Origin of the sequence: Leptolyngbya sp. FACHB-541 (assembly GCF_014695875.1) — a bacterium.
Classification (GTDB): Bacteria; Cyanobacteriota; Cyanobacteriia; order Elainellales; family Elainellaceae; genus JAAUTN01.
The window spans coordinates 57,672-107,501 of the sequence record NZ_JACJPC010000128.1; the positions used below are offsets into that span (position 1 = coordinate 57,672).

Sequence of the window (49,830 nt, forward strand, 5' to 3'; positions counted from 1 at the left end):
ATGATTTGGTACGGGCGATAGAGCGCATCGGACTTCGTTATCGCGGAGGTGACTGGCGCGGAAGGGTCAAAAAAGTAGTGCGAAGGTACTTTGGTGGCGTTAGTAGCTCTGAGCGGCTGTCTGCTTCCCGGAACTAGCGGGTAGATTAGTAGCTGGCTGAATGGTGCCCACCCACCGATTTGCGATCGGCATTCGCCACCCCGTTCCAAAAGCGCGATCGGTAATTTTTAACCCTGGAGGAGCTTGCTTGCGCTTGAATTCGGCGCGAGTTACCAGTCTGCTCACTTTCTCAACTAGGGCTGGGTCATGTCCTGCTGCGGCAATTTCATTTGGCGATTGGTGCTGGTGGATTAGGCGATCGAGGATGTCATCCAGAATTTCGTATGACGGAAGGGAATCTTGATCGACCTGTCCGGGTTTAAGTTCGGCACTGGGGGGTTTAACGAGGACATTAGGCGGAATTGGGGTTTGGGGGTTAGGGATTGGGAATTGGGAACTTTGACTACTCCTTCCGTTTTCATCCTTCATTCTTTCATTGAGCCATTGGCAGATAGAGTAGACGCGGGTTTTGGGGACATCGGCGATCGCGGCTAACCCACCGTTCATATCTCCATACAGCGTGCAGTAGCCAACAGCCATCTCAGATTTGTTGCCTGTAGAAAGCAGCAGATGCCCAAATTTGTTAGAAACCGCCATTAGCAGGTTGCCGCGAATGCGAGACTGAATGTTTTCCTCGGCAATGCCAAATTTGGTGCCTGCAAACAGGTCGGCAAAAGTCTCATCATAGGTGTGCATCAGTTTATCGATGGGCAGCGTGTGCGTCTGGATGCCTAAGTTTCGGGCTAGTTCCAGTGCATCGGTGACGGAGTGGTCAGAACTGTAAGGGGAGGGCATGAGAATCCCCAGGACGTTCGCGGAACCTAATGCAGCAGTGGCGATCGCTGCCACCAGCGAAGAATCAATCCCACCGCTCAAACCGATTACGACTTTAGAAAAACCGCATTTCCGCACATAGTCCCGCACGCCCAGCACCAGTGCTGACCAGATTTCGGCATCGTCATTTTCAGGTTGGGGAGCAATTGCACCAACCTGAAAATCGGACTGAGCTGAATCAAATTCTAGAACAACCAAATCTTCCGCAAACGCTTTTGCCCGACCCACCATTTCACCCTGGCGGTTAAAGGCAACGCTGCTGCCGTCAAAAATCAGGTCGTCATTGCCGCCGACCTGATTAGCGTAGATGAGCGGCTGCTGATAGCGTTTGGAACCGTGCTGCAACATCAATTCTCGCAAGCGCTGTTTACCTGCGCTGTAGGGTGAGGCAGACAGATTCACAATGAAGTCAACCCCTTGATTAGCCAGATCAGCAACCGGATTTGCCGTATAGTTGCGCTTGCCCCAAAACTCCTCGTCGTTCCACAAATCCTCGCAGATCGTCACGCCGATGCGAAGTCCATCCAGAGTAAAGGAATTGCTCTGTAACCCCGGCTCAAAGTAGCGATCTTCGTCAAATACGTCGTAGGTGGGCAGCAGTCGCTTATGAAAGATTTGCTGCACCTTGCCCCTCTCTAGCAGTGCGGTGCTGTTAAACAGCGCTTTGCCACCATCTTGGGGCGATCGCCCATTCGACTCCACCATCCCAACTAACACGGCTAACTGTGGCGGCAAACTTCGCGCAAGTTGTTGCAGGGTGATAGCGATCGCATCCACAAAGCTGGGCTGCATCAGCAAATCTCGTGGCGGGTAGCCACACAGCGATAGCTCTGTTGTCAGCAACAGCCGAACTCCCTGAGCCGCTGCCTCCTGTGCAGCGTTGAGAATTTGCTGAGCATTGCCAGCCAAGTCACCAATAGTCGGATTCAGTTGGGCGATCGCAATTTTCATGAAAATTTGGGGTTGCAGTTACAGAACAAAGTTTAGTTTCTAGTCTTTAATTCTTTAATCGAATCTGAATTGCTCTAGAGATTGTTCTAATCTCAAATAAATCAATAGCTTGAACCAGGCTACTGAGTTTTTTATAGCTATAGTTTCGAGGGTCAAAAGAAGGCGATAGTTTTGTTAATTGAGTGCCAAATGGACCTAAATGAATCCATTCATCTTCGTCGGCGATCGCCTCATAGGCATCCTTGAGCAGCTTAATTAATTTTTTATTCGTCTTTAACTTCTGATCCTCTGTACTTACAGGAACGTGATCTGAAATTTTCTTGAAAGCAACAGATTTATCTTCTTCGCTTAACTTACTTTCTATTGAGTGATATTCGACAGAACTCTCTGTTTGCTTGAGAATTTCTGTATAGACGAAGCGATCGCAAGCACTCACAAACGCTTCTGGGGTTTTCTTCTCACCAAACCCATAAACGACCAGCCCCGCTTCTCGAATGCGGCTAGCTAATCGGGTGAAATCGCTATCACTAGAAACAATACAAAATCCGTCAAAATTGCCGGTATAAAGTAAATCCATTGCATCAATAATCAAAGCGCTATCGGTCGAGTTTTTGCCTTGCGTGTAGGTGAATTGCTGAATCGGCTGAATTGCAAATTTGTTGAGTTTATCCTTCCATTGAGTCAGATGAGGACGAGTCCAGTCGCCATAAATTCGCTTGACATGAACCGTCCCATACTTTGCCATTTCTTTTAACAAAGGCTCAATCAAGTCAGCGCTGGCGTTATCTGCGTCGATTAACACCGCAAGTCTGTTTCCCCTAACTTGAACCTCGTCTCTCATGGGTCGTCGCCTAATTCTTGCAAAATAGCCGTAACCATCACCTTGAGTTCTGGTAAATTCTGTTCAATAATTCCCTAAAGTCTAATTAAACTTGTCTTTAAATAGTTATGAATTAAGATATCTCGCAAGCCTGCAATTTGTCTCCATTCAACAGTCGGATAAGATTGCTTAAGTTCTTGAGATATTTGCTTTGTTGCTTCCCCAATAATTAAAAAATTGCTAATGACAGCATCTTGAATGATTTGAGACTGCATAAAAGTCTCTTGTCCATCTTGAACGTAATTTTGAATTCGTTCAATCCGTTCTACAATACTACTCAAATGAATCCGATCGTCTTTCATAAAAGGATTGCCTCTTTCAAGACCCTATCCTTAATCAACTTATGTAGATTCTCTGGCTCAGCCACATCTACTTTTCGCCCTAATAAATCCTCAAGACTTTGGATGAGAGAAATTTGATCGAGCAAAGTACGGCCCTGCTCGATTTCTACTAAAAAATCTACGTCGCTTTTGTCATTTGCCTCTCCACGGGCAACTGAGCCAAAAACTCGAACGTTGTAGGCTCCATGTTTGGCAGCGATCGCCAATATTTCCTCTCGCTTTTCTTTCAATAGCTCATCAATTCCCATAGCCCATTTCCTAACTCAAAACTCATCACTAAATAAACACTAATGGTTTGTCTTTTAGCGGAGCAAAAGCTTCAGCATCAAAGCGATATAAGCTAGCTGGTCGTCCGGCTCCTCTGGATACCTTGACTCCGGTATCGCAGAGAAACCCCAGTTTTAGCAAGCGAGAACGAAAATTAGAATAGTCAGCAAAGTTTTCGCCTAAGACCGTGGTGTAAAGCTGGTACAAATCGCCCAATGTAAACACTTCTGGCAACACATCGAAGGCAACCGGACTATATTCCAACTTGTTACGCAGACGACGATAGCCATATTCCAACACCTGATTGTGGTCAAAGGCAAGTTCTGGAACTTGCTCCATTGGATACCAGGCGATGCCACTCACACCATCCGCGATTAACTCAGCTTCAACAAACCGCACTAGAGCAAAATAGCTAACCGAGAGATAACGTTCTCCATAGCTGCTTTCTGCCTCACGGGGATCGCGATCAGGACCACCAAAGGTATAAAGCTGCTCTAGATAAAGGTTTTTGACACGAATCTTTTCAGACAGTACGCGATAAGCAGCATCTTCCAGAGATTCGCCCCATCGCACCAACGTTCCTGGAAGACTCCAACGTCCTAAAAACGGCTCTTCGTGACGCATCACTAGCAACACCAACAGACGATTCTGAGCGGTATCGACCGAAAAGATCACGTTATCGACTCCTACTTTGAAGTCGGCTAGGGTCTGCTGTGGGGACGAGTCAGCAGTCTTTTTCTGGGTGCGTCCTGCCATTCGTATAGCTGCTCTCGATAAATGTAATCCTCGATTGGCGGGGTGAGGATATGGGAGTCTCCCTCTTCACGATACGCTGTTGAGGAAACCGCTGGGCCCGTCATGTCAGCGATCGCCACCCTTGCACCCAGATCCCTTAACCCCTCCAAATTAGCCTCTTCCAGTGAATAACCCGGTCGCGGTACCACCAACAAGTTGACCTGACGAAATAACTCGTCTGACCGATACCAGCGGGGCAACTGCCCAACTAGGTCAGAGCCAACCACCAGGGTGAATTCTGCATTTGCCCCTTGCTGACGAGCCTGTTCGACTGTCACTAAAGCTCTGGGACTGCTCAACTCCTGCCGCAAATGAATGTTGTGGCGTGGTGGATCGATATCTTCAATCAACAATCGAAGCATCGCTGCTCGGTGTGCCAGCAAGGTTTGGTGTGACTTAAACGGATTGTCAGAGGCCCAAACCCACACCTCGTCAAAATGGTGAGACAGCCAGTTGAGAATTTGCTGATGTCCTGCGGTCGGCGGATCAGCGCTAGTTCCGAAAAGTGCGATTGCAGCCATGATGGGTATTGGGCCTACGAATTTTGCTCAGTATAAGACTTACGAATTCTCTGTTGTGTCCGTTGGGTCATTTCTTGCAGAGCAGGTGAGATTTCGGGAGTGACAGAGAGAGGGTGTTCAACTTGGCGGATGGGAGCGGGAAGGCTATTGACAGAGTTAAGAGTGCGTTGAGCAATGCGAAGCAGTTCCCCTTGGGGGGCGATCGCCTCCAATTCTTCAACGGGCTGCACTCTTTGACCTTGTTTCATCACCAGTTGCATCAGCGGTTGTTCGCCATCGGCAGCGGATTCGGTGGCTAGAGCGAGGCGATCGCCCTCAAATTCTTGTTCTGCTCCTGACTTGAAGCGACGGAAAATTTGCTTGCGTCCAGGATAGGTGAATTTGCCGCTTGATGCTTTCATTACGGGGATTCCGTCGATCTCGACCAGTTTGTAAACACCATTGGCAGGCGAGCCTGTGACTAATTTGGTGCCCAAGCCGTAACCGTCGATGTTGGCTCCTGCTTTTTTCAAACGCAAAATTTCGTATTCGTCCAGGTCGCCACTGGCGAAGATGGGAACGTTGGGGAGGAGCGATCGCACCCGTTGCGACAATTCCACCAGATCGCCAGAATCTAGCCGCACACCGCTTAGCTCGATTTCTCCCGCCTTGACCCGTTCCGCTAATCGGCTTGCAGCAGCAACAGAGTCATAGGTATCAATCAACAACGGCGCACCTGGGAAGTAGCGGTGAAACGCAGTAAAAGCTTCATCCTCACTACCTTGAATTGCCGTTAGCGCCATGACTAACGAGTGTGCCATTGTGCCGCTGGGTTGACGACCGAGTTTTAGGGCAGCCAACACATTAGAGGTTGAATTCAAACCTGCTGCTAAAGCTGCTCGTGCTGTCCAAAGGGAAGCCTGGGGGCCAAAGGCGCGGCGCGTGCCAAACTCCAGCAGTGTTGCTTCCGGGCCGGCCACATCTCGCAGTCGAGCCGCCCGCGTTGCAACCAAGCTCTGGTAGTTCAACACATTGAGCACGTAAGTCTCGACAATCTGCGCTTGCCAAAGTGGAGCCTCAACCCGCAGCAGTGGCTCATTGGCAAACACAGCCGTTCCTTCAGGTACAGCCCATACATCTCCAGTAAATCGGGCTGTTGCTAGCAGGGACCAAAACTCGGCAGGCGCATTGTCAAAAATTCCGGTGGCTTGCAGTGCGGTGATCTGGTCAGGAGTAAAGCGTAATTGCTCTAGATATTCCAATACCTGAGCTAACCCCATCGCAATTAGATAGCCAAAATTTTGAGGCAAATGCCGCACAAACATCTCAAAGCTTGCCTGTCGTTGGTCTAAGCCTTCACCAACATAGCAAGCTGCCATCGTCAACTGGTAAAGGTCGGTCAAGAGGCTATAGTCCTCCTGATTCAGGTTAAGGGTTTCGTCTTGCATAGGGTTTTGGACTAAACCAGTTTGTGTGCGTGGATGAACCTTAGCCGTAAATTGGTGGCGATCGCCATCAGCAGGTTCCCTCAATTATAGTTATTCTTACCAAAAATGCATCTGAAAGATTTGATAAAGCCGCTTTACATTACTTTATCAAATTCAACGAGAATACGTAAAAGCTAGAAATTTCAGAGGCTTTAACTGTGAAGCGTTCCTTGCAATGATTCCATTTGTATTAAATACAACTAAAATGCAACTAATTTTAGTTGAGCAAGTAGAAGTAGGGGTAGGGTGTGAACCTTAAAAGAGAGGGTTGAAGCACAAGGCATTCGCATCTCTGTCATGGACAACGAAACTGAGGTCGGACGAGCATACATCTACTGGATGTACAACGATTTGCACAACCAGCCGTTTGCTCTGATGGAAGATGTATATGAGGATGAATCTTACCGATGTAAAGGAGTCGGTCCAAACCTGGTTAAGCAAGTGATTGGGCTAGCCAAGGAAGCAAACTGCTATAAGCTCATCGCAACAAGTCGCACCTCTAGACCACAAACTCACGAATTGTATAAGCACTAGGGTTTACTCAGCATGGAGTTGAGTTTCGTATGAGGTTCTGACGTACTGCTACAGGACAGGCGATCGCCAAAATTTCCTTCATAATTAGTTGCCGATCGCAACCTCAATTTCTCACAAACTTGCAGGTTGGCTGAAGTGAATTTCCAACAACACATTAAAGCTGCGTAGACTTGTAGCGTTGCGCCTACTGACCACCGGATTGCTTCCAATGCTTCATTTCTTCGTCAATGAAATGATTTACTAAATCCTGGTACATTTTTTCGATCGCATCAGCATTTAATCCTTCTTCCTCTGCCCAAACCCGACGTTGCTGTAACATAGCTTGCAAGCGTTTGGGTGCTCTGACGGCAGTTTCACTTGCCTTGAAGCGGGAAGCAGCTTTGACGTAAGCAAAACGCTGACCCAGCAGCCCAACAACTTGACGGTCTAACCGATCGATTTCGGCTCGAATGTCCGCCATATTTTTACATTCTTCAGGAGTCATATTGAAAAACTACTAATGAAGTACGGTCCAACACAATTTCCTCTTAATTCTGGGCTGCAATGGATTTTCAGCGGTTATATCAACAGTTACTTCAACTCGACCAGCGAAGCTACAAGGCATATAAGCAGATTGCCGGAGTCTATCAGTTTGCTGGCTTTCAGTTAAGTATTGATTATGTACAGGGCGATCCGTTTGCGTCACCGAGTCGGCTACGAGTGCAGATTCCGCAAACGGGTTCTCAGGAAACTGATTCAGGGATTCAATCTTCTCCAGAAGAACTCTACCGTTCCCATAGCCGTGAAGTTGCACTGCGAGATTATCTGACGCGCCAGTTTGCTCAGGTTGCAGCGGAGGTGAGAGGACGACGGGGTAGCGGCAATAGTGGTTTGATTGCGATCGCCCCCACCAGCCAACAAATTCTAGAACGCACTTCAGTATTGATTACGTCCAAACAACTTGAAGCCCGTTTCGTCGTTGGGCTTCCAGCACGGGGCAGAACGATTTTAGGTAAACAGGCAGCAGAGCTATTGTGTGAAGATCTGCCGCTGATTGTCGATCGCGCTCTAAATTACGCTCAGCTCAACTCCACTGCACTTCGCCATCATGTTGAAACGGTAGAAGATGCAGACTGGCTCAGGCAACAGCTTGCAGAGCGAGGACTGGTAGCGTTTGTGGCGAATGGAGCGATCTTGCCGCGCCAAAGTGGAGTGGACGATCGCCCCCTTACCCAAAATGCGCTGCCCTTTCAATCACCTGCGTCGCTGCAAGTTAGCTTTCAGCGTCCCAACCAGGGTGAAATTAGTGGTATGGGAATTCCATCTGGGATCACGCTGATTGTGGGAGGTGGCTATCACGGTAAATCGACACTGTTGAAGGCGATCGCCCTCGGCATTTACAATCACATTCCCGGTGACGGACGGGAGTTTGTAGTAACCGATCCAGCCGCAGTCAAAATCCGGGCAGAGGACGGTCGCAGCATTGCTGGGGTGAACATTTCACCATTCATCAATCACTTACCTCAAGGGCGTTCTACAGAACAGTTTTCAACTGAGAATGCCAGTGGCAGCACTTCTCAAGCCGCCAACATCATGGAAGCGCTGGAAGCTGGAGCAACCGTGCTGCTGGTGGATGAAGATACCTCCGCGACGAATTTTATGATTCGCGATCGCCGAATGCAGGCACTCATTGCCAAATCAAAAGAACCAATTACGCCATTTGTCGATAAAATTCGGCAGCTTTATCAGGATTACAGCGTCTCTACGATTTTGGTGATGGGAGGCAGTGGTGACTATTTTGACGTAGCCAACACGGTGGTTGCAATGACAGATTTTCAGCCGCAGGAAGTGACGGCAAAGGCGAAAGCGATCGCCCAACAATACGCTACCGATCGCACCCCAGAAGGCGGCAGTCAATTTGGCGCGATCGCTCAACGCATTCCTCACTTTAGCCTCCCGCAGGAGAGAGGCGATCGCCCTCGCACCAAAGTTCGAGATGTAGATGAACTCGTGTTTGGCGCAGAAGCAATTGATCTGACTGCGGTTGAGCAAATTGTAGAGGTGAATCAGCTCCGAGCAATCGGGGCAGCTCTCACCTACATTCAACAGCACTATTTAGATGGTCGATATTCGCTCAAAACCATTCTGGAATACGTGATGGCTGACTTGCAGTCGGGTAGCCCAGATATTCTTACGGCTTTTCCCCAAGGAGATCTAGCAATGTTTCGCCCTGATGAACTGGCTGCAGTGCTAAATCGAATGCGATCGCCTTGAAGGGCGAACTGCTTTGCATCGCTCAATACTACATCACAACCGAAAGCTCATCCACTAGCTTAAATCGCCCGCGACAAACTGCCCGCAGCAGACGATCGATCGCAAATCGCTCTTCCTCGCTAATAGACTCATCAAAAATAGCTGCCATTAACCCATAGCGATCCGCCAGCGTAATATTGCCAGACTCAGCGACGTGAGCGGTGAGATCTGATAGAGCAGTTGGCAGCAGAGAAGGAGCAACAGGCATGAATGCGGCGAGATAACTCTGTATCTATAAGAATGCCTGATTAGGTACAAATCCTCAGTGACTTTTCTGCAAAAAAAATGTGATCGCGATCACATTTTGCGGGAGACAAACGCCAGGTACCAAAATTCGCACTTTTCAAACCTCTTCCAAATGCTCAAAACTAGTCCTGATAAAGTTGAGGTGCAGCAAGTTTTCAGCAGTAGGATTGCGCTATGCCAACAATGCCGACAATTTTAGCGCTCGATTTTGACGGGGTCGTTTGTGACGGGTTGATTGAGTACTTTCAAACGGCATGGCGAGCCTACGGCCGAATTTGGTCGCCTGCTGACACCATGCCGCCTCCGGGTTTAGCTGAACAGTTTTATCGCCTGCGCCCAGTGATTGAAACGGGCTGGGAAATGCCAGTGCTGTTGCGATCGCTCCTCCTCAACACGCCAGAAGACGAGATCCTAGAGAATTGGCAGGCGATCGCCCAACGGCAAATCACCGAAGACAATCTCAACCCAAGTGAGATTGCGGACAGCGTCGATCAGGTTCGAGATGAATGGATTGCAGTTGACCTGGAAGGCTGGCTGGCGCAACATCGCTTCTACCCGGGCATTACCTCGCTGCTCCAGCGCGTTCTAAAAAGTTCCATTCACCTCGCGATTATCACGACGAAAGAAGGCAGATTTGTGCGTCAGCTTCTACAGCAACAGGGAATTGATCTGCCGACCGCTCAAATTTATGGCAAAGAGGTGAAACGACCAAAGGCTCAGACCTTGCGTACTCTACATCAGCAATTCAGCAGCAACACGGATCAACCCATTTCTATCTGGTTTGTAGAAGATCGGCTGAAAACGCTACAAACTATCCAAAATCAGCCAGCTCTGAGCCACGTCAAGCTTTATTTGGCAGATTGGGGTTACAACACCGAAGCCGAACGGGCGATCGCCCATAAAGACACGCAAATCTCAGTTTTGTCCTTAAAAACGCTAGAAGAGGAATTTTTGGTCACTATGTAAGCAACTTTCGCGACTTACACATGCAGACGCTTTGCAGAGCTTTGCTTCTTGAGCTAGATTATCCCTCAAGCGAAGCAAGCCTCTCAACTCAGAATTTGATCAGAGTCTATGCATTTCTTGTTTTCCATCAAAAATCTTAAATTAGTATTAAAATGCTTCACATAGTGTTGTGTTTCTAGTGGTGAATTGATTTACAGTCTCAATCCATCTTCACAAACACACGAGCCATGTCTTCATGAAGGTGCCAGATAGCCGCCTACGTGAGTGCCTCGTCAGATCCTCTCTAGAGCATTCCCTGATCAGTCACTTTTCTGCTGAAGAGTATGGACTTAGAATTACCTTTTGCCTCCGGACCTAACTGTGTGGCTAACCGGCCGCTAATCTTGGCTGTTGATGACAATGAAGACAACTTGCTGATGCTGCTTCATGCTCTCGATCTGTTTGGGTTCTCTAGCATTAGTACGTTAAAGGGGCAAGCCGCTTTGCCGCTGGCTCAGGCTTATCAGCCAGACTTGATCCTGATGGATATTGTCTTGCCAGACCTCAGTGGGCTAGAGATTATTCACCGCCTCAAACAGACCGTTGAGACAGCTCACATTCCGATAATTGCAGTTACGGCTCTCGCGAGAGCAGAGGATCGCGAGAGCATTCTACAAACAGGCTGTGAAGACTATATCTACAAGCCTTACAACCTTGACGAACTGGAGGTTATGCTTCAGCAACATCTAAGTCGTATGCGGTCTGTTTCTTAAGCTTCGTCTTAGCAGAAGGCTCTCGAACTTGAGGCTCTGCTTCTAGGATTGCGATCATCCCCGTTCGCCCGGTTTCCAACTTGGCATCACTTAGCAAATCAGCCACACTAACCCCTAGCACCTCTTCAATCAGCTCGGTTAGCTGTGGCTGAAGCGCCTTATCCAGATCAAAGTGAACCTGCTCGGCTAAAGCTTCTCGACCTGTACTAGACAAAAGTTGCTCAGCCTGAGTAATTGCCTCTTCCAGTACAATCATCAGCTTTTCACCCAAAATGTTGCAGGTGACTTTGTTGGGACGGTGCCCAAGTTGAGTTCGATACAGCGCTTGAATTCGCTGAGAAAGGGTTCTCTCAAGCTGACCACGAGTCGGATCAGGACTTTGCGAAGACTGCATAGACTAAAAATTTTAAGGAGGTGAAAGGATATGAGGGGGTGAAAATTATCTACCTGTAAGTTTAAGAATCTTCAACGTAGCTAATTTTTATTAATATACTGCAAAAGGTCATGACCTCAAACATAGACCTCTTAAAGTCACTTTTGAGAGAAGTTTTGAGCGATTCACTGCTTCAGACAATGCTTTCGCAAACTCATGCTATTCACGAAGTCCTATTCACGAATTAGATCAGACTGTTATAGTAAGGCTGCTACCCTGAAATAGATTTCTAGCCGTTATCCTGATTCTTGACTCCTCTGGGTGTATTAGTAGTTGACTTCATAAAGAATTGATTTCCGGAATGAATTGATTTCTGGAGTGAATTGACTTCTGAAAGTTTAGACCGACAACAGTTTGTGATGTTTGCTCCATGCTGAATGTCTCTCTAGCATAAGAACGCCGCCTTTTATCTGTTGAATTCAGACTATGCGTGTTTCAACAACTGCGTTTTATACCCTGGCTGCCCTGATCGCTGGAGATTTGACTCAGCAAGCGATCGCTAAGCCCGTTTCTACTGCGACTCCAGAGCGTCCTGAGGCGAGCGACATTGAAAGTGCCGCAGAGCTGTCGTTGCCAAGCTCAATTAATGCAGTCACTCCACCCGAGCAGCTGCAAGCGATCGCCTTCGCCGAAGCTGTCCTCACCCAATATTCAGAGGAATACACCCGCGAACTAACGGGAGTCAGCATAGAAGATGCGGCTGTAGCAGTTTCAGCAGACAGTAGCCCTACAGAAGCTGAGTTTGCTGCAATTGAAGTGCTTGCAACAATGCCAGCTCCAGAAATTATGGGGGTTGAGCATAGTGCACATTACAGTGCATATTACCTGGACAACTCAGCAGAAAGTTTTGAGGTAGACCCACAAGCCGATTCTCTAGCAGATTTGCTGGTAGAAGATAAAGCATCTTCTACAGAAGAGTTAGCGTTTGATCTGGCTAGCTTCAGCACCTATCAAGAGGCAGCCGTTGCGCCACCTGAAGCAATCACCACGCCAGAGCGAATGGCAGAGTTCGTCCCGAAAGCGATCGAAGCGATCGCCACTCCGGAATTCTTCATGCCAGAACGCTCTGAACAGCTATTCAACGATATCGAGGCTCCGGTCAACGTCCTGCTTCCCACTACACTCTCCTCTGAAAGTACTCAAACCTACGCTCTCAACGACTTAGAGGAAGATGAAGACCTCTGGATTCAAGCAATGATTGAGGCTGAGTTCGCTGAGCAAGCACCCTCTGTAGACTGGGTTGCGGTAGATCCAGCGTTCGAGGTCATGCAAGCATAGCGATCGCGGACACTCCTACAGCCATTTACCCAGGGTTGGGCTAGTTCTTCAACCCCTTTGCTCCTTTCTAACCTTCGTTAAAAAGATGGCAGCCCAGCCATCTAGTTCCCCTTTTTTAAGAGGGGATTTTTTATATCTACAAAAAATAAATGCATCAAAGAGTAAAATTAATTTCTAGTAGAAGCAAATTCGTATAGTCCACTTAAGTTGCGATTCTATATAGAACGACTTACATAAAGCTCAAAAAAGTCAGGGAATCGCGAAATTCTGCAAATAAGCCAGCTATTTTGCGATCTTAAGGATAAGCTTGTAAAAACATTCAGCTGATATTTCTCAAATAGCACAGCAGTTAGGGTTTCTTTAAGTAGTTTTCCAAAACCACATAATCCAATTCCGTAACAATACGGTTGAGCCAAATCCTCAAGCGCTGATAGAAATACGTAATATGCCGTTGCGCGGTTTCCTGCCACAGGCGCTAACATCATATGTTTCGCTGTGTCGAGGTTGCTCCGCGTGACTAGGAGTGCATCGCAGGACAATCCCATTACCCAGTTTATTCAAGCTAGCTTTTAATAAAACAGCTTTGCAGAATAGGGCAAATCTTTGGGTACGAGCATCAGCATTTTCACGAGTCGTTGAGTAATCCTCGATACATTATATGGCTAGTAAAACGATCACCTTTCGGTTGCCAGCAGAAGTAATCGAGGTTATCGAAAGTCAAGCTAGGGCAACCGGCAGAAACCGCACTGCCATTGTGATTGAAGCTCTAGCTCAAACTTACGGACTTCAACCTCCTTCCCCAGCACCCGTCACCACTGAGATTCTTCAGCAGCAATTAGATGACTTGCAAGAGCAGGTAACAACTCTGTCACATCAGCTGGCAGAAGCAAACCAAAAATCTCTTACAAATAGCAATACTGCTGACCTGGTACAAGTGCTTGAGCAGGCAATTCGCTCTTTCCAAACCTTTAGCATTCAACCTTCTGAGGAGTTAGCAACTGGAAGCTGGTCGTCTCAAACTGCAGTTGAAACGTTACCCGATGACCCAAGTTGGCAAAAGCAAATTGTTGATGAGCAGTTGCAGCTTATCGCTCAACTTAAGCAACAGGCAAAAGCGCTTGACCAAATTCTTGCCGCTTCTCCCGGTTTAACCTGCGTCCAAGACCGGATGGGGCGCTGCACCTATATCAATCCGGCGGGAGCCAGGATGCTTGGGTATGAGCAGAGCTATTTTCTGGGCAAAACGTTTCACGATCTAGGTTTGTCTGCTGAGATGATGGAGCTGCTGGTCAAGAAAGCCGAAGCAATCTTTACCGGGGGTCGTCCCTTAAGTGGTGAGTTTGCAACAGTTGTCCCATCGGGTTCTAAAAACTATGAATACGCACTAAACCCAATTCATGGAGTAAACGGCACCATTGATGCGGTGATTTGTACCGCTTGGGAAATTACCGAGCGGAAGAAAGCCGAAATTGCCTTGCGGGAGTCCGAAGAGAAGTATCGCAACTTGTTTGAGTTGGCGAATGATTCTATCTTCATCATTGACGTGTCTACGGGTAGCATTCTCAATGCAAATCGCAATGCGGCTCGTCGGTTGGGCTACACTCGGCGGGAACTGTTGCAACTCACTCTGACAGAGATTGAAACACCAGAGGCGACTACGAGCCGGGAAGCTAAGATTGTGCCTGAGCTTCAGCGGACAGGCAATGTTATTTTTGAGCACATCCTGCGGCACAAGAACGGTTCGGAACTTCCGGTTGAGATTAGCTGCCGATTAATTGAGTATGGCGATCGCCTCGTTTTCCAGAGTTTTGCGAGAGACATTACCGAGCGCAAACAGCTAGAGACAGCCCTGGAAGAGCGCGTCAAGCAGCGCACTGCGGAGTTGTCTCAGGTTAACGAGCTATTACAGCAGGAAATTGAAGAACATAAACAAACTGCTGCCGCCCGCGACGAGGGTGAGCAGCAGTTTAGCAATCTGGTCGAAACCATGAGCGATGGGTTTCTGATTGCTGACCATCACAACATCTATACCTACGCCAACGATCGCATCTGCCAAATGTTGGGCTATGAGCGAGACGAGATTGTAGGTCACGAGAGCTTTAGCCTGATTTGCGAGGCAGACCATGAGATGTTGCGCGAGCAAATTGCTAGACGAATAAACGGCGAACGCAGCACGTATGAAATTGCTTTTCGCCATAAAGCAGGGCATTCCGTTCACACGATTTTTTCGGCAACACCGATGCTCAGTGCTCAGGGGCAACACCAGGGCAGTTTTGGCGTTGTCACGGATATTACAGAGCGAAAACAGGCAGAAGAGCAACTGCGAATCAGCGAAGAAGGGCTGCGAATGCTGATTCAAAATTTGCAGATTGGTGTGCTGATCCTCGGCAGCCAAACCGAAATCTTGTTCTGCAATCCGGCAGCCCTGCGACTTCTAGGACTCACCCAAGAGCAGCTTTTAGGTAAAACCTTTTTAGATCCTGATTGGCAAATTGTCTCAGAAGATGGTTCACCTTTGCCGAAGGAGGCTTTGCCTGTACCGCAGGCGATCGCCACTCGCCAACCGGTCCATGATGTGATTGTTGGTGTCTACCGCCCTACCCACGATGACTGGATACAGCTCCTGGTAAATGCCGATCCACAGTTTGAAATAGACGGTTCGATCAGACAAGTCTTTTGCACCATTAGTGACGTTAATGATCGGGAGGAGGCTTAGAGATTGAAGGGCACAGCCTGCTGACTTCGATTTCCCCCATTACAGGGGCAACGTAATTTCCTCATCGACATCTTCTTTAGAGCTAACCTTGAACGTTTCTACAGAAATCTGCAACTCTTTGGCTATGCTTACAGTTCGTTGCAGTGCCTCGGAGACCTGACGGGAGCGATCGGAAGTTTGTTTTGACTCTTGCGCGACTTCCCGGATCAGTCCTGTGATTAGCAAAGAGGTTTGAGTTTGGGATACGGTTGCCTCTGAAATGGTTTTCACTAGCTGATTAATTTGATGAGAGACTTCCACGATCTCACTCAGGCTCACCCTGGCATCTTCGACTAAGCGAGTTCCTTCAACGACTTGTGAAGTGCTTTGTTCCATTGCTTCAACCACCTGATTAGTCTCTGCCTGGATTGCAGCGACGATTTCTTCAATGTCTCCGGTAGCCTTTGCCGATTGGGTCGCGAGTTCCCCCACCTCCTCTGCGACGATCGCAAATCCGCTTCCGTCTTCCCCGGCTCGTGCAGCCTCAATTCCGGCGTTGATCGCAAGCAAGTTAGTTTGCAAAGCGATTTTCTCAATCAAGGACACTACTTTAGAGATTTGTTGCGAAGCTTCACCCAGGCGCTTAATTTTTTTGGCTGTTGAGCCGATTGTGTCTCTTAAGCTGAGAATGTTTTGCACTGTCAAATCCATTGCAGTTCCCCCTGCCTCAGCAGTTGCAGAAGCTTTGTCAGACACCTCAGCAGCCTGACGGGCGCTCTCAGCCACCGCTCGAATGGAGTGGGTCATTTGCTCAACTGAGTTTAAGGTATAGGACATTTCTTCAGCCTGCTGAAGCGCTGAGTCTGCAAGCTGGCGAATCGATCCTTCGCTTTCGGCGATCGCCTCACTCACCTGAACGGCAGACTGTTTTACCTGCGTCACGATTTGGCGCAAACTTTCCACAACTGAGTTAAAAAAGTCGGCGACAGTGCCAATTTCACCCGTAGTTACCTCTGCCCGAATCGTCAAATCACCCCTTGCTGCTGCCTCCACCTGATCGAGGAGGTGAAGCAAGTTATCCTGAAGTTCTTCTCGCTGCTGACGCTGTTCTCTGGCCAGGTTCTCTGCCTGCTGACGTGCCAGATCCAATTCTTCTAAAAAATTGACGCGATCGAGCGCAAGTCCTACCTGAGTAGCGACCTGCTTAAAAAAGACAATGTCTGACTCTTGCCAAATGCGGGGAGCAGAACATTGATGCGTCACCAGCAAACCGTGCAGCCGATTGTACGCCAGGATCGGCGCGACCAAATTAGCCTTGACTTCAAAAGGTTCTAACTGTCCCAAATAACAGTCGCTCAAGCCTGCTTCATAAATGTTGTTAGTAGCTTTGACACGACCCGCAAGATATTTGCCAATGTATTTGTCGGCAAAGCAAGGATCAGCGATGTTCGCGCCCAGTGCTTGGGGAAAGCCTCTGTTGACGGATTCTGCAACGACGTGTCCTTGCCAATCCTTGTCAAAGAGATAAACGATTGCCCGCTCAGTTTTCAGGCTCTCTCGCACCCCTGCAATAGCAGTGTTGTAAATCTCCTCAACATCAGCAGCCATGCCGATTGCAGAGGCAATTTCGCTGAGCTTTTGAGCGCGGTAGAGCGCCATATCTTTTTGAGCTAAATAGTTCATCCGATCGAGAGCAATCCCGACCTGACTTGCAATCTGCTTGAAGAAGGTAATTTCTGGCTCTTGCCACGCTCGCGCCGTAGAACATTGATGAGTGACGAGTAACCCGTGCAGCTTGTCATAGGCCAAGATGGGAGCAACCAGATTTGCTTTGACGGCAAAAGGCTCTAACTGTCCTAAATAGCAGTCACTCAACCCGGCTTCGTAAATATTGTTGGTTGCCTGGACCTGCCCTGCCAGGTACTTATCAAGGTATTTCTCAGCAAAGCAAGGGTCGGCAATGTTAACACCCAAGGCTTTAGGAAAACCTGCCCCGACGACTTCAGCAACGATGGTTCCTTGCCAATTTTCATCAAACAAGTAGACGACAGCCCGATCGGTTTTTAGGGCTTCCCGTATGCCAGCGATCGCACATTGATAAACTTCCCCAATGCTCACTGCATTGGCGATCGCGCCTGTAATTTCGCTAAGCTGCTGGTTTCGCAAGATAGCGCCATCTTTTTGAATGAGCAGAACAACTCGATCAATCGCCAGCCCAAGTTGGAGAGCTAGCTGTTGTAAAAAGTCAATTTCTGGCTGCTGCCAAATGTGAGGAGCGGCGCAGTGATGGGCGACCAGCAACCCGTAAAGTTCGCCGTCGCGAAGGATAGGCGTAACCAGGTTGGCTTTGACCTTAAGTTGCTCCATCAGCCTGAGATGATCGGGGTGAAAGCCTGCTTCATAAACATTGTTAGTCGCGACAACCCGTCCTTTTCGGTAAGCCTCGATTAGCTCCTGTCCAATGCAAGCATCTTCAATTTTGCCTCCCATAACGCGAGGATAATTTGCATCGACCGCCTCGGCTGAAATGTAGCCGCTCCAGTTGGGTAAAAAACGATAGATGACCACCCGATCCGCTTTTAGGATCTGTTGCGCCCCCTGTACGGCTGTCTTAAACAACGTCTCCAAGTCTTGCAGCGTGCGCGTTTCAGAGGCAGCAACAGTGCTAAAAAATTGGGCTTGTTGAATAAAAAACTGGGCTTGTTCAATTTCGCTAGCCTGACGACGAATTTGCTCCGTCATGGCAATTTCTGAAGTCGTTATCTGCTCTGCCAGTCGGTTGAAGGTGTGGGCAAGCTGTCCTACTTCGTCTTCTCCAGAAGCATCTGCCCGAATGGTGCGATCGCCCTCCAAAAATTGATGGGTGGATTGCTGTAGCTGCTTCAGGGATACCGCAGTCGTTTTTCTCCGCACAACTACTAGCCCCAACCCAACCCCCAAGGCAGCAGTGGCGATCGCCAATAGCCCCAACCCCCACAACATCGTGGTATTGGAGGAGGTGCCCGGCGTTTCCCGAACAACTACAGCAGATGCTTCCGCTTCAGATCCCGGCAAAGCCTGAACGGCGATCGCCTGCAAATCTTGTCCAATTAGCGTAGAAAACTCTACCCCAAAATTTGAAACCTGCTCTTGTGAAGCTTGATCAACCTGTTGCTGCATTTCAGGGTGAGACAATTGCCCCGTTTGTCGAGCTCTAGCCGCTGTGACTACACTCGTGTCTTCAGCCTGGTCCTGGACATAAGCTTTTAACAAATTTGTTTGGACGCTGTATTCAGTCTCCGTCACAACTAGTTCGGCCCTAGCCTGACCCGCCCCTGCCGAAACCAGCAAAGCTGTTCCTACCCCTGCCAAACCAACTGTGGAAATTTCAGCCATCAGCATTCCAATTAACTGTTTATGGCTAACCGAAAGATCCTGAAATTTCTTAGGCAAAGCTTCAGGTTTACGTTGCTCTGATGCTAAGTCAAACTGAACTATAGACTCCGAAGGCTTTAGTTGAGGTTGTGACTGACGTTGCGTTTGTGAATTAGCGGCTGGATCAGAGTGAGATTGAGTGGCCATAGCTCGGTTCCCGGAGGGTAGTAAATGAGTGTGAAAAGCCCGTGCAAAATAAAATCGCAACGTGAAAAGAGCGCAAAAGCTTGCGTAGGGAGAAATGAAAACGTTTAAGGAATTGCAAGACGAGTTAACGGCGTAAATCTACGCAAACTCTTATGACATAGACTCTTTTGAGTCCTCCAACGCTGATACTGAGTCTTCTGAACTCGATAACACACAACTGCAAGCAAATCTTGCTGCCTCCGAACCCGCTCCACTTAAGACAGCTACGCTAGCAACTCCTCCTACCGCTTTGGCAGCTTTAGCCATTTCTACTGTCACCTGGAGGACACAGGCATCAACATCTTTTTCAAACTCCGGGTTGGGTTCAGGATGGTCAGACTTCCAACTTTCTGCCAGGAAAAGAGCCATCTTTCTCAACGCCCGTCTGAGATTAGGGCTTGTTAAGCAGGTAGATTGACTGCTGGAATTAAGCAGTTTCAGTCCCATAGGGGCTTCTCCAAAATTGCGAAATGAACTCATAGGGTTGAGATCCAACAACTTCGTATTTGAAATAGCGCACAGAAATAGCTCCTAAAACCGCACTGCTCTCTAGCCACATCAAGCAATGCTTTAGCTATCTGTATTAGTAAGCCGTATTAACAAGTACCAAGAGAAGAAGATTTCTTTTGCCTATCAGAAATCAGTCCCTACTTAGGAGACAAATCAATCTGTCCAGGCTCAATGCCCATACACACGACTTAGATGAAGAGTCTGGCGGTGTACCCTGTCTACTTAGACACTGGTACAAAGATGCAGCCTACGGTTTGCCTCAAGCAACCGCTATATTTCTGTTGGTAATGCACCTAATTTTTGAAGCGCAATTCAAGCAGTTTGAGTTTTCATTAAAGATCAACAAAACCCCCACTCTATCTTTACAAAGCGGCTAATTAAGCATGTTAAATCAAGCCAAACTTGATTAAATAAACCCTATTTCCAGGTGGATGACCGTTAGCAAGATAAAGGGCAGGAACTTAAGCGATACGAAACGCACAACCAACTGCAATACGGGCTGTTAAAGTAATTGCAACCGCTTAATTAGCTGCTCTATAACTTTGCAATACGTGTGTTGCACTCTATTAATAATCTTTTACCTGTAAGGTTTTTGCAATAGCATTAGACAAGCTTTATAAACCTTTCATGAACTGCTCCATTTTACTTAAAATAAAAATTATTCTAGATTCTCCGAAAGGATTGCTCAACTTGGGTTGGAAGTGAGATAATTGTGTTGAGGAAAGGTGTATCAGTGTGTGGCGACACAAGCATAGCAACATAACGACCCATCAAGTGTCTGGCAATACAAAGTTCAGCCAGATAGCGCAGTGTTACCATGACCTACACCTCAATTACAATTCAACTTCCAGAAGCACTGAGTCAAGCGATCGCCGCCCGTGCAAACGCCGATCAAATCGGTGAAAATTCGTTAATTCTAAATGTTCTCGCTGATGCTTTTGGGATTTCTCCCTCAATTTCTCCTGCTATTTCTGAGGCTATCCAGCCACAACGGACTCAGCTAGAGGAGCAAATTGCAGAGCTGATCGGTCAATTGACTGAGATGCAGACGAGCGATCGCTTGAGTCTAACAAACCTACGCCAAATTGCGGATCTTAAGCAGGTCGTTGATTCACTGCTAGAAACAGAGCGTTCAGTTCTTGCACCCTCCCCAGAGTCTCCTGAAGACAGCTCACCTAGCCAACGATTACAGCAACAATCCGCTGACCTGGCAACACTCATCACAGAACACAACAGTCAGCAAGCGATCGTCTTAAACCAAATTCTCTCGGGAATACCCGACCTGATCTTTGTGCAAGATCGACTAGGTCGCTACACCTACGTTAACCCCGCTGGGGCACGCGCCTTTGAGTGCGAGCGCAACTACTTAATTGGTAAAACCTGCGAAGATTTGCATCTTTCGGCTGACCTTACCACTCTCCTCAACAACCAGCATCGTCAAGTTTTCATCAGCGGTCAGCCGCTCAGCGGCGAAATCACAATTCCGACAACCACTGCATCTCGGGACTACGAATACATATTCAATCCAATTCGGGGGATGCAAGGCGACATCAGCACAGCCGTTTTTGTAGCCAGAGACATCACCGAGCGTAAACAGACAGAAATTGCACTGCGAGAATCAGAAGAAAAATACCGCAACTTATTCGAATCTGCCACTGACTCAATTTTTATCGTTGACGCTGTAACCCATGAACTTCTAGAGGTAAACTGGGTCGCGTCGATTCTGCTAGGTTATACCCGGCGAGAGCTATTTTCGATTCCCTTCAGTGAAATTAGCTTGCCCCTAGATGCTGCGCGTCGGGCATCTCTCCTGCGAGACCTGGAAAATTTTGGCAGCATCGTATTTGAGCATGTCTACCGCTGTAAAGACGGCAGGGAAATTCCTGTTGAAGTTAGCAGCCGCGTGATTGAGTACGAAAACCGGCTCGCCATTCTGAATTTCGTTCGCGATATTACTGCCCGTAAACGAGCTGAAACCTACCTGCGTGAGAGTGAAGAAAAACTGCGAATTGCTCTCGAGGCAGCCCAACTAGGAATCTGGGATACCGAATTGACCACCGGTCGCATCACCTGGTCGCCCAACCTGGAAACAATGTTTGGTTTTGTGCCTGGAGAGTTTGATGGCAGCTATGAAACTTTCTTGAGTCACCTACATCCTAACGATCGAGACTATGTTCAACAGGCAGTCAGCACTGCAATCAAGCGCCAGGAAGATTATGACATCGAGTTTCGAGTCGTCTGGTCTAATGGCACTGTCCGCTGGATTGCTAGTAAAGGAAAAGCTTTTTATAACGAAGCAGGCAAACCCATTCGGATGGCTGGCATCAACCTCGACATTACCAATCGCAAGAGGGCAGAGGAGTTAATTCACAAGTCCCATCAAGAATTTGCTCAACAGTCAACCGAGCTAGACAGGATCGATCGCGAGATCCTCAATTCTAGTCAAGCCTTATCGGACGAACCAGATGAAAACTCTCCATTGTCATCCCTGAAAGCGATCTGGAAATCAGTCGAGATTCAGCGACGGCGTTATCGCGATCTTTTTAATGCTGTATTCGACATTTACCTGGTGGTTAACTCATCTGGAGTCATTCAGGAAGCAAGTCAAGCAGCTACTGTTTTATTTGCCAGTAAATTAGATGGGTTAGTGGGCACAGCTTGTTATCGATTAGTTTTCGAGCAAGATCGCCCAGCGCTAAAAGCCCAGTTTGACGAGCTTAGACAGGTGAAGCAACCTGGAGTTTTGGAGTTAAAGTTCCAACCCCTAAAAGGCAACTCTTTCTCAGCTCGGATTACTATCTCAGCCGCTTATAGCAGTACAGAAGAGGTCATCAGCTTTTGCCTGCTAATTCAAGGGGCATCGATTCGGGAATTGAACGGCACGGAAAACGCGTCTATCAATTAAACCTTTTATACATTCCGGTTTCAGTAAATAATGGTGCCTTCGTAGTTAAAGCCTTCTGGCAGCGTCGCAAACTCTAGTTGAGCATTGGTCAGGTCAGCACCCTCTAAGTTGGCGTTAGACAAGTCGGCATAGCGCAAATCAGACCCACTCAAGTTGGTACCTGATAGATCAGCATCCCGCAATACCGCTCCGTATAGGCTGGCTTCACTTAAATCGGATTGGCTAATCTGAGTGGCGCTGAGGTCAGCATCTCGCAGCTCTGCCCCATGAAGATTTACGCCGTTCAGGTTTGCTCTAGACATGCTGACGTGCATCATCTGAGCTTCAGTTAAATTGGCTCCACTTAGGTCTGCTCCCTGGAGGTCAGCACCATCTAGAGTGGCTCGTTCGAGGTTAGCCTGGTTTAGCAGAGTACCGGTCAGAATCGCGTTGGTTAGTTTGGTTTGGCTCAGGTTTGCATTAGAAAGGTCTGCTTCAGTTAAATTTACGCGGCTTAGATCATTACCACTCAGGTTGGCTCCGCTCAAATTACAGCGAATGCAGTCGCCTGTTTGCAGCGTTTTTTCTACCTCGCTTGATCGAGGTTCTGAGGTGGGGGGAGAACTCACAGCTGAAGTTTCAACCCCTACAGGCTGACTAGTGTCAGGTGGGGCAGTAAGAATTCTGGCAAACCGGATAGTGACGGGAGAAACTGCTGCCAACAGGGCTACACAGCCTAAAACGAGCTTGACGTTCATAGTCTTGCAGAGGTTGAAAGAAAAACACGCTCACAGGCAGTATTCTCCTCATTTCTACCGAGTCCGGACTCACCCCTTAAAGCTTGCGTAAATGAGAGTTACACCAATTCCAAAAATTAGGGCTACAGATGGAAGGGCACCCCACTCTGCGGAATGCCCTTCCATCTGTAGCCTCTTTTAAGAGAAACGTTATTAGAAAGAATTACAGGGACGAAATGCATCTCGTCCCTGTAAGAGAATTTAATGTTACCTGACAGACTAACTTAATAGTCTGCTTCTTCTTCGTACTCTACGACTTTCCGCTTTTCAGGAATATTAATTTGCGGTGGACGGTAGGGTTTGGGATTTTCATCGTCTGCCCACGCATCTTCTAGAACTTCGTCGTATTGCTGCTCTAGACGCTTAGGTTCGCGGTAGGTGGGCTGCTCGATGTAAACTGCCTCGGTGTACTCTTCTTCTGTCTGTCCGCCCCAGTTATCCTCTTCTACATCGTCGTCGTAGTAAGCAGGTTCAGGTTGACGCTGACGCAGCGGTTCACGCAATTGACGGGCAGCGGGCTGGGCTTCGCTCCAGTTGTCATCGTCCCAGGTTTCACGGGCGATTGGGGCTTCTAGCCGGACTGAAGGGGCAGCAGAGGTACGCGCTCCTGTTCCTAGCTGGTTGGAGGCGGAGGTTGGCATGACGTAGTAGTCTTCATCCTCGTCTCGATCCCAGGGCGGTTTGCCAATACCCAGACGCTCTAGGACACCCACCGTGAGCTGGTTCATTTTTTCTTCAGCACCCTCAAACACGATGAGGCGATCGGGACCAGTACTGACGACCTCGTCAATCGACAGCTCGTAGGTGCTGATCACCTGATCGGGAATCATGGGAAGACCGATAGACGCAATGATCAGAGAGACAACTCTGCCGTCATAGGTGTTGAACTTAAAACCTCGAACTTTGCCTAGAAGCTCGCCCGTTTCAGTGATAACTTCGCTGTTAATTAGAGCACTGTAGGCTTCTGCGTTGAATGCATCTTCTAGAACCGTTTCATCATCAACCAGAATGACATCGCCAATTTGACGAATGCTGTCAAGGAGCATCATTTGCTGCGTACTGGACAACACCCCAGACAGCATACTTTCTCTTAAGCCGAGGGCGACGACCTCTCGGCGATCGATATCCACCCAAAGCTGACTGATTACCCCCAAGCGCTTACCCGTGCTGCGGGTAATGACTTGAGTGCCTAAAAGGTCGGAACGTTGACAGAGTTGTTCAGATGTCATTTTCGAGTCCTGATCTCGAATCTTGCTGAGATATCAACAATAGTACAGGTACAGATGAAATATCCGTATGGGTGAAATCCGTATTAGTGAAATCAAACGGGCGCACCTTGCAGGTTTATCCCTAGAACCTGAGTATAAGCTCCTCTTGCCTGAGTTACGCCAATTGTACGCTCGGCGGACTCGATCATAGGGCGACGGAGACTCACTACAATAAACTGCGCTTGCTGTGCCTGATGCTTAATCATTCTAGCTAATCGCTCCACATTTGCCCCATCCAAAAACATATCTACCTCGTCAAAGGCGTAGAAAGGGGAGGGGCGATAGCGCTGGAGGGCAAAGATGAAACTGAGAGCAGTGAGCGATTTTTCACCCCCGGACATGGAAGCTAAACGACGAACTGGCTTACCTTTAGGGTGGGCAACCAGGTTCAACCCACTGGCAAATGGGTCTTGAGGATCGTCAAGTTGAAGGTAGCCGTCGCCGTCAGAAAGTTCGGCAAAAATTGCCTGAAAGTTTTGGTTAACTGCATCAAAGGCTTCTTTGAAAGCGCGTTGGCGCAGCGTAGTGAAGTTTTCGATTCGCAGGAGTAATTCGGTTCTTTCTTCTTCTAAGGTGGACAATTTTTGGCTGAGTTCGTCGAGACGGGCTTGGGTGCGCTCGTGTTCTTCGAGGGCCAGCATGTTGACGGGTTCCATTGCCTGGAGGCGTTTTTGCAGCGATCGCAACCCCTGCTGCAATTCTTCCAAGCCCAACTCTTCGGGCACTTCTGGTAGGGGATCGGGCAATTCTGCCTGCTGTGTTTCTAGCTGACCCTGGAGCGTGACCAATTCCTCGCGTCGGGCTTGCTGGGTTTCCTGGAGCTTTCGCAGTTCCCATTCTCGCTGCTGCTGAAGGGTTTGGCGATCGCGCAGTTGACGTTCGACGCGATCGCGCTCTTGCTTTTCGGCAGAAAGAGTTTGCTCTAGGGCAGCTAGAGCAGCTTGGGTTTGGGCGATTTGCTCCGTCAGGGCAGACGATTGGGTGCTAAGGGCAGACTGCTGGTTAAGTTGGGTCGTTTGCTGAGTGCGATATTCCTGCACCCGCTGCTGGTATTGGCTAATTTTTTCTTGGAGGCGCTGACTCTGGGTTTCCAAATCCTGCAAGCGCTGTTCTGCTGTTCTCAGAGCAAGCTGTTGCTCGTTTAGGTGAGTTTCTTGGGTACGGATGGTGGTTTGAATTTGCTGCCATTCGCTGTGAGTTTGAGATTGCTCCAGGTCAGATAGCACCTGACGCTGCTGCTCCAGGGCTGCTTCCTGGACGGGTAGGTCTTGCTCTAGCGTTTGCAGGCGAGTTTGAGCGGTGGCAAGCTCCTGCGTGTTTTGGGAAAGCTGGGTACGAATCTGGGCTTCCTGGGCGACCAGGCTATTGATTTGCGTCCGAAGCTGCTCGGACTGAAGCTGGAGTTCTCGCTGCTGCTGACGACCGTCTGTAAGTGCCTGCGATCGCTCTTTCACTGTGGTCACTGCTTGGGCGATCGCGTTCTGACAGCGCTTAAGAATTTGCTCGATCACCTGAAGTCGTTCGCGCAGGGCGATCGCCTCTGCGGATTCGCCGGACTGCACGGTGCCAAAACGGAGAGAACCTTGACGGGTCGAGACACTGCCACCCGTCATTGCGCCACTAGTTTCCAGCAGTTCTCCTTCCAGGGTGACGATGCGATATTGCCCTAGATGTCGCCGTGCCTGACTCATGGAGGAAAACACAACCGTATTGCCAAACACATAGGCGAAAATGTCTCGATAGCGATTGTCGCAGTCGATTAGGTTGGCAGCGTAGTCGATGAAGCCCTCTGGGCGATTCCAGGTAGGGATTGCAGAATTTTGTGAGCCGCGAATCTTATTGAGCGGCAGAAAGGTTGCCCGTCCACCTCGCCGTTGCTTTAACAGTTGAATTCCGGCGGCGGCTACGCCGTCATCTTCAACCACCAGACAGCCTAATCGCCCACCTGCCGCAATTTCTAGCGCAAGCTGGTACTGGGGATCGACCCGTCCTAACTGAGCAACCAGACCACAGACACCGGGCAATCCCGCTTGCATCAGAATCTGGGTGGCATTGGTGCCTTGTGCCTCTTGAAGTGCTTGGGTTTGCGCTTCTAACTTGTCAAGCTGCCGCTGCTTGTCGCGCTGCTCTTGCATCAGGCGGCTCTGGGTGTCCTGCTGGGTTTGTAATTCCTCTTCAGCAGCAGTCATCAGCCGTTGCAGGGTTTCCAGGTGAATTTTGGCCAAATTTTGGGATTCTTTTGCCTGGGCGTACTGCTCTTGCTTTGTGGCAATTTCCTGAGCGATCGCCTCCAACCCCTCGGTCTGTTCTTGAATTTTTTGGCGAAGCTGCGTTACCCGTTCTTGCAGCATTGCTTGTTCAGTGCGCTGCGGCTCAATAGTTTTGAGCAGCGTGTCGATCTGGTGGCGCAGGGTGGTTTGCTCTTGCACCCAGGCTTCAGAGGCAGTAGCGATCGCACTAGCAGCTTCACGGCTCTTATCTAATGCCTGTTGTGCTTGATCCCGCCCCTGGATTAGAGCAGCGATCGATCGCGTCTCCACCTCATGCTTTTCATGAGAAAGCTTGTTCAGGGTTTGGACATGTTCCTGAATTTCTCGCTGGGTTCGAGCCAAATTTGCCGACAGGTCACGGCTGGCATTGACCAATTCCTGCTCCTGACGCTGAAGCTGGCGCAGTTCCGCCTCACGGCTTGCCTGAGTGGACTGGAGCACAAGCTGTTCATCTTCGCCGAGTGCTTTAACACGAGCGTTGAGGGAGTCTAATTCTGCGGTGGATTGCTGAATTTCAGTTGCCAGGGTTGCAAGCTGGGTAGTCAGGTCGCTGGAAGTGCGATCGCCTGCCTCAATTTGTCCGGTTAACTGCTGCACCTGCCGCTGCTGACCTCGCCATGCCAGCACCGCTTCCCACTGGGTTTTGGTTTGGAGTTCGGCTTTGAGTCGCTGATATTTTTCGGCTTTGATCCGGTCTTGGGAGAGGCGATCGCGCTGGGCAATCAGTTCTTTCTCGACAATCCGAAACTTTTCCTCACGCTCCTTGACAGCATTTAGCTTTTCCTTTGCCTGACCGATCTTGCGATCAAACGATGCTACACCTGCCAGTTCGTCGATGATCTCCCGCCGTTCACGCGGATTCATCGAAATAATACTGGTTACGTCTCCCTGAAGCACGACGTTATAGCCTTCCGGGTAGATATGGAATTTGTGAAGCTGCTCGTGCAGTTCTGTCAGGGTACAGGGTTGACTGTTGATGAAATAGTTAGACGTATAAGTTCCCTGCTGCGTTACTCGCAGTTTTCGCGTCACGTTCCATTCGCTAAACAACGCCGAACCGGAAACAAACTGCAAGGGTTCTGCGCCGTCCGAATGCCCATTTGAGGTACCGTTGCCGTTTGCTCCGTTTCCATTCCCGATCGCATCTGCACCATCAGCGTCATTCACCGAACCGTTTTTGCGGGCTGAACCATTTTTGGCAGTACTATTCTTGCCGTTGGAGGTGTTCGTGCCATTGACTTGAGCGACTAGCCCCTGGAGATCCTCTTCGTCTAGACCTTCCAGATCTTCTGGCTCAATTGCGAAAGTCACCGTGACGCTGGCTTCTACCGTTGCCCGTCCACGGCTGACCTGATTTTGGTTGACGAGATCGGGCAATCGCTCTGCCCGCATTCCTTTTGAACTGGATAGCCCCAGGCAAAACAGCAGCGCATCTAGAATGTTGGACTTGCCCGACCCATTGGGACCCGAAATCACAGTAAACCCCGGCAGCAAAGGAACCTGCGTCGTGCCGCCAAAGGACTTGAAGTGGGAAAGTTCGACGCGCTTAATAAACACTCGCAGGCAGGGTTAGGAAGTTAAGTACAAATATACTTATCAATTTGAATTATGACCAGCATTCCCAATAGGAAAACACTATAGCAGCCCAAAATGCTTTACGAGTTTGAAGAATAGCGCACATCTTCTGTAGTGGCGTAGCATTCAGGCAAAAATTCTCAATTTAATTTGAGGTTTATCTGCCGAATGCTACACCGCTAAACACGTTTGGGCAACAGATTAAACTTTTCAAATATCATGCGACTTATTGACCTAAATTAGTGAATTCAAAGGTCGAAATGATTTCTTGAAATGCCTGTTCGTATCCTTCGCCGCCCTCAGCATAAGAGATAACGACAATATCTTCACCATTAGGGCTAGAGAATACGATATTTTTGCTGCGATACAGCCCGTCGGAGTCAAAGGCGATCGCCTCCTGCCCTGCTACCGTCACTGTACTGGATTCCCCAATCATCACGAACCGATTGTGACCCTCTGCCCAAGCTTGCAGTGATTGTTCAGGGTTGTTGTACACCGTAATGCTGACGTTGGGAGGATATTCTGTGCCGCCCTCATAGGCTCCTGCTTGAACGTCTGCATAGTCTGCATCTGACCAAATCTCTACCTGCCCACGAAAGTCATATTCCCCTTCAATCTCAGCGCTCTCCAAGGAATTATCTACTGTGAAACCATCAGGGACATTGAAGCTAAAGCCAAGGCGATCGCTTTCATAAACGGTGAAATTGTTGGATTCAGTTTCCGTAGGTGACTCGTTGGATTGGGCGATCGCATCTGCTGGAGTCAGATTGTTTGCAGCTTCAACAGTGGATGAAGGGGGAGCCTGACAGGCGATCGCGACCACAGCCATTAAACATGTCAGGGTACGCGTCAAACCAATCCTCATTCCCCGATTGGCTGAATCACCTTGAACTACTGCCTGCTGTTCATCTAATCCCACACTCATCTCGGACTCCTCGTAACCTTGCTCTCGACTATCGCTTTAAGTAGATTCCGAAGCGATCGCAATATTTCCGCAAACTTTCCCCTCCCTCATCCGCTCACTGATACTCCTACAGATCTTCAAGATCTTCCCTTAACTCCCGTAGGCGATCGCCAAGACGCTCCGCCCGCTTCTTACAAGCAATTATGTCTTCCCACTTAGTGCGGCAAATCTAAAGCGTTGGGTGGAGCAGAGCGGAACCTAACACCTTAAGCTTGTTGTAACACTACATCTAATCCAACTGAGTCAAAGCAAAAGGTACGAGCCATTTTACATAGGAGAGCAGTTGTGGAGAGCATCGCTTTTGTAGGTATTGTAGGCATCGCTATTCTGATAGTTTTGTTTACTTTAGTAGTCTTGATTTGGTTTGGACACCAGTTTGGTTATAAAGTTCTTGATCTATTTAGCCGAGTAAAGAATGAGCGTGGAATTCTCGCAGAGAAGGAATATGTACCTTCTCGTACAAAGATTGTTAACAAAAGGGTTGTTCGTAATCACGAGGGCTTCAATTCAACTATTTACGATATTCCAGATGAAATTCAACTGCCTGAAAAGTGCATTCTGCACATCAAGTTAAATGAAGAAGTTATCGTTGCTCCAGTCAGCAAGAAGCTATATCGCACTCTAGAGCAGGGCGATAGTGTTACTGTCTGGTACTCACAGGGGCGATTTTCTAAAAAGATTTATTTTAAGAAAGTAAGGCGTTTGTAGGAAGTGGAGATCGGATGAGTTAATTGTGTTGAATAGAGGAGAAGTATTGCGATCGCTCACTTCTTCGGACTTCACAATTGTTTTGCAATTAATTTATCTAGGGGAGTAAAATGAAATTGAATATGCGGTTCCAACAGCGAAGATAGGAAGAAATGCGTGGCTTACTTGATTGACATTTGATACTTTTAGAAATTGTAAGTTTAAGCTTATACTTCTACTAATTAAAATTTGACACAGTGAGATTGCCAAATCGTGAACGTGCAGTCATTGAGCCAGAAAAATTGACTGGATATTTGCTAAATACTAACCATTGGCGGGGTGGTGACAAGGCGATATAGACTTTGAACTGTAACGGATGTAGTGCTTTTGCAGGATATCCCTGAAGAAAATTTGCGAGCAGGTGATATTGGCGTAGTTGTTGACCGCCATAATATTGAAGGGATTGAACCAGGTTATAGCCTTGAGTTCTTTGACATGCTAGGCGAAACTATAGCAGTTGTGACTTTAGCAGGAAGTTTGCTTCGCGTTCCGACTCATGCAGATCGACCGACTGTGCGTTCTGAAGCAATATCGGCATAGCTAATGGTAACGGTGAAAGAGCGATCGCCCCATGCCCAAGTAACCTCATCCCTTGCTGCTAAATCGCTGACGTAGGATGAATTCGGCGATCGCCAAATCCGCTGGGGTTGTAATTTTCAGATTGGTTTCTTCGCCTTCTACAATTTGAACAGACAAACCAAAATGTTCAAACAGGGCTGCATCGTCCGTTACCTCTATGCTCTGTCGTTGCCCTTCAGCGTGACAGTGGAGCAATTGTTCAACGGTGAAGCCTTGAGGCGTTTGGGCTGCCCAGAGTTTGCTGCGGTCTAGGGTGCCAGCGATCGCTTTGGTTTCATCGACAACCTTGATGGTGTCTTTCACGGGCACTGCCGCAACCAGTCCTGGATAGGTCAACACGGCTTCAGAGCAGCGATCTAGCAGTTCGGGAGTTGCTAGACAGCGTGCCCCATCATGAATCAGCACATGTTCTGCAACCGCAGGTAGTGCCCGTAAACCGCGATAAACGGACTCTTGTCGAGTTGCTCCGCCTTGAATAAAGCGGACTGACTTCGTCAAAGCTAAATCTGTCACAATTTCTTTGAAGTCCTGCCAGTCCTGGGGCTGTCCAACAATGCCGATCCAATGGATGCTGGGTGCGGCTTTGGCTGCCAGGAGCGTCCAGGCAAGCAGAGGTTTATCCAGGAGTGGCATGAGCAATTTGTTGCGGTTGCTCCCCATCCGCCGACCGACTCCTGCTGCTGGAATTAATAGATACACGATGTCCCTCTATCTAAATCACGAGACTAACTTTCTCACAGTGTGTTCTAATTAGGCATTTCACCGAGTCTATGTTCCCTTAAAATAGGGGTGCGAATATGCGTAACAAAATATTATGCGAATAGTGGCTCTTGTCCCTGGTGGGATTGGTGATCAAATTCTGTTCTTTCCAACTCTGGATGACCTGAAGCGAACCTATCCTGATGCTCAAATCGATGTGGTCGTAGAACCAAGGGCAAAAAGTGCCTACCGGGTGTGCAAGTCGGCGGATGAAATCATCCTATTCGACTTCAAAGACCGCAACAGTCCGGCGGATTGGGCAAACTTGCTGGGCGTAATTCGCGATCGCTACTACGACATTGCGCTCTCCTTGGGGCAGCGATGGGGCGTCGGTTTCCTCCTTTGGTTGACTGGCACCGCTATGCGAGTTGGCTACAAAGGCAATGCAGGGGGGCAGATTTTTCTCACAAACACGGTTCCCCTCAAGTCTGAGCAGTACGCTGCTCACATGTATCATGACCTGCTGCAAGGTCTGGGAATTAATACTCCTTGCCCTGAGTTGTCGATTAGCATTCCCAAGCGGGATCTAGGGTGGGCTGAAGCCGAGCAAAAGCGATTGGGAATTCCGGGTAGCGGCTACGTGCTGATTCATGGCGGTTCTAGTGAACTGGCACAGGCTAAAGGCATTGACAAAATTTATCCGGTCGAGAAATGGAAGCAAATTGTTCAGGATTTTCAGCAGCGACAGCCTGACCTACCGCTTGTAGTAGTGCAGGGACCAGAAGATCAGGAATTTGTTGCAGCATTAACCAAAGCCTGCCCCAATCTAAAAGTCACCACACCTGGAGATGTGGGCAAACTCGCTGCCATCATCGCTGGAGCGAACCTGCTGCTGTGTACAGACAGTGCCCCTATGCACCTGGCAGTGGCACTAAAGGTCTACACTTTGGCGCTCTTTGGACCGACTGATCCTGCTAAGCTGTTGCCTGCAAGCGACAAGTTCGTGGGAATCAAGTCTCCAACGGGAAACATTGCTGATATTGACCCTCAAACTGTGCTGAAACAGGTTTGGGGAGGGTAGCCGCTAATTAGGGAAAGGGGTATGGGTAGAACTGCCGTATTTCTCGACCGCGATGGGGTGCTGAATCTGGAGGCAGGCTATATTCGTTGCGTTGAGGATCTGCACCTAGTTCCTGGAGCGGCGGCGGCAGTGCGGCTGCTCAATGACCGAGGACTATTTTGCTGTCTGGTATCCAATCAGTCTGGCCCAGCACGGGGCTATTATCCTGATAGTCACGTCCAGGCATTGCACCAGCGGCTTTGCAATTTACTGAGAGCTGAAGCAGACGCAAAGCTGAACGCGCTTTACTATTGCCCCTACCTTAGCCCACCGGAAGGCGGAATCAATCCTGAATTTGCCCGCTGGTCAACCTGGCGCAAACCCAACACCGGTATGTTAGTTGCTGCCGCTTGGGAGCACGACCTAGATCTGAGTACCAGCTTTATGGTGGGGGACAAGGCAACTGATATAGATTTGGCGCACAATGCAGGCTGTACTGGAATCTTGGTCCAAACAGGGTATGGCGATCGCGTCCTCAACAACACCTACCAACACGCCACCAAACCCGACTACATCGCCCAAGACCTCCTCGCCGCCGTTACCTGGATTCTACAGCCCTCTTCTAACCCTCAGCCCCCAAGTCCCTAGTCCTTCAGAATCGGATTAAATCAAAAAGATCATCCTCCAACTCATACCCCAACATCTTGATCATGAACTTGATCTTGGTGCGGCTGTTGATTCCTTGCTCTTGCATCCAGTGGGTCAACACAAAAATTTTGTGCATGACAAAAATTTCTAGCGCTTCCGGGTTGTACTGAATTCCTTCTGTGGGGCTGAATTGATGTGGCACCAGCATTGCAGCATAAAGCGCTAATTCTTTCTCCCAATTCAACAAGAATGGTAGCCAGGGATATTGAGCATCTAGCCGCACAAACCAAAGGCGAATCTCCGGAATTTCAGAAAGCTCTCTTGGATCAGTTGGGTCACGGGGATAATCAATTTCAAACTGAAGCTGTTGTTCGTGGTTGGCGATCGCTCCTTCCTCTTGCCATGCCTGAATTACCATCTGAGCAGGCGACAGGTCAAGGCTGTGAATATGGTCAGAATTAAGATGAAGTGTAGTCGTCATGGCGTAGTTCAACAGAGGACATCCTCTGGATACTTTACCTAGAAAAGATTACAGTCGCTCAATTCCTTGACTTCCAATTCCTTGACTTTAGTAGGCATTTATAGCTTATCTAAGTTAAAGTGGTAGTGAGTTTGATTTGAGCTCTAATACATTTTTAGGATTTCTAGTCTTGCTTTAGGGCGATTTGCTTATTCTGCTTGAACTTTTTATTAGTAAACGAACAATAACCTTTGGTGCGTCTAGCTAAATAGAGGCTAAAGTTTCATTCTCACTTGAGATCAGGTGAAGTGGGAACTAATAAACTGGGTGACTAACCTGTTGGATGAGGTTGATGGTACGTGATATGCAAAATGAAGTCGCTACAAGAAAACCCATTAAATCTCTAGAAGATGCGATTGACCGCTGTCAGGCATTAGGAATGCGTCTGAGCAAACAACGTCGCTTTATTTTAGAGTTACTTTGGCAGGCAAAGGAACACCTGTCAGCCCGCGAAATTTACGATCGCCTCAATCAGCAGGGTAAAGCGATCGGTCATACGTCTGTTTATCAAAACCTGGAAGCTTTGTCTGGGCAAAATATTATCGAGTGTATTGAGCGATCGGACGGACGGCTTTATGGCAATGTGAGCGATCCCCACAGCCACATCAACTGCCTCGATACCAATCAAATCATGGACGTTCATGTCCAGCTTCCCGAGGATTTGCTGCGCCAAATTGAGCAGGAAACGGGAGTCCGGATCACCGATTACTGCATTAACTTCTATGGCTACAAAGCGCCTGAAACCGTTTCAGAACCTAGTGTGGTTGGTTAAAGTTCTAAATTTTCTAGTTCCAAATGCTTGAAGGGGGAGTGTAGTCGTTGTCTCACTCCCCCTTCAAGTTTTTTAAATACCTCTGCCCCGTTCATTTGCCAAACCCCGTCTGAATTTGAATTGTATTTGAATTCAATTGAAATACAAAAGCGATTCGTTTCTGGTACGATATGCGAGACTTCCACTTGCTCCAGTGAGTGAAGTGCGATCGCCCATTCCCTTGAGACGATGCAGGTATCTCGGTTCAACTCTTACTCACAGCAGCCTCAAACCGTTGCTATTGTTGCCGCGAGACTCGGTGGCGCTCTGGTAGCAATTCTTTAGGGGGGTGATGGGTTTCGATAAATTGCTTCAGGTGTGGCTGGTCTGGCTCAAGACCAAGCTGTTCTGCTTGCTCGGTCAAATCTTCTGGCGATAGGTTTTCCTGAGTGGCTTTGGCAATTAGGGCGATCGCCCCTGCCCTTGCTCCCGCCCCACAGTGAATCAAAACGGGCTTTGGCAAACCTTCCAGTGCCTCTAACGCTTCTGAAACCTGACCGTTGCTGAGATTGGAATTGCTCAATGGAACGTTGCTGTACGCCAACCCTGCTGCCTCAGCCTGCTGCTGCTCGTCGCTCAAAACGCCTGCCTCATCAGGCGATCGCAAATTTAACACTGATTTGAACCCTTCTGCTGCTGCCTGCTGAAGCTGTTCAGGAGTCACCTGCCCCGCAATGCTCAACTCGTCACTTACTCGCTTTGGTTCGCCCATTGTTCCTCTACCGCTCTCTCAAAAAGTTTCCTGGTGCCATTCCCAACTCAAATCGAGAAATCAGTCAACGGATTGTGCAAACTCCTGCCAATCTACAAATCCCGGTAGGCTGTGTTGGATTCAGCAGAGGAGAATCACAATCCGTTCACTGAGAAGAGTTAGGAGCTGCACGGGCAAGGTATGAACCTGTACCTTTAATCAAAAATTTACGATATACCGACGTATTTACCGTAGATTATTTGATTGATTAGAAGCTTCCCACAGGACTGCTCAAAAAGCAAGATCGGTCATGAAAATTTTGGTCTACTTCAAGTCGTAGGCTGGAACGCTTGCTGAGAAAAGAATACGGAAGAAGCTTGCTTTCTCAAGTTAACTGTGCAATATTCCTCCTTAATCTGATTAAATACAGTAATGCGATCGACTTACCGTATTTTGCATGAGGATGAATGGTCTTCCAGCCAGTCGCTTTAGGGCGATCGCACTTGTAGAAAGAGGGTTATGAGCAATTCAGGAATTTCGGTTTTCACAGGACTAAGGCACATTTTTCGGCAAGTTTGGCGGCACCGAATGGTGTCACTGCTGTTTGTGCTGGGGCTGGGTTTGAGCCTGGTGGTTGCGTCCTGTAGCCCAGCGACCGTTGCTGGTGACTCAGCAGCTCCTCCGTCTGCACCTGCCGAGAGCCGAGTGGTGAGAATTGGGCACCAAAAGTTTGACCCCTTCACGCTGGTCAAAGCCAGGGGTGGATTAGAGAAACGCTTGCAGGAATTGAACGCGTCCGTTGAATGGACGGAGTTTCAGGCTGGGCCGCCGATGCTAGAAGCGCTCAACGTCGGCAGCATTGATGTGGCTCGGACGGGTGATGCGCCGCCCGTATTTGCTCAAGCGGCAGATGCGCCTCTGGTTTACGTGGGCGGCAGTACCCCCAAAGATCGTAGTTCTGCCCTGTTAGTGCCTGCGGATTCGCCGGTGCAGTCTGTCGAAGATTTGCGCGGCAAGAGGATTGCCTACACCCGAGGTTCGAGCGCAAACTATCTGCTGGCAGTCATTTTGGAAGAGAACGGGCTGCCATGGAGCGATGTGGAGGCGATCAACCTGGCTCCGGCAGATGCGCGGGCTGCTTTTGAGCAGAAGAGCATTGACGGCTGGGTGATTTGGGACCCTTTCTATGCAGCAGCCCAAGAGCAGGTTGACGCACGGGTGATTCGGGATAGTGAAGGGTTGGCGGCAAATCGAGATTTTTACTTAGCTACGAATTCTTTTGCGGCTGAGAATGCTGATGTAATTGAGGCGATCACCGCTGAAACCCAGTCTGTAGCGGAGTGGGCAGAGGCAAACCCCGATGAAGTGGTCGGCATCTTGTCCCCCATTCTGGGCATCGAAGCGCCCATTCTGGATGTGGTCAACGCCAGACGCAACTACAGCTTTGAGCCAATTAACGACGACATGGTCGCAGAACAACAGAAAATTGCCGACACCTTTTTTGAACTGGGGCTGATTCCCAAGCAGGTCAAGGTGCAGGACGTGATTTGGCAGAAACCTCCTGCTTGAATTGTTGCGCGGCTCAGGCACGCAACAATTCAAGCTCCTAAACAGCGCAAGGGATAAAGCACGAGGAATAAGGAAATGACAGGGTTAGGGCGTTCGATGGGTGGATTTCGTTGGATTGAGTCGGTTTTGAGTTTTTGGGGAAGGCGATCGCAGCGCCTTTTCTCCATCTTGTTTGCTTTGGGATTAGGACTGAGCCTGAGTTTGGCAGCTTGCAGCCCTAGCGAAGCTCCTAGCGGGTCAGCTAGTTCTGGTACATCCCCAGCAACTCAAACCATCAATATTGGCTACCAGAAATTTGGCACACTCAACATTCTCAAAGCCAGAGGTGGGTTAGAAGAACGGCTGCAACCGCTTGGCTTTGCGGTGCAGTGGACTGAGTTTCCGGCAGGGCCACAGCTTTTGGAGGCGCTGAATGTCGGCAGCATTGTATTTGGTCACACTGGGGAAGCTCCACCGATTTTTGCTCAGGCTGCGGGTGCGCCCCTAGTCTACATTAGCAATGAACCTGCTAGCCCCGCTAGTGAAGCGATTTTGATTCCAAAGGACTCCCAGATTCAGTCGGTGGCTGATCTGCGCGGTAAGCGGGTGGTGTTGAATAAGGGATCTAACGTTCACTATCTGCTGGTCAAGGCGATCGAGGATGCAGGCTTGCAGTTGAGCGACATTGAGGTTGTGTTTTTACCGCCTGCTGATGCCAGAGCGGCATTCGAGCAGGGCAGCGTGGATGCCTGGGTAATTTGGGACCCTTTCTTTGCAGCCGCTGAAGATGCGATCGGAGCAAAGGTGCTGCGAGATGGCGAAGGGTTAGTTGCCAATCGAGAGTTTTACCTGGGATCGCGTGACTTTGCTTCCCAAAATCCAGAGGTGGTCGAGGCGTTGTTGACTGAGATTCAAGCAGTCGATCAGTGGTCAGTTGAAAATCCAACCGAATTGGCAGAACTGCTTTCGCCTGAATTGGGCATTGAAGTGCCAACGCTTGAAAAAGTGGTGCAGCGGCGCAAATACGGTGCAGAACCTATCACGGACGAGGTGATCGCAGACCAGCAGGAAATTGCCGACACCTTCCACGAACTGGGCTTGATCCCCGAAAAGATCAACGTTCAAGACGCGAAGTTATAGAAGGAGCATGGACGCAATGGATGTACTTTGGTTTATTCCCACTCATGGTGAAGGGCGCTATTTGGGCACCTCAGTCGGCGGTAGAGCGATCACGCCGGAATACTTGCAGCAACTTGCCGGGGCGATCGATCAATTAGGGTTTGTTGGGGCGCTATTGCCAACAGGTCGTTCCTGTGAGGATGCCTGGATTACGGCGGCATCGCTAATTCCGGTGACAAAGCGGATGAAGTTCTTAGTGGCGATTCGTCCTGGACTTTCTTCTCCTGGAATGGCGGCGCGAATGGCGGCAACGTTTGACCGGATGTCAGGCGGGCGGCTAATGGTGAATGTGGTGACGGGCGGCGACCCGGTAGAGTTGGCGGGGGATGGACTGCACCTGAGCCATAGCGATCGCTATCAGCTAACCGACGAATTTCTCTCCGTCTGGCGCGAGGTCATGGGCGGTGAAGCAGTGGACTTCAAAGGACAGTACCTCGATATTAAAGGCGGCAAGCTGATGTTTCCGCCGGTGCAGTCTCCTTATCCGCCGCTCTACTTTGGCGGATCATCGCCTGCGGCAAAGCAAGTCGCGGCTAAGCACGTCGATTTGTATCTAACCTGGGGTGAACCTCCGGCTCAAGTGGCAGAAAAAATTGCCGAAGTCCGACAGCTTGCCGCAGAGCAAGGTAGAACGATTCGGTTTGGCATTCGCCTGCATGTGATTGTGCGCGAAACCACCTCCGAAGCCTGGGACGCTGCGAATGATTTGATCAAGCATTTGGATGACAGCACGATCGCCGCTGCTCAAGCTGCGTTAGATCGGTCCGACTCAGAAGGACAGCGGCGCATGATGCAGCTTCATAACGGTAGCCGTGATGCGCTGGAGATTAGTCCCAACCTTTGGGCCGGAGTTGGTCTGGTGCGCGGTGGAGCCGGAACTGCACTGGTAGGCGATGCCGACACGGTTGCAGCCCGGATGCAGGAATATACCGACCTGGGCATCGACACGTTTATCTTCTCTGGTTATCCTCATTTGGAAGAAGCTTACCGGGTCGCAGAACTGCTGTTCCCGAAATTGCCGATCGCCCAAACACCACCGTCGCTCGCTCCCAGCCGCTATCTCAGCCCGATCGGGGAAATCATGGCAAACGACCGACTTCCTACTGCCGCCAGTTAGTTAACGCACTTCGTTGGAGTATTACAGATGTCTGTTTTAGCGATCGCCGGAAGCCCTTCTCACCCCTCTCGCACCTATTCCGTGCTGGAGTACGCCAAGCAACACTTGGAAGCAGAAAGGGTATCCACCACTTTATTTTCGGTGCGGGATTTACCCGCCGAAGCGCTGCTGTTTGCCCAGTTTGACAACCCTGCTGTGAAGGAGGCGATCGCCCTGGTTGAGCAAGCTAGCGCCATCATTATTTCCACTCCCGTTTATAAAGCTGCATACACGGGCGTTTTAAAAGCATTCCTGGATCTGCTGCCGCAAAATGCACTGGTGGGTAAGCCGATTTTGCCGATCGCCACAGGTGGCACGATCGCCCATTTACTGTCGATTGACTACGCCCTTAAACCCGTCCTCTCTACCCTGGGGGCACGACACATTTTTGCGGGCGTTTACATCGTCGATAGCCAAATCCAGCGACTGCCCGACGGTGGATTTCAGTTTGCTGAAGAGGTTGAACAGCGACTCCAGATTTCTCTGAATGAACTGATTGCAAGCTTGCAACCCACTCAAGCGCTCGTAAGCAGCGCCAGCTAATTCAGGGAAATCTGGTTTTCTTATAAATCCGTAGGTTGGGTGGAGCAGAGCGAAACCCAACGCAATCTCCGCTCCTGTTGGGTTCCGCTTTGCTTCACCCAACCTACCAAGATAAGAAGGCGAGTTAGATATGCAGTTAACACATCAAAAATCATGGTCATCCTGGACACGGTGGCTGTCCTGGGAACAGATTGCTCCCTGGCTGGTGCCCTTCGGACTGATCGTAGTCTGGCAAATTTTGGCACAAGCAGGCATAATTACCACCCGCATTCTGCCTGCCCCCACTCAGATCGTAGAAGCGGCCATTCGCCTGCTGCAAAGCGGTGAACTCGTTCGCAATGTGGGTATTAGCCTGTGGCGAGCCATGATCGGCTTCATCATCGGTGGCGGAATTGGCTTGGCCTTAGGCGTGCTGAATGGTATCAATGTCACCGCTGAACGGTTGCTCGATAGCTCGCTTCAGATGATCCGCAACATTCCCCACCTGGCGATGATTCCGCTGGTGATTCTGTGGTTTGGCATTGGCGATCAGGCGCGAATTTTTTTGGTTGTCTTGGGTGTGTTCTTCCCGATTTATATCAACACTTTCCACGGCATTCGCTCCATCGACCCCAACCTGATTGAAATGGGGAGAGTTTATGGACTGAGCCGCCGCAAACTGTTTTGGCAAATCATTCTGCCCGGAGCTTTGCCCAACGTACTGGTCGGATTGCGCTATGCACTGGGTCTGATGTGGCTAACGCTGATCGTGGCAGAAACGATCGCCGCTAATTCTGGCATCGGCTACATGGCAATGAACGCGAGAGAGTTCATGCAAACCGATGTCGTGGTGCTGAGCATTTTACTGTATGCACTGTTGGGCAAATTGGCAGACGTTGCCGTACGGATTTTGGAGCGCTGGTGGCTGCCCTGGCACCCCAGTCAGCACGGATAAACCAATCAAAAAAGCTATTAAATCAGAGGAATTTATGAGCAGGAAGACAACTACAGTGGCTCATGCCGCTGGCACTCAATTAAGCATTCGGAATCTGAGCAAGTCTTTTGGCACGGCTCAGGTGTTGCGCGATATTGACCTGGAAGTTGCGCCAGGGGAATTTGTGGCAATTGTTGGGCGGAGTGGCTGCGGCAAAAGCACTTTGTTGAGGCTGCTGGCAGGACTGGAAACGCCAACCCAGGGAGAAGTTCTGCTGGATGGACACCCGCTTAGAGGCTTTAACTCCGATGCCAGAGTTATGTTTCAAGATTCACGACTGCTTCCTTGGCGGCGCGTGTTAGACAATGTGGCACTGGGGCTAAAGCGCAACGGCAAAGAACATGGACTGTGGGCACTTCAACAGGTAGGGCTGGCATCGCGATCGCAAGATTGGACAACGGCTCTATCCGGCGGACAGCGGCAACGAGTCGCGTTGGCCCGAGCGCTGGTGACTCAACCCCGGTTATTGCTGCTCGACGAACCGATGAGCGCTCTGGATGCCCTAACCCGAATCGAGATGCAACAGTTGATCGAAAGGCTGTGGCAAGAGCAAAATTTCACCGCCGTTCTAGTTACACACGATGTTGAAGAAGCAGTGTATCTGGCAGATCGAGTGATTGTGATTGAGAACGGTTCAATACTGGTAAACCAGGAAATTTCCCTACCCCGCCCCCGCAATGCTGGCAGCGCTGCCTTTGCTGAACTGAAGACAAAGGTACTGGAGCGAATTTTGGGCAACCGGGGACGAACAAACAGAGAAGCGGCGATCGCCTCCTAACCCTTCAAACAACGGAGGAAGTTTTATGAGAAATCACAACCTACTCATTCTTACCCTCTTTTGCATCATCAGTTTTTCTGTGGTGTTAGCGCTTTCTTTTGTGCCACGTCCTTCCAGAGCAGCCTCTTTTGAAGCGCTCCGATCGCGCAGTGAGACGCAATTGACCATTCCCATAACCAGTGGCAGCCCATCGCAATCCCTCTTGATTTATCAGTAGCAAAGACCGGGTATATCGCTTTGCTACTTTTCTCTTTTGCTGAATGTTCAAAGCTGAGTGTTTGTAGGAATTGAACCATGACGACGGCGATCGCGACTGAAAAAATCTACGAGCTAGAAGGGCAAATTCTAGAAGCCTGTTCATGCAAAGCGCCCTGTCCCTGCTGGATTGGGGATGACCCGGATGGTGGATACTGTGACAGCTTTGTCGCCTATCACATTGATCAGGGCAAGATTCAGGGCGTGGATGTGTCGGGACTCACTCTGGTGAAAATTGTCTACATTCCCGGCAATGTGCTGGCAGGGGGTTGGAAAGCAGTCGTTTACATCGACAGCAACAGCACACCAGAACAGCAGCAGCTTTTAGAAAAAGTGTTTAACGGGGAATTGGGTGGGGCGATCGCCGACGTAGCCAACCTGGTGTCCGACGTGCTAGATGTCCGCGTTGCTCCGATCGAATACAACATTGAGAACGGACGCGGCACGATCAAAATTGGCGATGTCCTGGTGAGTGAAATGGAGCCATATCGCGGTCCAGACGGTAGCCCCACCAAAATGATCGACAGCATCTTTAGCACAATCCCCGGTTCTCCTGCCTACATTGCGAAAGCTTCGGTTCATCGGGTTGATTTGCCGGAATTTAACCTGATCTGGGACTACACCGGACGCAACGCCATTCAAGGTCTGTTTCGCTTTGAGCATAGCTAACTGTGAGCAACACATCCACCCAATCTCGCCCTTTGCTCCAGTCTGTACTGACGCTCAACCCCGGGATCACCTTGGTTTGGGCAATGGTGTTGGTGTCCTGGAGTCTCATCATCCTGGCAGCGCTAACGGGAAACGAGCATTTGTTTCATCCAACGATGGCGACCACACAGCCCACCGTGCAAAAGCTGCTGGTGTTTTTGCTGGCGTGGCTGGTGATGACGATCGCCATGATGCTACCTACCAGCTTGCCCCTGATCACCCTATTCATGCAGGTGAGCCAAAAGCAATCCCAGCCGCGATCGCTCCTCGCCGTCTTTCTGTCTGCCTACGCCGCCATCTGGATTGGCTTTGCCATCGTTCTTTTAATTGGCGACTGGGCAATTCACCATTGGCTCGATCGCTGGCACTGGCTACATCAGCATCCTGGAGCGATCGCTGGAAGTACTCTACTGATCGCAGGCGCATTTCAGTTCAGCAGTCTTAAAGAACAGTGCATGAGCGTTTGTCGCCATCCTATGAGTTTCCTCACTCATCACTATCAGCGCGGACTCAAAGCTGCCTGGAATTTAGGTTTGCGTCACGGGCTGTACTGTCTTGGCTGCTGTTGGGCACTCATGTTGGTGATGTTTGGTGTCGGTGTCGCTCATCTCACCTGGATGGTAGCGCTCACCGGCATCATGCTGTTTGAGAAAACAACCCGCTGGGGAAAGGCGATCGCCCCCTTTGTTGGTATTGCGCTGCTGGCATCCGCTTTGCTGGCGCTAGTGCTGCCCTCCGGCTTATCTATTCCCTTGCACTAATCGCATCCAAACCCTCCCAATGTCAGAAGCCAATTCCCAACCCGCTAAAGCTCAATCGGAAGATACTTCAACAGATGTTGACCGACTGATTCAGCTTTATCAAGAGATGCCGCCAGAACTCCAGCGAACATTTCTTGATTTACATCAAAATCTTGCTGCCTCACCTCCAAAAGAGTCCCCAGCACCGATCTCAGATCAGCGAGTGCGAGACCACTTAGCCAATGAGCGCACCTATCTTGCCTGGATGCGAACGGCGATCGCCCTGATGGGCTTTGGGGTCGTCATCGCCCGCCTGCGGAATCTGCTAACACCCGATATTCAAGGTACAGGTCAGGGCTGGAAGCTGGGCTTAGTCTTTGCCATCGTCGGACTGCTCACCGTCCTGCTTTCAACCCGCCACTACTTCGCCGTTCTGGATGCCATCAACCACAGCACCTATCGCCCCTTCAGCCGCTGGGTCATCATCTTTAGCTTGGTCGTGATCACGATGGGTGCCGGAGTTCTCTACGTCCTATTTACGATTCCCGTTGGTGGAAGCACATCTCTGATCGACTAACCCAATTTTAGAACTATAAAATTTATGGAACTGTCCGCCAAAGTTGAGTACGCTCTAATCGCACTTCTAGAGATGGCTAGCCATCCAGAGCCAGGAGAACCGCTGCAGATCAAGCACATTGCTGCCAAACAATCGATTCCCGATCGCTATTTAGAACAGGTATTTGCCGCACTCCGTCATGCTGGAATCGTTCGCAGTCAGCGAGGCAATAAAGGTGGCTACCTGTTAGCGCGTGAACCCTGGCAAATTACGCTGCTAGAAATCTTTAACTGCCTGGAAGATAACAGCCGCTCTGCTCAGGGGAAAACGGTTAATTGCGATCGCGTGATTGTTCGCAATGTGTGGAAAGAAGCTGAACAAAGCGCCAGAGCCGTTCTACAACGCCATACGCTGCGAGATCTGTGCCAACAGCGAGAAATTCGCCAGCGGCTCAGCGGCATGTATTACATCTAAATCAAATGTCTGAGAAACCAAATGTTTAAGCGGACAGGCAAACTTGACCCGAACATGTAAGCTCGGTCTAAATTTCGTAATGCCAGAAGGGTTCACCCTCTTGAGTAATCGTAATTCGGCGTTGCTGCCGTTGAATTAGCCCTCGCCGTTCAAAGCTGCTGAGCAAACGAGTTACCGTTACGCGAGTTGAGCCAATCAGTTCAGAAAGCTCCTGGTGCGTCAGGCGTAACTCAATCCGCCGACCAAATTTGCTTTCCTGCCCAAACCGCTGCGCCAGCCAATTCAACACGCGCAGCAAGGAAGCCTCAACCTGCGGGCAATGCAAAATTTCGAGCAACTCTTCAGAATGACGGATATGTCGGATCAGAGCATCTGTGACCCGGTGCCATTCCTCACGAGGCAACAGCGTTGCCGTCACTTCAGTAAGGCACTCTGCCTTATGCGGATTGGCATTCGACAGCGGCCGACCTAACACATCCCCTGCACTCCAAAGCCCCAGCGTCACCATAGAACCATCTTCCATCCAGGTCGTCGTTCGCACGACCCCACTCTGAATTTGCCAAAGCTGGTCAGAAGGTAATGGCAGTTGGGCACGACGACCAAAAACAGAATAAGTCGGCTCAATAGACAAGCTAGGACTAAGCATGGTGAGAGTCATGGGCAAAACTTCCAGGATGAGGCGGCTGATAAATCGGTGTTGGTCGCTTGATGACTGATGATAAACCAGATTGAAATAAAAGTACAGTTCATCGACTGACTAACCGTAGATTCATCTTGCTATAACAATAATTCAGTAAGCCCTGCCGCCTAAAGTTGCAGCGATACAAAAACCTACCGACTCAAGCCAGAAAACTTTTAGTAGGCGAAGTCTACACAGACGAACTTTGCTACTGGAGCCGGGGTTTTAGCCGCCAGACTCCTTATGAACTTCTAATCTTAAAAGGGCGAACGACGGGACTCGAACCCGCGAGTGGTGGAACCACAATCCACTGCCTTAACCACTTGGCTACGCTCGCCACACTGCGTATTGCATTGCCTATTGTAGCACTGCGATCGCCCCTGATTCAAACACTTAGATACTTAACTGGAACACAATCCCTATATTTACTTGTCATTTAATCCAGAGAACGCTTAGGCTTAGCGAGAGAATCAGAGTTTGATCCCATGAAAGGTATAACAATCGGGGCTTCTATAGTTGGGTTGGCGCTAGTCGGGGTAGGAGTCGCGATGGCAGTGACCAATCCTGGGCAAGTTGCCTATGATGACTACGCAACCGCTCAGTTGACTGAATATCTAGAAGAGAACGCCTGCAGCAAAGCACCCAGCTTCCTGGAAAACCTGCTTCAAGCTCAGTGTGCTGAACTGCTGGAAGACAATCAGGACGAAATTAAGCAACTCATTTCTGAGAGTACAGAGCGTCAAAACTTCTTAATTCTGAGTATCTATAAGACTAATTTGTCTGTAAGTAGCCTGCTTCCTACCTACGAGTTTGAGACCGTTGGCGTATTTCGAGACTTTTACACCTATAAAGCGAGACAGCGATAGAAAAAGGATGAGAGTAGTGTAGTAGCACGTCAAATCCAGCGAAGGTTGAGCAGGCAACCAGGATATTGGTAAAAACCAGAAGAAATTTGGGATGCAAAACTTCAGTTTTGCATCCCAAATTTCTTCTGCATTCGTAAGCAAAATACCCCAAACAGGTGAGCCATTCATTGCCTATTTGAGATTGTTATAGAACCCTGCCAAGTAGCAATTCAGCAAGGCTTTAAAGATGAAGATTTTGTTGCGAATCGAGCGCTCTACAGACTCTTCTGTATATTGTTTCAGACAGACATTCTCGTGTCTTGCACCCATCTTTTTGCTACTTTGTTTGCCTGGGAATCTGTTATGAGCAACTATATCTTAAAAGTTACAGCCGCAACTCCACTCAAGCTCAAAGCTGAACCTGCTATCAACTTGCCTGACACTTTCAAATATCAGCTTGAAGAGGGGACTCAGTTGCCTGTTGCAAGCTGCGGCAAATATCAAGAAATTCATTATCGAGTTGCTTTTGGTCAAGATGAGCAAGGCAACCAAGTTGCTTTTCCGGGTCCAGAAGGTACCCTGCGCAACACCTGGCTAATTTTTGTGGGGCACTGTCAGTTACTTAATGCAGACGGCACCCCTGTTCGCTTTCCTCAAGATCAAGGCGTTTTGAAGTTAGAAACTTTTGTGGGAAAGAGTGACAAGCTGTTAATGAATGCGATTACGGCCGAAAAGCTGTTATCCGCTCAAATTCAGGAACGGCTGATTTCTCTTGCGCTACTTGATCCGCCAGCCGATGGCAAGTTTGGTCCGATATCCATTGCCGCTCTCAAAAACTTTCAGGCACGGGTAGGGCTTGAGCAACAAGATTTTTTAGATGGGACAACCGCAGAAAAGCTGCTCAGAGCCAAACCAGTCAGCAACTCTCAGGTCAACAATTTTCAGATTAGCAATAGTTTGGCCAGTCGAGTTATTCAGTATATGCAAAGGAAGAATTACAAAATCTTTCATGGCAACCAGCGTTACAACATTGTCTACATTGAGGGAATGGATTTGGACGGTACCCTCAATAATGACAAACCCAATGCCTTTAATGATTTACGGCTGGTCATCGAAATTGTAAATGGAGTTCCAAAGCTGGTCGGTAAATGGGAGGCAACGACAGAACCCGGCAAGAAATATACGCTTAAACCGATGAGCGTCAGAGGCGCAGCCCGAATCAAGTTTGGGCAGTACAAAGCCTGGCAGATGGGGTTTCACAGAAGAGACAAGCGACATCCTGCTCTGGTTCAAGCGGGAAAAATTCCAGTTCACCGAGATTTGAACAAGGATTATTCACGGGCGGGAGACTTAGTTGAGATTGGTCTGTTTGGCGTTAATCAGCATCATGGCTACAGTGCGTCTCGCAATGATGTAGGGGGACATAGTGCGGGTTGCCTCGTGGGACGCTCTATAGAAGAACACAATCAGTTCATAAAACTGATCAAGCGAGACCAACGCTATTTGGCAAATCGAGCCTATATGTTTGAGACAACCATCATTCCCGGAGATGAACTGGTTAAGCATTTTCCCCCAGGCTGAGTCCTATTAGGACAAGATGATTTTTTGAATGGATCTGTAAAAGCTCTAAGCGCTGCAAGAATATTCTCAGCAAGATGGGGCGATCGCCAGTGATTTCAAAGCCATATCCAAAAATTCTGCTTCGGAGTGTCATTCTCCTAGTCTGCTGTCTGGGGCTACTGTTGAGCAGTTGTGCCGTGCCTGCTGGCGCAACCACCAGTGATGGTGTGTATCACTATCGCACGGTTCACAATGGTGACGGCATTGGCAAATTTTACATGGGCAGACACATTGCTCAAGTGATGGGGCATCGGGGCGCAGCCTGGCTAGAGCGTCCTAGCCGCGAATGGGAAGAGCGTCCGGCTCAGCTAGTGGATCAGCTTGACTTGCAGCCAACCGATGTCGTTGCTGATATTGGAGCGGGAACGGGGTTTTTTAGCTTTCGGCTTAGCCCACTGGTGCCACAGGGAAAGGTGCTAGCAGTAGACATTCAGCCCGAAATGCTGGATATTATTGCTTTCCTCAAACAAGAAGATCAGATTGACAACGTGGAGCCTGTTTTAGGCAGTGCAACAGACCCAAACTTACCTGCTGAGGGGGTAGATCTGGTGATGATGGTTGATGCCTACCATGAGTTTGAGTATCCTCGCGAAATGATGGAGGCGATTGTGCGATCGCTAAAACCCGATGGACGAGTAGTTTTAGCAGAATATCGGGGTGAAAATCCATTGATTCCGATCAAGGGGCTGCACAAAATGACTCAACGGCAGGTACGCAAGGAAATGCAGGCAGTAGGGCTGGTCTGGCAACAAACAAAAGATGTTTTACCTCAGCAGCATTTGATGTTTTTTGGAAAGTCCCAAAGCTAAAGGATGAGAGATATGTATCAGTTCTGAAGTTGCCAGGGATAGACTGCATTACAATGCCAGAGTAAAGCCGAAGGAACTCAACCAAGCTCCCTGCTCAGAAGCCGTTTAATTGTTTAGAAGCCCAGCGTTTCGCCAATTCTGTTAAAGGTGTCGTGTATGTTGGAATCTGATGGTCAATCCGAGCGATCGCGCCGTCGGCGCATACCTCCTCAACAGATGAATCAGCCGTCTCAGCTGATTCCTTTGCGTCGCTCAGAGCAGGGACAAGGGAATTCAGGAGATGCTGCCAAGGGTGGATTGCGTCCTGTGCGCCCTGTACTCGCACGGCCAGAGCGTCTGACCCGAACTCAGCGTTCAGCGCGCCATGCTTTCAATCCCAACACTTCACCGCCAACAGATACTCGATTTAATGTTCGCCATTTACTGTTTGGCAATACGTCTCGTTTGCCTGCGGCTAATGCCAGAAAAGAGCTACCGCCTCGGCTCCAGTCACGTATCCCTGATGGACGCTTGACCGATCAGCCTGTTAAGCCCTCACTGGCTTTTCAACCCACACCGCGAGTATCCCGTGCGGCTGTGCGGCTAGAACCGGTGCGGCGTACCCCTCCAACAATTGGACGGCATCGAGCACTGGTTCGTCCGGTGCGTCCAGACAGCCGTCTTGCTCGTAGGGAAGCAACTCCTCTGAAGGTAGGGCGGGTGCGATCGCGCCGACAGCGTAACCTTTCCCTCTCAGCTCAAATGGAGCGTCGGATTGAGCGTCGTCCTGCCCGTCCTGCATCGCCGCTGGTATATATCGTGCGGCTGCTGATTGTAGGAGTTGGGTTTGGGGCGATCGCTGGAACATTTCTGGCAATTTGGAGTCCTACAGCCCAGCAGACAGCCAGCAATCCTCAAACTACGGCTGGGCTAGGGCTACCCTCCCAAATGGAACAAACGGCTGCAACTTCCCTCAGCCGAGATGCAACACCCACCAGCCTGGAGGCTTCCCCGACAGCCCTTACCCCTGCTCAAGAAATGACTGCCTTGGGCAACACGTTAAAAACGCTTGCTGCCCGTCAACCAGAGTTGAATCCGGGAGTATTCCTGTTTGACCTGGATACTCGTGCCTATCTTGACCTGAATGGCACAATGACAATGCCCTCTGCCAGCATCATCAAAGTGCCCGTTTTGGTGGCATTACTTCAGGAAGTAGATGCTGGAAACATTCGTCTAGATGAGATGCTTACGCTGGAAGCCTCTGATATTGCGGAAGGCTCAGGCGATATGCAGTATCAGCCACCTGGCACTCAATACAGTGTGCTGGAAACGGCCACCAAGATGATTATCATCAGCGATAATTCGGCGACCAACATGCTAATCAATCGGCTGGGAGGAATTTCCTCGCTGAATCAGCGATTTCAGGGATGGGGGCTAACCGCAACTGCCATTCGCAATCCTCTACCCGATTTAGATGGAGAGAACACCACCAGTCCTGAAGATATGGCGAAGCTGCTAGCTGCCGTCACTCAGGGAGATTTGCTGTCGCTGCGATCGCGCGATCGCTTGCTTGAAATCATGCGCCGCACCGAAACCAATACGCTGCTTCCTCAGGGATTAGGTACAGGAGCCATCATTGCCCACAAGACCGGTGATATTAGATCGCTGGTCGGTGATGTTGGCGTCATCGACATGCCTAACGGCAGACGCTACATTGCCGCAGTCATGGTGCGCCGTCCCACCAATGACGAACGAGCCCAAGAGCTTATTCGGGAAGTCTCGCGCGCCACTTACGAATATCTGAATCAAGCATCTGCCAGTGCAAATGAGGCAAGAGGGCAGTAGGCTTACACAGTTTTGCCAGCAGTTGCACCGTAATCCATCTATAGAGTAGCGGTAGCGGTAGATACTGTGCATGTAGGTTGAAGTCAAGCAGGTTGAGGAGTTATGTCAGTTTGGGGTCAAAGGGCTTCTGCGAATGCAAGACCCCGAAGACCCAACGAATGACCTTGTGC

The 49,830-nt window shown here is 49.4% G+C and carries 50 protein-coding genes, 1 tRNA gene and 1 pseudogene (1 of these 52 cut by a window edge); 29 read left to right on the top strand and 23 right to left on the bottom strand.

What is annotated here, in order from left to right:
• Positions 1-137, top strand: partial view of a hypothetical protein gene (locus H6G00_RS27800; protein ID WP_190799206.1) — the 3' end only. It extends 1,102 nt beyond the left edge of the window; 137 of the gene's 1,239 nt are visible here — the last part of the coding sequence; the start codon falls outside the window, past its left edge; it ends in the stop codon at positions 135-137.
• Here H6G00_RS27800 and H6G00_RS27805 read toward each other — a convergent pair.
• The 7 genes from H6G00_RS27805 to H6G00_RS27835 form a co-directional block, all read right to left on the bottom strand.
• On the bottom strand, positions 100-1,884 hold the full coding sequence (locus H6G00_RS27805; protein WP_190799207.1) for an NAD+ synthase: 1,785 nt from the start codon (positions 1,882-1,884) through the stop codon (positions 100-102). The two genes, H6G00_RS27800 and H6G00_RS27805, sit on opposite strands and share 38 nt — an antisense overlap.
• A 46-nt stretch (positions 1,885-1,930) precedes the next feature.
• Positions 1,931-2,725 carry an NYN domain-containing protein gene (locus tag H6G00_RS27810; protein ID WP_190644282.1) on the bottom strand — a complete coding sequence of 265 codons (795 nt, stop codon included), beginning with the start codon at positions 2,723-2,725 and terminating at the stop codon, positions 1,931-1,933.
• A 74-nt stretch (positions 2,726-2,799) separates the two neighbouring features.
• The gene (locus tag H6G00_RS27815; protein ID WP_190799208.1) at positions 2,800-3,066 is read right to left on the bottom strand and encodes a HepT-like ribonuclease domain-containing protein; all 267 of its coding nucleotides are present in this window, start codon (positions 3,064-3,066) and stop codon (positions 2,800-2,802) included.
• The gene (locus H6G00_RS27820) at positions 3,063-3,353 is read right to left on the bottom strand and encodes a nucleotidyltransferase family protein (RefSeq protein ID WP_190799209.1); all 291 of its coding nucleotides are present in this window, start codon (positions 3,351-3,353) and stop codon (positions 3,063-3,065) included. The genes H6G00_RS27815 and H6G00_RS27820 overlap by 4 nt, the downstream gene beginning before the upstream one ends.
• Before the next feature lie 28 nt (positions 3,354-3,381).
• Positions 3,382-4,128, bottom strand: a complete 747-nt coding sequence (locus H6G00_RS27825; RefSeq protein ID WP_190681282.1) for an NUDIX domain-containing protein — start codon at positions 4,126-4,128, stop codon at positions 3,382-3,384.
• Positions 4,074-4,688 (bottom strand): nicotinate-nucleotide adenylyltransferase, encoded by a 615-nt coding sequence (locus H6G00_RS27830; protein WP_190799210.1) that lies wholly within the window; start codon positions 4,686-4,688, stop codon positions 4,074-4,076. Before H6G00_RS27830 ends, H6G00_RS27825 begins: the two co-directional genes overlap by 55 nt.
• A 14-nt stretch (positions 4,689-4,702) precedes the next feature.
• Positions 4,703-6,115: a nicotinate phosphoribosyltransferase gene (locus tag H6G00_RS27835; protein ID WP_190799239.1), complete on the bottom strand. Its 1,413-nt coding sequence runs from the start codon at positions 6,113-6,115 to the stop codon at positions 4,703-4,705.
• A 336-nt stretch (positions 6,116-6,451) separates the two neighbouring features.
• Here H6G00_RS27835 and H6G00_RS27840 point away from each other — a divergent pair, with 336 nt between their 5' ends.
• Positions 6,452-6,688: a GNAT family N-acetyltransferase gene (locus H6G00_RS27840; protein ID WP_199318752.1), complete on the top strand. Its 237-nt coding sequence runs from the start codon at positions 6,452-6,454 to the stop codon at positions 6,686-6,688.
• Between the two features lie 184 nt (positions 6,689-6,872).
• Here H6G00_RS27840 and H6G00_RS27845 read toward each other — a convergent pair whose 3' ends face one another.
• Positions 6,873-7,172: an isochorismate lyase gene (locus tag H6G00_RS27845; protein WP_190644278.1), complete on the bottom strand. Its 300-nt coding sequence runs from the start codon at positions 7,170-7,172 to the stop codon at positions 6,873-6,875.
• A 59-nt stretch (positions 7,173-7,231) separates the two neighbouring features.
• Here H6G00_RS27845 and H6G00_RS27850 point away from each other — a divergent pair, with 59 nt between their 5' ends.
• Positions 7,232-8,941 carry an ABC-ATPase domain-containing protein gene (locus tag H6G00_RS27850; RefSeq protein ID WP_190799211.1) on the top strand — a complete coding sequence of 570 codons (1,710 nt, stop codon included), beginning with the start codon at positions 7,232-7,234 and terminating at the stop codon, positions 8,939-8,941.
• 28 nt (positions 8,942-8,969) lie between these two features.
• Here H6G00_RS27850 and H6G00_RS27855 read toward each other — a convergent pair whose 3' ends face one another.
• A complete protein-coding gene (locus H6G00_RS27855; protein WP_190644276.1) occupies positions 8,970-9,188 on the bottom strand; it encodes a hypothetical protein in 219 nt (72 codons plus the stop codon).
• A gap of 212 nt (positions 9,189-9,400) precedes the next feature.
• On the opposite strand from H6G00_RS27855, the gene H6G00_RS27860 reads away from it, so the two are divergent.
• A complete protein-coding gene (locus H6G00_RS27860) occupies positions 9,401-10,192 on the top strand; it encodes an HAD hydrolase-like protein (RefSeq protein WP_190799212.1) in 792 nt (263 codons plus the stop codon).
• A 323-nt stretch (positions 10,193-10,515) separates the two neighbouring features.
• Positions 10,516-10,944: a response regulator gene (locus H6G00_RS27865; protein WP_190799213.1), complete on the top strand. Its 429-nt coding sequence runs from the start codon at positions 10,516-10,518 to the stop codon at positions 10,942-10,944.
• Here the strand turns inward: H6G00_RS27865 and H6G00_RS27870 are convergent.
• Positions 10,901-11,338 (bottom strand): DUF2294 domain-containing protein, encoded by a 438-nt coding sequence (locus H6G00_RS27870; RefSeq protein WP_190644273.1) that lies wholly within the window; start codon positions 11,336-11,338, stop codon positions 10,901-10,903. The two genes, H6G00_RS27865 and H6G00_RS27870, sit on opposite strands and share 44 nt — an antisense overlap.
• Positions 11,339-11,803: 465 nt before the next feature.
• Here H6G00_RS27870 and H6G00_RS27875 point away from each other — a divergent pair, with 465 nt between their 5' ends.
• Positions 11,804-12,655 carry a hypothetical protein gene (locus tag H6G00_RS27875; protein WP_190799214.1) on the top strand — a complete coding sequence of 284 codons (852 nt, stop codon included), beginning with the start codon at positions 11,804-11,806 and terminating at the stop codon, positions 12,653-12,655.
• Between the two features lie 658 nt (positions 12,656-13,313).
• Complete coding sequence (locus H6G00_RS27880) at positions 13,314-15,371, top strand: PAS domain S-box protein (RefSeq protein WP_190799215.1); 2,058 nt, start codon at positions 13,314-13,316, stop codon at positions 15,369-15,371.
• Positions 15,372-15,410: 39 nt separating this feature from the next.
• Here the strand turns inward: H6G00_RS27880 and H6G00_RS27885 are convergent, their stop codons facing one another.
• From H6G00_RS27885 to H6G00_RS27895, 3 genes are all read right to left on the bottom strand, one after another.
• Entirely contained in the window at positions 15,411-18,911 is a 3,501-nt protein-coding gene (locus H6G00_RS27885) for a GAF domain-containing protein (RefSeq protein ID WP_190799216.1), read from the bottom strand.
• Between the two features lie 150 nt (positions 18,912-19,061).
• Positions 19,062-19,397 (bottom strand): hypothetical protein, encoded by a 336-nt coding sequence (locus H6G00_RS27890; protein ID WP_190799217.1) that lies wholly within the window; start codon positions 19,395-19,397, stop codon positions 19,062-19,064.
• A 726-nt stretch (positions 19,398-20,123) separates the two neighbouring features.
• Positions 20,124-20,279 carry a hypothetical protein gene (locus H6G00_RS27895; RefSeq protein ID WP_190644268.1) on the bottom strand — a complete coding sequence of 52 codons (156 nt, stop codon included), beginning with the start codon at positions 20,277-20,279 and terminating at the stop codon, positions 20,124-20,126.
• On the opposite strand from H6G00_RS27895, the gene H6G00_RS27900 reads away from it, so the two are divergent.
• Positions 20,278-22,365, top strand: a complete 2,088-nt coding sequence (locus H6G00_RS27900; RefSeq protein WP_190799218.1) for a PAS domain S-box protein — start codon at positions 20,278-20,280, stop codon at positions 22,363-22,365. The two genes, H6G00_RS27895 and H6G00_RS27900, sit on opposite strands and share 2 nt — an antisense overlap.
• A gap of 20 nt (positions 22,366-22,385) precedes the next feature.
• Here the strand turns inward: H6G00_RS27900 and H6G00_RS27905 are convergent, their stop codons facing one another.
• From H6G00_RS27905 to H6G00_RS27920, 4 genes are all read right to left on the bottom strand, one after another.
• Positions 22,386-23,102, bottom strand: a complete 717-nt coding sequence (locus tag H6G00_RS27905; RefSeq protein WP_190799219.1) for a pentapeptide repeat-containing protein — start codon at positions 23,100-23,102, stop codon at positions 22,386-22,388.
• A gap of 263 nt (positions 23,103-23,365) precedes the next feature.
• Positions 23,366-24,370, bottom strand: coding sequence for a PRC-barrel domain-containing protein (locus tag H6G00_RS27910; protein ID WP_190799220.1), 1,005 nt, complete (start codon positions 24,368-24,370; stop codon positions 23,366-23,368).
• A gap of 92 nt (positions 24,371-24,462) precedes the next feature.
• Complete coding sequence (gene smc / locus H6G00_RS27915) at positions 24,463-28,236, bottom strand: chromosome segregation protein SMC (protein WP_190799221.1); 3,774 nt, start codon at positions 28,234-28,236, stop codon at positions 24,463-24,465.
• Between the two features lie 244 nt (positions 28,237-28,480).
• The gene (locus H6G00_RS27920) at positions 28,481-29,179 is read right to left on the bottom strand and encodes a hypothetical protein (protein ID WP_190799222.1); all 699 of its coding nucleotides are present in this window, start codon (positions 29,177-29,179) and stop codon (positions 28,481-28,483) included.
• A 324-nt stretch (positions 29,180-29,503) separates the two neighbouring features.
• On the opposite strand from H6G00_RS27920, the gene H6G00_RS27925 reads away from it, so the two are divergent.
• The 3 genes and pseudogenes from H6G00_RS27925 to H6G00_RS35775 form a co-directional block, all read left to right on the top strand.
• The gene (locus tag H6G00_RS27925; protein ID WP_190799223.1) at positions 29,504-29,926 is read left to right on the top strand and encodes a hypothetical protein; all 423 of its coding nucleotides are present in this window, start codon (positions 29,504-29,506) and stop codon (positions 29,924-29,926) included.
• Positions 29,927-30,162: 236 nt separating this feature from the next.
• Positions 30,163-30,264 carry a DUF6883 domain-containing protein gene (locus H6G00_RS36860; RefSeq protein WP_347278236.1) on the top strand — a complete coding sequence of 34 codons (102 nt, stop codon included), beginning with the start codon at positions 30,163-30,165 and terminating at the stop codon, positions 30,262-30,264.
• A 22-nt stretch (positions 30,265-30,286) separates the two neighbouring features.
• Positions 30,287-30,391: pseudogene (locus H6G00_RS35775) on the top strand (DUF4926 domain-containing protein); the annotation flags it as partial.
• Between the two features lie 22 nt (positions 30,392-30,413).
• On the opposite strand, the gene H6G00_RS35780 reads toward H6G00_RS35775, so the two are convergent.
• The gene (locus H6G00_RS35780) at positions 30,414-30,554 is read right to left on the bottom strand and encodes a hypothetical protein (RefSeq protein WP_242042553.1); all 141 of its coding nucleotides are present in this window, start codon (positions 30,552-30,554) and stop codon (positions 30,414-30,416) included.
• Positions 30,551-31,243, bottom strand: a complete 693-nt coding sequence (ispD, locus tag H6G00_RS27935; RefSeq protein ID WP_190799225.1) for a 2-C-methyl-D-erythritol 4-phosphate cytidylyltransferase — start codon at positions 31,241-31,243, stop codon at positions 30,551-30,553. The genes H6G00_RS35780 and ispD overlap by 4 nt, the downstream gene beginning before the upstream one ends.
• Before the next feature lie 115 nt (positions 31,244-31,358).
• Between ispD and H6G00_RS27940 the strand changes: the two genes are divergently transcribed.
• Both H6G00_RS27940 and H6G00_RS27945 read left to right on the top strand, forming a co-directional pair.
• On the top strand, positions 31,359-32,324 hold the full coding sequence (locus H6G00_RS27940) for a glycosyltransferase family 9 protein (protein ID WP_190799226.1): 966 nt from the start codon (positions 31,359-31,361) through the stop codon (positions 32,322-32,324).
• 21 nt (positions 32,325-32,345) lie between these two features.
• Positions 32,346-32,951 carry an HAD family hydrolase gene (locus tag H6G00_RS27945; protein ID WP_190799227.1) on the top strand — a complete coding sequence of 202 codons (606 nt, stop codon included), beginning with the start codon at positions 32,346-32,348 and terminating at the stop codon, positions 32,949-32,951.
• Between the two features lie 4 nt (positions 32,952-32,955).
• Here H6G00_RS27945 and H6G00_RS27950 read toward each other — a convergent pair whose 3' ends face one another.
• On the bottom strand, positions 32,956-33,432 hold the full coding sequence (locus tag H6G00_RS27950) for a CRR6 family NdhI maturation factor (protein ID WP_190644256.1): 477 nt from the start codon (positions 33,430-33,432) through the stop codon (positions 32,956-32,958).
• A gap of 343 nt (positions 33,433-33,775) precedes the next feature.
• Here H6G00_RS27950 and H6G00_RS27955 point away from each other — a divergent pair, with 343 nt between their 5' ends.
• Positions 33,776-34,243 (top strand): Fur family transcriptional regulator, encoded by a 468-nt coding sequence (locus tag H6G00_RS27955; RefSeq protein WP_190644361.1) that lies wholly within the window; start codon positions 33,776-33,778, stop codon positions 34,241-34,243.
• A 277-nt stretch (positions 34,244-34,520) separates the two neighbouring features.
• Here the strand turns inward: H6G00_RS27955 and H6G00_RS27960 are convergent, their stop codons facing one another.
• Positions 34,521-34,994, bottom strand: a complete 474-nt coding sequence (locus H6G00_RS27960; RefSeq protein WP_190799228.1) for a sulfur transferase domain-containing protein — start codon at positions 34,992-34,994, stop codon at positions 34,521-34,523.
• Between the two features lie 498 nt (positions 34,995-35,492).
• Here H6G00_RS27960 and H6G00_RS27965 point away from each other — a divergent pair, with 498 nt between their 5' ends.
• The 11 genes from H6G00_RS27965 (at position 35,493) to H6G00_RS28015 (ending at position 43,883) form a co-directional block, all read left to right on the top strand.
• Positions 35,493-36,542, top strand: coding sequence for a sulfonate ABC transporter substrate-binding protein (locus tag H6G00_RS27965; RefSeq protein ID WP_242042541.1), 1,050 nt, complete (start codon positions 35,493-35,495; stop codon positions 36,540-36,542).
• 75 nt (positions 36,543-36,617) lie between these two features.
• The gene (locus tag H6G00_RS27970; protein WP_199318754.1) at positions 36,618-37,661 is read left to right on the top strand and encodes a sulfonate ABC transporter substrate-binding protein; all 1,044 of its coding nucleotides are present in this window, start codon (positions 36,618-36,620) and stop codon (positions 37,659-37,661) included.
• Positions 37,662-37,677: 16 nt separating this feature from the next.
• Positions 37,678-38,817 (top strand): FMNH2-dependent alkanesulfonate monooxygenase, encoded by a 1,140-nt coding sequence (gene ssuD / locus H6G00_RS27975; RefSeq protein ID WP_190799229.1) that lies wholly within the window; start codon positions 37,678-37,680, stop codon positions 38,815-38,817.
• Between the two features lie 27 nt (positions 38,818-38,844).
• Complete coding sequence (gene ssuE, locus H6G00_RS27980) at positions 38,845-39,399, top strand: NADPH-dependent FMN reductase (protein WP_190644254.1); 555 nt, start codon at positions 38,845-38,847, stop codon at positions 39,397-39,399.
• A gap of 130 nt (positions 39,400-39,529) precedes the next feature.
• A complete protein-coding gene (ssuC, locus tag H6G00_RS27985; RefSeq protein ID WP_190644253.1) occupies positions 39,530-40,333 on the top strand; it encodes an aliphatic sulfonate ABC transporter permease SsuC in 804 nt (267 codons plus the stop codon).
• A gap of 34 nt (positions 40,334-40,367) precedes the next feature.
• Entirely contained in the window at positions 40,368-41,150 is a 783-nt protein-coding gene (locus tag H6G00_RS27990) for an ATP-binding cassette domain-containing protein (protein WP_190799230.1), read from the top strand.
• Positions 41,151-41,175: 25 nt separating this feature from the next.
• On the top strand, positions 41,176-41,367 hold the full coding sequence (locus H6G00_RS27995; protein ID WP_190799231.1) for a hypothetical protein: 192 nt from the start codon (positions 41,176-41,178) through the stop codon (positions 41,365-41,367).
• A gap of 77 nt (positions 41,368-41,444) precedes the next feature.
• Positions 41,445-42,074 (top strand): DUF1326 domain-containing protein, encoded by a 630-nt coding sequence (locus H6G00_RS28000; protein ID WP_190799232.1) that lies wholly within the window; start codon positions 41,445-41,447, stop codon positions 42,072-42,074.
• Positions 42,075-42,076: 2 nt separating this feature from the next.
• Positions 42,077-42,874: a DUF2182 domain-containing protein gene (locus tag H6G00_RS28005; RefSeq protein WP_199318755.1), complete on the top strand. Its 798-nt coding sequence runs from the start codon at positions 42,077-42,079 to the stop codon at positions 42,872-42,874.
• Positions 42,875-42,893: 19 nt separating this feature from the next.
• Entirely contained in the window at positions 42,894-43,430 is a 537-nt protein-coding gene (locus tag H6G00_RS28010; protein ID WP_242042542.1) for a DUF202 domain-containing protein, read from the top strand.
• A gap of 24 nt (positions 43,431-43,454) precedes the next feature.
• Positions 43,455-43,883: an Rrf2 family transcriptional regulator gene (locus H6G00_RS28015; protein WP_190644248.1), complete on the top strand. Its 429-nt coding sequence runs from the start codon at positions 43,455-43,457 to the stop codon at positions 43,881-43,883.
• Between the two features lie 67 nt (positions 43,884-43,950).
• Here H6G00_RS28015 and H6G00_RS28020 read toward each other — a convergent pair whose 3' ends face one another.
• Positions 43,951-44,541, bottom strand: coding sequence for a Crp/Fnr family transcriptional regulator (locus tag H6G00_RS28020; RefSeq protein ID WP_190799233.1), 591 nt, complete (start codon positions 44,539-44,541; stop codon positions 43,951-43,953).
• A 285-nt stretch (positions 44,542-44,826) separates the two neighbouring features.
• A tRNA-His gene (locus H6G00_RS28025) sits at positions 44,827-44,899 on the bottom strand.
• Between the two features lie 148 nt (positions 44,900-45,047).
• Here H6G00_RS28025 and H6G00_RS28030 point away from each other — a divergent pair.
• From H6G00_RS28030 to H6G00_RS35785, 4 genes are all read left to right on the top strand, one after another.
• Positions 45,048-45,428 carry a DUF4359 domain-containing protein gene (locus tag H6G00_RS28030; RefSeq protein ID WP_190799234.1) on the top strand — a complete coding sequence of 127 codons (381 nt, stop codon included), beginning with the start codon at positions 45,048-45,050 and terminating at the stop codon, positions 45,426-45,428.
• Between the two features lie 342 nt (positions 45,429-45,770).
• Complete coding sequence (locus H6G00_RS28035) at positions 45,771-46,988, top strand: peptidoglycan-binding domain-containing protein (protein ID WP_242042543.1); 1,218 nt, start codon at positions 45,771-45,773, stop codon at positions 46,986-46,988.
• 158 nt (positions 46,989-47,146) lie between these two features.
• Positions 47,147-47,836, top strand: coding sequence for a class I SAM-dependent methyltransferase (locus H6G00_RS28040; protein WP_347277291.1), 690 nt, complete (start codon positions 47,147-47,149; stop codon positions 47,834-47,836).
• Positions 47,837-47,992: 156 nt separating this feature from the next.
• Positions 47,993-49,660: a serine hydrolase gene (locus H6G00_RS35785; RefSeq protein WP_242042544.1), complete on the top strand. Its 1,668-nt coding sequence runs from the start codon at positions 47,993-47,995 to the stop codon at positions 49,658-49,660.
• Positions 49,661-49,830: the final 170 nt, after the last annotated feature.

Excerpts from the sequence above, each read along its gene's own strand:
- H6G00_RS27805 (WP_190799207.1), bottom strand. The coding sequence starts at position 1,884 with ATGAAAATTGCGATCGCCCAACTGAATCCGACTATTGGTGACTTGGCT.
- H6G00_RS27810 (WP_190644282.1), bottom strand. The coding sequence starts at position 2,725 with ATGAGAGACGAGGTTCAAGTTAGGGGAAACAGACTTGCGGTGTTAATC.
- H6G00_RS27815 (WP_190799208.1), bottom strand. The coding sequence starts at position 3,066 with ATGAAAGACGATCGGATTCATTTGAGTAGTATTGTAGAACGGATTGAA.
- H6G00_RS27820 (WP_190799209.1), bottom strand. The coding sequence starts at position 3,353 with ATGGGAATTGATGAGCTATTGAAAGAAAAGCGAGAGGAAATATTGGCG.
- H6G00_RS27825 (WP_190681282.1), bottom strand. The coding sequence starts at position 4,128 with ATGGCAGGACGCACCCAGAAAAAGACTGCTGACTCGTCCCCACAGCAG.
- H6G00_RS27830 (WP_190799210.1), bottom strand. The coding sequence starts at position 4,688 with ATGGCTGCAATCGCACTTTTCGGAACTAGCGCTGATCCGCCGACCGCA.
- H6G00_RS27835 (WP_190799239.1), bottom strand. The coding sequence starts at position 6,115 with ATGCAAGACGAAACCCTTAACCTGAATCAGGAGGACTATAGCCTCTTG.
- H6G00_RS27840 (WP_199318752.1), top strand. The coding sequence starts at position 6,452 with ATGGACAACGAAACTGAGGTCGGACGAGCATACATCTACTGGATGTAC.
- H6G00_RS27845 (WP_190644278.1), bottom strand. The coding sequence starts at position 7,172 with ATGACTCCTGAAGAATGTAAAAATATGGCGGACATTCGAGCCGAAATC.
- H6G00_RS27850 (WP_190799211.1), top strand. The coding sequence starts at position 7,232 with ATGGATTTTCAGCGGTTATATCAACAGTTACTTCAACTCGACCAGCGA.
- H6G00_RS27855 (WP_190644276.1), bottom strand. The coding sequence starts at position 9,188 with ATGCCTGTTGCTCCTTCTCTGCTGCCAACTGCTCTATCAGATCTCACC.
- H6G00_RS27860 (WP_190799212.1), top strand. The coding sequence starts at position 9,401 with ATGCCAACAATGCCGACAATTTTAGCGCTCGATTTTGACGGGGTCGTT.
- H6G00_RS27865 (WP_190799213.1), top strand. The coding sequence starts at position 10,516 with ATGGACTTAGAATTACCTTTTGCCTCCGGACCTAACTGTGTGGCTAAC.
- H6G00_RS27870 (WP_190644273.1), bottom strand. The coding sequence starts at position 11,338 with ATGCAGTCTTCGCAAAGTCCTGATCCGACTCGTGGTCAGCTTGAGAGA.
- H6G00_RS27875 (WP_190799214.1), top strand. The coding sequence starts at position 11,804 with ATGCGTGTTTCAACAACTGCGTTTTATACCCTGGCTGCCCTGATCGCT.
- H6G00_RS27880 (WP_190799215.1), top strand. The coding sequence starts at position 13,314 with ATGGCTAGTAAAACGATCACCTTTCGGTTGCCAGCAGAAGTAATCGAG.
- H6G00_RS27885 (WP_190799216.1), bottom strand. The coding sequence starts at position 18,911 with ATGGCCACTCAATCTCACTCTGATCCAGCCGCTAATTCACAAACGCAA.
- H6G00_RS27890 (WP_190799217.1), bottom strand. The coding sequence starts at position 19,397 with ATGGGACTGAAACTGCTTAATTCCAGCAGTCAATCTACCTGCTTAACA.
- H6G00_RS27900 (WP_190799218.1), top strand. The coding sequence starts at position 20,278 with ATGACCTACACCTCAATTACAATTCAACTTCCAGAAGCACTGAGTCAA.
- H6G00_RS27895 (WP_190644268.1), bottom strand. The coding sequence starts at position 20,279 with ATGGTAACACTGCGCTATCTGGCTGAACTTTGTATTGCCAGACACTTG.
- H6G00_RS27905 (WP_190799219.1), bottom strand. The coding sequence starts at position 23,102 with ATGAACGTCAAGCTCGTTTTAGGCTGTGTAGCCCTGTTGGCAGCAGTT.
- H6G00_RS27910 (WP_190799220.1), bottom strand. The coding sequence starts at position 24,370 with ATGACATCTGAACAACTCTGTCAACGTTCCGACCTTTTAGGCACTCAA.
- H6G00_RS27920 (WP_190799222.1), bottom strand. The coding sequence starts at position 29,179 with ATGAGTGTGGGATTAGATGAACAGCAGGCAGTAGTTCAAGGTGATTCA.
- H6G00_RS35780 (WP_242042553.1), bottom strand. The coding sequence starts at position 30,554 with ATGAGGTTACTTGGGCATGGGGCGATCGCTCTTTCACCGTTACCATTA.
- H6G00_RS27940 (WP_190799226.1), top strand. The coding sequence starts at position 31,359 with ATGCGAATAGTGGCTCTTGTCCCTGGTGGGATTGGTGATCAAATTCTG.
- H6G00_RS27945 (WP_190799227.1), top strand. The coding sequence starts at position 32,346 with ATGGGTAGAACTGCCGTATTTCTCGACCGCGATGGGGTGCTGAATCTG.
- H6G00_RS27950 (WP_190644256.1), bottom strand. The coding sequence starts at position 33,432 with ATGACGACTACACTTCATCTTAATTCTGACCATATTCACAGCCTTGAC.
- H6G00_RS27955 (WP_190644361.1), top strand. The coding sequence starts at position 33,776 with ATGCAAAATGAAGTCGCTACAAGAAAACCCATTAAATCTCTAGAAGAT.
- H6G00_RS27960 (WP_190799228.1), bottom strand. The coding sequence starts at position 34,994 with ATGGGCGAACCAAAGCGAGTAAGTGACGAGTTGAGCATTGCGGGGCAG.
- H6G00_RS27965 (WP_242042541.1), top strand. The coding sequence starts at position 35,493 with ATGAGCAATTCAGGAATTTCGGTTTTCACAGGACTAAGGCACATTTTT.
- H6G00_RS27970 (WP_199318754.1), top strand. The coding sequence starts at position 36,618 with ATGACAGGGTTAGGGCGTTCGATGGGTGGATTTCGTTGGATTGAGTCG.
- ssuD (WP_190799229.1), top strand. The coding sequence starts at position 37,678 with ATGGATGTACTTTGGTTTATTCCCACTCATGGTGAAGGGCGCTATTTG.
- ssuE (WP_190644254.1), top strand. The coding sequence starts at position 38,845 with ATGTCTGTTTTAGCGATCGCCGGAAGCCCTTCTCACCCCTCTCGCACC.
- ssuC (WP_190644253.1), top strand. The coding sequence starts at position 39,530 with ATGCAGTTAACACATCAAAAATCATGGTCATCCTGGACACGGTGGCTG.
- H6G00_RS27990 (WP_190799230.1), top strand. The coding sequence starts at position 40,368 with ATGAGCAGGAAGACAACTACAGTGGCTCATGCCGCTGGCACTCAATTA.
- H6G00_RS27995 (WP_190799231.1), top strand. The coding sequence starts at position 41,176 with ATGAGAAATCACAACCTACTCATTCTTACCCTCTTTTGCATCATCAGT.
- H6G00_RS28000 (WP_190799232.1), top strand. The coding sequence starts at position 41,445 with ATGACGACGGCGATCGCGACTGAAAAAATCTACGAGCTAGAAGGGCAA.
- H6G00_RS28010 (WP_242042542.1), top strand. The coding sequence starts at position 42,894 with ATGTCAGAAGCCAATTCCCAACCCGCTAAAGCTCAATCGGAAGATACT.
- H6G00_RS28015 (WP_190644248.1), top strand. The coding sequence starts at position 43,455 with ATGGAACTGTCCGCCAAAGTTGAGTACGCTCTAATCGCACTTCTAGAG.
- H6G00_RS28020 (WP_190799233.1), bottom strand. The coding sequence starts at position 44,541 with ATGACTCTCACCATGCTTAGTCCTAGCTTGTCTATTGAGCCGACTTAT.
- H6G00_RS28030 (WP_190799234.1), top strand. The coding sequence starts at position 45,048 with ATGAAAGGTATAACAATCGGGGCTTCTATAGTTGGGTTGGCGCTAGTC.
- H6G00_RS28035 (WP_242042543.1), top strand. The coding sequence starts at position 45,771 with ATGAGCAACTATATCTTAAAAGTTACAGCCGCAACTCCACTCAAGCTC.
- H6G00_RS35785 (WP_242042544.1), top strand. The coding sequence starts at position 47,993 with ATGTTGGAATCTGATGGTCAATCCGAGCGATCGCGCCGTCGGCGCATA.